The organism is Bradyrhizobium sp. UFLA05-125, assembly GCF_059803515.1.
Genome location: NZ_JBANBJ010000004.1, coordinates 115,344 through 171,616 on the forward strand (window position 1 = coordinate 115,344; position 56,273 = coordinate 171,616).

At 63.8% G+C, this 56,273-nt stretch carries 56 protein-coding genes (2 of these 56 cut by a window edge); 19 read left to right on the plus strand and 37 right to left on the minus strand.

Going from position 1 to position 56,273, the window contains the following annotated elements; translation table 11 throughout:
• A protein-coding gene (locus SO156_RS06930; protein ID WP_498534299.1) for an ABC-F family ATP-binding cassette domain-containing protein crosses the window boundary here: on the plus strand, nt 1-106 show its 3' end. 1,706 nt of this gene lie to the left of the window's left edge; the window shows 106 of its 1,812 coding nt (coding positions 1,707-1,812); the start codon falls outside the window, past its left edge; the stop codon is at nt 104-106.
• Between the two features lie 116 nt (nt 107-222).
• The gene (locus SO156_RS06935; protein ID WP_498534300.1) at nt 223-1,302 is read left to right on the plus strand and encodes a D-TA family PLP-dependent enzyme; all 1,080 of its coding nucleotides are present in this window, start codon (nt 223-225) and stop codon (nt 1,300-1,302) included.
• A 109-nt stretch (nt 1,303-1,411) separates the two neighbouring features.
• On the opposite strand, the gene SO156_RS06940 is transcribed toward SO156_RS06935, so the two are convergent.
• From SO156_RS06940 to SO156_RS06975, 8 genes are all read right to left on the minus strand, one after another.
• The gene (locus tag SO156_RS06940; protein WP_498534374.1) at nt 1,412-2,632 is read right to left on the minus strand and encodes a BaiN/RdsA family NAD(P)/FAD-dependent oxidoreductase; all 1,221 of its coding nucleotides are present in this window, start codon (nt 2,630-2,632) and stop codon (nt 1,412-1,414) included.
• On the minus strand, nt 2,629-3,546 hold the full coding sequence (locus tag SO156_RS06945; RefSeq protein WP_458143508.1) for an SDR family NAD(P)-dependent oxidoreductase: 918 nt from the start codon (nt 3,544-3,546) through the stop codon (nt 2,629-2,631). Before SO156_RS06945 ends, SO156_RS06940 begins: the two co-directional genes overlap by 4 nt.
• Before the next feature lie 230 nt (nt 3,547-3,776).
• The gene (locus SO156_RS06950; RefSeq protein WP_458143506.1) at nt 3,777-4,256 is read right to left on the minus strand and encodes a MaoC family dehydratase; all 480 of its coding nucleotides are present in this window, start codon (nt 4,254-4,256) and stop codon (nt 3,777-3,779) included.
• A complete protein-coding gene (locus tag SO156_RS06955; RefSeq protein WP_498534301.1) occupies nt 4,257-5,975 on the minus strand; it encodes an AMP-binding protein in 1,719 nt (572 codons plus the stop codon). It lies immediately after the preceding gene.
• 132 nt (nt 5,976-6,107) lie between these two features.
• Complete coding sequence (gene mmsB, locus SO156_RS06960) at nt 6,108-7,097, minus strand: 3-hydroxyisobutyrate dehydrogenase (protein ID WP_498534302.1); 990 nt, start codon at nt 7,095-7,097, stop codon at nt 6,108-6,110.
• On the minus strand, nt 7,030-8,100 hold the full coding sequence (locus SO156_RS06965) for an enoyl-CoA hydratase/isomerase family protein (RefSeq protein ID WP_498534303.1): 1,071 nt from the start codon (nt 8,098-8,100) through the stop codon (nt 7,030-7,032). The genes mmsB and SO156_RS06965 overlap by 68 nt, the downstream gene beginning before the upstream one ends.
• Entirely contained in the window at nt 8,097-9,242 is a 1,146-nt protein-coding gene (locus SO156_RS06970) for an isobutyryl-CoA dehydrogenase (protein WP_498534304.1), read from the minus strand. The genes SO156_RS06965 and SO156_RS06970 overlap by 4 nt, the downstream gene beginning before the upstream one ends.
• Nucleotides 9,243-9,264: 22 nt before the next feature.
• On the minus strand, nt 9,265-10,761 hold the full coding sequence (locus SO156_RS06975) for a CoA-acylating methylmalonate-semialdehyde dehydrogenase (protein WP_498534305.1): 1,497 nt from the start codon (nt 10,759-10,761) through the stop codon (nt 9,265-9,267).
• Between the two features lie 102 nt (nt 10,762-10,863).
• Between SO156_RS06975 and SO156_RS06980 the strand changes: the two genes are divergently transcribed.
• Complete coding sequence (locus SO156_RS06980; protein ID WP_458143496.1) at nt 10,864-11,772, plus strand: LysR family transcriptional regulator; 909 nt, start codon at nt 10,864-10,866, stop codon at nt 11,770-11,772.
• A 109-nt stretch (nt 11,773-11,881) separates the two neighbouring features.
• Here SO156_RS06980 and SO156_RS06985 read toward each other — a convergent pair whose 3' ends face one another.
• A complete protein-coding gene (locus SO156_RS06985; protein WP_458143494.1) occupies nt 11,882-12,499 on the minus strand; it encodes a TetR/AcrR family transcriptional regulator in 618 nt (205 codons plus the stop codon).
• A 59-nt stretch (nt 12,500-12,558) separates the two neighbouring features.
• Nucleotides 12,559-13,098 carry a PaaI family thioesterase gene (locus SO156_RS06990; protein WP_498534306.1) on the minus strand — a complete coding sequence of 180 codons (540 nt, stop codon included), beginning with the start codon at nt 13,096-13,098 and terminating at the stop codon, nt 12,559-12,561.
• Nucleotides 13,099-13,254: 156 nt separating this feature from the next.
• Between SO156_RS06990 and SO156_RS06995 the strand changes: the two genes are divergently transcribed.
• The 3 genes from SO156_RS06995 (at nt 13,255) to SO156_RS07005 (ending at nt 16,903) form a co-directional block, all read left to right on the plus strand.
• A complete protein-coding gene (locus tag SO156_RS06995) occupies nt 13,255-14,025 on the plus strand; it encodes an enoyl-CoA hydratase (RefSeq protein WP_498534307.1) in 771 nt (256 codons plus the stop codon).
• Between the two features lie 277 nt (nt 14,026-14,302).
• Entirely contained in the window at nt 14,303-15,493 is a 1,191-nt protein-coding gene (locus tag SO156_RS07000) for an acetyl-CoA C-acyltransferase (protein ID WP_498534308.1), read from the plus strand.
• A gap of 111 nt (nt 15,494-15,604) precedes the next feature.
• Complete coding sequence (locus SO156_RS07005) at nt 15,605-16,903, plus strand: MFS transporter (RefSeq protein WP_498534309.1); 1,299 nt, start codon at nt 15,605-15,607, stop codon at nt 16,901-16,903.
• A 13-nt stretch (nt 16,904-16,916) separates the two neighbouring features.
• On the opposite strand, the gene SO156_RS07010 is transcribed toward SO156_RS07005, so the two are convergent.
• The 3 genes from SO156_RS07010 to SO156_RS07020 form a co-directional block, all read right to left on the minus strand.
• The gene (locus SO156_RS07010) at nt 16,917-18,215 is read right to left on the minus strand and encodes a carbohydrate porin (RefSeq protein WP_498534310.1); all 1,299 of its coding nucleotides are present in this window, start codon (nt 18,213-18,215) and stop codon (nt 16,917-16,919) included.
• A gap of 130 nt (nt 18,216-18,345) precedes the next feature.
• Entirely contained in the window at nt 18,346-19,362 is a 1,017-nt protein-coding gene (locus tag SO156_RS07015; protein ID WP_458143484.1) for a transporter, read from the minus strand.
• Between the two features lie 125 nt (nt 19,363-19,487).
• Nucleotides 19,488-20,270 (minus strand): acetoacetate decarboxylase, encoded by a 783-nt coding sequence (locus tag SO156_RS07020; RefSeq protein WP_458143483.1) that lies wholly within the window; start codon nt 20,268-20,270, stop codon nt 19,488-19,490.
• 231 nt (nt 20,271-20,501) lie between these two features.
• Between SO156_RS07020 and SO156_RS07025 the strand changes: the two genes are divergently transcribed.
• The gene (locus tag SO156_RS07025) at nt 20,502-21,677 is read left to right on the plus strand and encodes a patatin-like phospholipase family protein (RefSeq protein ID WP_458143481.1); all 1,176 of its coding nucleotides are present in this window, start codon (nt 20,502-20,504) and stop codon (nt 21,675-21,677) included.
• Nucleotides 21,678-21,891: 214 nt separating this feature from the next.
• Here SO156_RS07025 and SO156_RS07030 read toward each other — a convergent pair whose 3' ends face one another.
• Both SO156_RS07030 and SO156_RS07035 read right to left on the minus strand, forming a co-directional pair.
• Nucleotides 21,892-23,841: a M48 family metalloprotease gene (locus tag SO156_RS07030; RefSeq protein ID WP_498534311.1), complete on the minus strand. Its 1,950-nt coding sequence runs from the start codon at nt 23,839-23,841 to the stop codon at nt 21,892-21,894.
• A gap of 36 nt (nt 23,842-23,877) precedes the next feature.
• Entirely contained in the window at nt 23,878-24,414 is a 537-nt protein-coding gene (locus SO156_RS07035; RefSeq protein WP_498534312.1) for a LemA family protein, read from the minus strand.
• 192 nt (nt 24,415-24,606) lie between these two features.
• On the opposite strand from SO156_RS07035, the gene SO156_RS07040 reads away from it, so the two are divergent.
• Entirely contained in the window at nt 24,607-25,278 is a 672-nt protein-coding gene (locus SO156_RS07040; RefSeq protein ID WP_449382286.1) for a PspA/IM30 family protein, read from the plus strand.
• 65 nt (nt 25,279-25,343) lie between these two features.
• Entirely contained in the window at nt 25,344-25,562 is a 219-nt protein-coding gene (locus SO156_RS07045) for a hypothetical protein (RefSeq protein ID WP_458143475.1), read from the plus strand.
• 51 nt (nt 25,563-25,613) lie between these two features.
• On the opposite strand, the gene SO156_RS07050 is transcribed toward SO156_RS07045, so the two are convergent.
• Nucleotides 25,614-27,173: an acyl-CoA carboxylase subunit beta gene (locus SO156_RS07050; RefSeq protein WP_458143474.1), complete on the minus strand. Its 1,560-nt coding sequence runs from the start codon at nt 27,171-27,173 to the stop codon at nt 25,614-25,616.
• A complete protein-coding gene (locus SO156_RS07055; RefSeq protein ID WP_498534313.1) occupies nt 27,103-28,077 on the minus strand; it encodes an IclR family transcriptional regulator in 975 nt (324 codons plus the stop codon). Before SO156_RS07055 ends, SO156_RS07050 begins: the two co-directional genes overlap by 71 nt.
• 43 nt (nt 28,078-28,120) lie before the next feature.
• Here SO156_RS07055 and SO156_RS07060 point away from each other — a divergent pair, with 43 nt between their 5' ends.
• Both SO156_RS07060 and glsA read left to right on the plus strand, forming a co-directional pair.
• Nucleotides 28,121-28,396 (plus strand): acyl-CoA carboxylase biotin carboxyl carrier protein subunit, encoded by a 276-nt coding sequence (locus SO156_RS07060; protein WP_498534314.1) that lies wholly within the window; start codon nt 28,121-28,123, stop codon nt 28,394-28,396.
• A 144-nt stretch (nt 28,397-28,540) separates the two neighbouring features.
• Nucleotides 28,541-30,388, plus strand: coding sequence for a glutaminase A (glsA, locus tag SO156_RS07065; protein WP_498534315.1), 1,848 nt, complete (start codon nt 28,541-28,543; stop codon nt 30,386-30,388).
• 5 nt (nt 30,389-30,393) lie between these two features.
• On the opposite strand, the gene SO156_RS07070 is transcribed toward glsA, so the two are convergent.
• From SO156_RS07070 to SO156_RS07135, 14 genes are all read right to left on the minus strand, one after another.
• Nucleotides 30,394-30,696, minus strand: coding sequence for a nucleoside triphosphate pyrophosphohydrolase family protein (locus SO156_RS07070; protein ID WP_458143468.1), 303 nt, complete (start codon nt 30,694-30,696; stop codon nt 30,394-30,396).
• Nucleotides 30,697-30,722: 26 nt separating this feature from the next.
• Nucleotides 30,723-31,250 carry a carboxymuconolactone decarboxylase family protein gene (locus tag SO156_RS07075; RefSeq protein ID WP_458143467.1) on the minus strand — a complete coding sequence of 176 codons (528 nt, stop codon included), beginning with the start codon at nt 31,248-31,250 and terminating at the stop codon, nt 30,723-30,725.
• A gap of 487 nt (nt 31,251-31,737) precedes the next feature.
• Nucleotides 31,738-32,094: a Zn-ribbon domain-containing OB-fold protein gene (locus SO156_RS07080; protein WP_498534316.1), complete on the minus strand. Its 357-nt coding sequence runs from the start codon at nt 32,092-32,094 to the stop codon at nt 31,738-31,740.
• On the minus strand, nt 32,091-33,227 hold the full coding sequence (locus SO156_RS07085) for a thiolase family protein (RefSeq protein WP_498534317.1): 1,137 nt from the start codon (nt 33,225-33,227) through the stop codon (nt 32,091-32,093). The genes SO156_RS07080 and SO156_RS07085 overlap by 4 nt, the downstream gene beginning before the upstream one ends.
• A gap of 11 nt (nt 33,228-33,238) precedes the next feature.
• Nucleotides 33,239-34,438 (minus strand): CaiB/BaiF CoA transferase family protein, encoded by a 1,200-nt coding sequence (locus tag SO156_RS07090; RefSeq protein WP_498534318.1) that lies wholly within the window; start codon nt 34,436-34,438, stop codon nt 33,239-33,241.
• Between the two features lie 135 nt (nt 34,439-34,573).
• Nucleotides 34,574-34,774, minus strand: a complete 201-nt coding sequence (locus tag SO156_RS07095; protein WP_458143462.1) for a hypothetical protein — start codon at nt 34,772-34,774, stop codon at nt 34,574-34,576.
• Between the two features lie 120 nt (nt 34,775-34,894).
• The gene (locus SO156_RS07100) at nt 34,895-36,064 is read right to left on the minus strand and encodes an acetyl-CoA acetyltransferase (RefSeq protein WP_498534319.1); all 1,170 of its coding nucleotides are present in this window, start codon (nt 36,062-36,064) and stop codon (nt 34,895-34,897) included.
• A gap of 65 nt (nt 36,065-36,129) precedes the next feature.
• Nucleotides 36,130-36,780, minus strand: a complete 651-nt coding sequence (eda, locus tag SO156_RS07105) for a bifunctional 4-hydroxy-2-oxoglutarate aldolase/2-dehydro-3-deoxy-phosphogluconate aldolase (RefSeq protein WP_498534320.1) — start codon at nt 36,778-36,780, stop codon at nt 36,130-36,132.
• 13 nt (nt 36,781-36,793) lie between these two features.
• Nucleotides 36,794-37,753, minus strand: coding sequence for a sugar kinase (locus SO156_RS07110; RefSeq protein ID WP_498534321.1), 960 nt, complete (start codon nt 37,751-37,753; stop codon nt 36,794-36,796).
• Between the two features lie 29 nt (nt 37,754-37,782).
• Nucleotides 37,783-38,769 carry a D-erythronate dehydrogenase gene (gene denD, locus SO156_RS07115; RefSeq protein WP_458143456.1) on the minus strand — a complete coding sequence of 329 codons (987 nt, stop codon included), beginning with the start codon at nt 38,767-38,769 and terminating at the stop codon, nt 37,783-37,785.
• Nucleotides 38,770-38,835: 66 nt separating this feature from the next.
• On the minus strand, nt 38,836-39,759 hold the full coding sequence (locus SO156_RS07120) for a carbohydrate ABC transporter permease (RefSeq protein ID WP_458143454.1): 924 nt from the start codon (nt 39,757-39,759) through the stop codon (nt 38,836-38,838).
• Nucleotides 39,752-40,708 (minus strand): carbohydrate ABC transporter permease, encoded by a 957-nt coding sequence (locus SO156_RS07125; RefSeq protein WP_498534322.1) that lies wholly within the window; start codon nt 40,706-40,708, stop codon nt 39,752-39,754. The genes SO156_RS07120 and SO156_RS07125 overlap by 8 nt, the downstream gene beginning before the upstream one ends.
• A 64-nt stretch (nt 40,709-40,772) precedes the next feature.
• Complete coding sequence (locus SO156_RS07130; RefSeq protein WP_458143451.1) at nt 40,773-42,092, minus strand: ABC transporter substrate-binding protein; 1,320 nt, start codon at nt 42,090-42,092, stop codon at nt 40,773-40,775.
• A gap of 45 nt (nt 42,093-42,137) precedes the next feature.
• Nucleotides 42,138-43,205 carry an ABC transporter ATP-binding protein gene (locus SO156_RS07135; protein WP_458143449.1) on the minus strand — a complete coding sequence of 356 codons (1,068 nt, stop codon included), beginning with the start codon at nt 43,203-43,205 and terminating at the stop codon, nt 42,138-42,140.
• Nucleotides 43,206-43,409: 204 nt separating this feature from the next.
• Between SO156_RS07135 and gntR the strand changes: the two genes are divergently transcribed.
• The 7 genes from gntR to SO156_RS07170 all read left to right on the plus strand — a co-directional run bounded on the left by gntR (nt 43,410) and on the right by SO156_RS07170 (nt 49,729).
• Nucleotides 43,410-44,486, plus strand: a complete 1,077-nt coding sequence (gene gntR, locus SO156_RS07140; protein WP_458143447.1) for an HTH-type transcriptional regulator GntR — start codon at nt 43,410-43,412, stop codon at nt 44,484-44,486.
• 150 nt (nt 44,487-44,636) lie between these two features.
• A complete protein-coding gene (locus tag SO156_RS07145) occupies nt 44,637-46,466 on the plus strand; it encodes an IlvD/Edd family dehydratase (protein WP_498534323.1) in 1,830 nt (609 codons plus the stop codon).
• 112 nt (nt 46,467-46,578) lie between these two features.
• Complete coding sequence (locus SO156_RS07150) at nt 46,579-47,310, plus strand: SDR family oxidoreductase (RefSeq protein WP_498534375.1); 732 nt, start codon at nt 46,579-46,581, stop codon at nt 47,308-47,310.
• A 33-nt stretch (nt 47,311-47,343) separates the two neighbouring features.
• Nucleotides 47,344-48,090 (plus strand): SDR family NAD(P)-dependent oxidoreductase, encoded by a 747-nt coding sequence (locus SO156_RS07155; RefSeq protein WP_458143444.1) that lies wholly within the window; start codon nt 47,344-47,346, stop codon nt 48,088-48,090.
• A gap of 7 nt (nt 48,091-48,097) precedes the next feature.
• Nucleotides 48,098-48,490 (plus strand): GFA family protein, encoded by a 393-nt coding sequence (locus SO156_RS07160; RefSeq protein ID WP_458143442.1) that lies wholly within the window; start codon nt 48,098-48,100, stop codon nt 48,488-48,490.
• Between the two features lie 81 nt (nt 48,491-48,571).
• Nucleotides 48,572-49,252, plus strand: a complete 681-nt coding sequence (locus SO156_RS07165) for a site-2 protease family protein (RefSeq protein WP_458143440.1) — start codon at nt 48,572-48,574, stop codon at nt 49,250-49,252.
• A gap of 54 nt (nt 49,253-49,306) precedes the next feature.
• Nucleotides 49,307-49,729 carry a hypothetical protein gene (locus SO156_RS07170; protein WP_498534376.1) on the plus strand — a complete coding sequence of 141 codons (423 nt, stop codon included), beginning with the start codon at nt 49,307-49,309 and terminating at the stop codon, nt 49,727-49,729.
• Here SO156_RS07170 and SO156_RS07175 read toward each other — a convergent pair.
• The 6 genes from SO156_RS07175 to SO156_RS07200 form a co-directional block, all read right to left on the minus strand.
• Nucleotides 49,717-50,535 carry a TonB family protein gene (locus SO156_RS07175; protein WP_458143438.1) on the minus strand — a complete coding sequence of 273 codons (819 nt, stop codon included), beginning with the start codon at nt 50,533-50,535 and terminating at the stop codon, nt 49,717-49,719. The two genes, SO156_RS07170 and SO156_RS07175, sit on opposite strands and share 13 nt — an antisense overlap.
• Before the next feature lie 11 nt (nt 50,536-50,546).
• Nucleotides 50,547-51,017 (minus strand): TonB system transport protein ExbD, encoded by a 471-nt coding sequence (gene exbD, locus SO156_RS07180; protein ID WP_458143437.1) that lies wholly within the window; start codon nt 51,015-51,017, stop codon nt 50,547-50,549.
• 3 nt (nt 51,018-51,020) lie between these two features.
• Entirely contained in the window at nt 51,021-52,007 is a 987-nt protein-coding gene (exbB, locus tag SO156_RS07185; protein ID WP_498534324.1) for a tonB-system energizer ExbB, read from the minus strand.
• Nucleotides 52,004-52,693, minus strand: coding sequence for a Fe2+-dependent dioxygenase (locus SO156_RS07190; protein ID WP_458143434.1), 690 nt, complete (start codon nt 52,691-52,693; stop codon nt 52,004-52,006). The genes exbB and SO156_RS07190 overlap by 4 nt, the downstream gene beginning before the upstream one ends.
• Before the next feature lie 19 nt (nt 52,694-52,712).
• A complete protein-coding gene (locus tag SO156_RS07195) occupies nt 52,713-55,268 on the minus strand; it encodes a TonB-dependent receptor (protein ID WP_498534325.1) in 2,556 nt (851 codons plus the stop codon).
• Between the two features lie 309 nt (nt 55,269-55,577).
• Entirely contained in the window at nt 55,578-55,817 is a 240-nt protein-coding gene (locus SO156_RS07200) for a hypothetical protein (protein WP_458143430.1), read from the minus strand.
• Between the two features lie 393 nt (nt 55,818-56,210).
• Here SO156_RS07200 and SO156_RS07205 point away from each other — a divergent pair, with 393 nt between their 5' ends.
• On the plus strand, nt 56,211-56,273 hold the 5' portion of the coding sequence (locus SO156_RS07205) for an efflux RND transporter periplasmic adaptor subunit (RefSeq protein ID WP_498534326.1). Its footprint extends 1,110 nt past the window's final position; only the first 63 of its 1,173 coding nucleotides appear in the window; it begins with the start codon at nt 56,211-56,213; the stop codon falls past the right edge of the window.

The following is a 56,273-nucleotide window of genomic DNA, read 5'->3' on the forward strand; positions in this document are numbered from 1 at the left end:
CGACGATACATCTGCCGCGATCGCCAAGGCGCATGAGGAACTTTCCGCTGCGGAAGAGCGCTGGCTTGAACTCGAAATGCTCCGTGAAGAAATCGAACAGGCTTAGGTCGTAAAAATCGTAGGATGGGTAGAGCGCAGCGAAACCCATCGCACAACGGGATTGGTTCTGATGGGTTTCGCTTCGCTCTACCCATCCTACGGGACCGAGAATAGAGAGATCAGATGACCACGCCCCTCGCCGTCAAGATCGCCCGTGAATATGGCACACCCTGTGCCGTCATCGACATGGACAAGGTCGAGCGCAACATCGCGCGGATCCAGAAGGCCTGCGATGATGCCAGCGTTGCCAACCGGCCGCACATCAAGACGCACAAGAACCCGACGCTGGCAAAAATGCAGGTGGCGGCGGGTGCGAAAGGCATCACCTGCCAGAAGCTAGGCGAGGCCGAGATCATGGCCAATGCCGGCATCGACAACATCCTGATCAGCTACAATCTGCTCGGCGAGGAGAAGATGGCGCGCCTGGGGGCGCTGCAAGCCAAGGCCAATATGACGGTGGCGGCCGACAACTCCACGGTTATTGCCGGATTGCCCAAGGCGGCAGCGGCCTCAGGCCGGCCGCTGTCCGTCGTCGTCGAGTGCGACACGGGACGCAAGCGCGCGGGCGTCGAGACGCCGGCTGAGGCGATTGCACTGGCGCGCGAGATCGCGGCCTCCAAGGGACTGCATTTCGCCGGCTTCATGCTCTATCCGACCGAGACAGGCTGGGTCGACGCGCAGAAATTCTACGATGAGGCGCTGGCCGGCGTGCGCGCACTTGGGCTGGACGCCACGATCGTCTCGACGGGTGGTACGCCGAACCTCGTCAATATCGGCAAGCTGAAGGGGGGCACCGAGCATCGCTTCGGCACCTATATCTACAACGACCGCATGCAGGTCGCAGCCGGCGTCGCCACCTGGGACGACTGCGCGCTGCATATCTACTCCACGGTCGTCAGCCGCGCCGCGCCCGAGCGCGGCATCCTCGATGCGGGTTCGAAGACGCTGACCACCGATACCGGCGGGCTCGACGGCCATGGTCTGATCCTGGAGCACCCCGAGGCCAAGATCGCGCGCTTCGCCGAGGAGCACGGTTTTCTCGATCTCTCCCGCAGCAACACCCGGCCGAACGTCGGCGACGTCGTGCGCATCGTGCCGAACCACGTCTGCGTCGTCGTCAACATGATGGACGAGGTCGTGATGGTGCGCGGCGATGAGATCATCGGCACGTTGCCGGTCGCTGCCCGCGGGAAGTTGCGGTAGGAGCGCACAGGGATTCTGCCGTAGTCCGTAGGGTGGGCAAAGGCGCAAAGCGCCGTGCCCACCTTTTCGGTTGCCATGAAAATGGTGGGCACGCTTCGCTTTGCCCACCCTACGATTTCGAGAGCCACTTCAACACGCCTCTGCCCGCGGCCGCTCCCGTCGCGAAGGTCGCCTGCAACAGATAGCCCCCCGTCGGTGCTTCCCAATCCAGCATCTCTCCGGCGGCGAAGACGCCGGGCAACTTGCGGATCATGAAATCGGCGTCGAGCTCGTCGAACGAAATCCCGCCGGCGCTGGAGATCGCGCGCGCGATCGGCGCGACGCCGGTCAGCTTGATCGACACTGCGTTGATCAGTTCGGCGAGGCGCGCGGGCGGCAGCGATGAGAGCGACAGCCCCTCCTTGATCGCCGCCTCCTGCAGCAGACCAGCGGCGGCTGGCGAGAGCTGACCCGCTTTGCGCAGGAAGTTCGAAAGCGACTGCTTGCCGCGCGGCGCGGAGAGCCGCGTGGTGAGCGCGCCGCGATCGAGATCAGGCCGCAGAGCGACGTGCAAAATCGCCTCGCCCCTTGCGGCAATCGCCTCGCGCAATTCGGCCGACAACGCATAGATTGCGCCGCCTTCGATGCCACTATGCGTGATGATCGCCTCGCCGCGCGCCGTGTGTCCGCCGAAGACGAAGGCAATGCCTTTCAGCGGCTGGCCTTCGAAGCGCGTCCGGAACACTTCGGACCAGGCGACCGTGAAGCCGCAATTCGCAGGCCGTAGCGGCGAGAGCGTCACGCCCTTCCCGGCCAGCACTTTGGCCCAGCCGCCATCGGAGCCCAGCCGCGGCCAGCTTGCGCCGCCGAGCGCGAGCACGGTGGCATCGGCGCCGATGGTGGAAGGGCCGTTGGGCGTCAGAAACAACAGCCGCCCCTCGTCGTCCCATCCGGTCCAGCGGTGGCGAAATGCAAACTGAACGCCGCCGGCATCAAGCCGCAGCAACCAGGCCCGCAGCAAGGGCGATGCCTTGAAAGCCTTCGGAAACACACGTCCGCTGCTGCCGACGAAGGTCGGCTCACCCAGTCCCTCGCACCACTCACGCAAGCCGTCCGGCGGAAACGCGTCGATTGCAGCTTGCAGCTTGGGTGCCGCCTCGCGGTAGCGCGCGATGAACTGCGGCAGCGGCTCGGTATGCGTGAGGTTGAGCCCACCACGGCCGGCCAACAGGAATTTACGCCCCGCAGAGGGCATGGCGTCGTAGACGGTGACGGCAGCGCCGCCCGCCGCCAACACCTCCGCCGCCATCAGCCCGGCGGGACCGGCGCCGATGACGGCGACGTTGGTCAGAGTTTTACCCCCGCACGCGCGGCCGCCTGCGCGACGTATTTCTGCGTCTGCTCGAATGCGCCCTGCAGCGCCTTGGCCTTCGACATGTCGCTGATCTCGGCGAAATGGGCGGCGATCGCGTCCGGCGTCCAGTCCGCCTGCGCCAGGTTGATTCCCTCGCTCTCGACGATCCTGATTACCGCGAACGAGCCGGCGCCAGCGCCCATGATGGTTCGGGTCGGGGCGTCCTCGCTGAGCATGTATTCGACCGCCGGCGTGATCGCCTCCGGCCTCATCAATTGCAGCGCCTGCGGCGGCAGCAGCTCCTCCGTCATGCGGGTCGCGGCCGTCGGCGAGATGATGTTGACGCGGATGTCGGTCTTGCGGCCCTCTTCCGCAAGCACGTTCATCAGGCCGACCATGCCGGACTTCGCCGCGCCGTAATTGGCCTGTCCAAAATTGCCGTAGAGGCCGGACGACGACGTCGTCAGCACGATGCGGCCGTAGTTGCGGTCACGCATGCCGGCCCACACCGCCTTGCAGCAGTAGAACGTGCCGACGAGGTGCACGTCGAGCACCTTCTGGAAATCGGCTGCTTCCATCTTGGCGAAGGACTTGTCGCGCAGGATGCCGGCATTGGCGCAGAGCAGGTCGACGCTGCCCCATTCCCTGGTGGCGCGCTCGACCATCGCGGTGACCTGCTCGAAATTGGAGACATCCGCGCCGTCAGCCATCGCGGTGCCGCCCGCCTTGCGGATCTCCTCGACGACGGCCTCCGCCGGCGACAGCGAGGCTCCGGTGCCATCGCGCGCGCCGCCGAAATCGTTGACCACGACCTTGGCGCCGCGGCTCGCGAGCCCCAAAGCATGTGCCCGCCCCAGACCGTTGCCCGCGCCAGTGACGATGGCGACGCGTCCGTCAAACCTGATTGCCATGAGTGCTGTTCCTTTCTTCCTTCTCCCCTTGCGGGAGAAGGTGGCGCGCGCAGCGCGCCGGATGAGGGGTTGTCTCCACAGATGCGCTCGCGGAGAGAGACCCCTCACCCGCCTCGCGTTCCGCGAGGCACCCTCTCCCACAAGGGGAGAGGGTGCGAGCGCGCGCCGATTTGACAGCGTTTTGATCAGTGATGAATGGCCGGGTCAAGTCCGGTAGCGACTGAAGGCGGTCAGGCGAAATAGATCAACCCGAGCCACTCGGCGACCAGCGCCGGCTTGTCTTCGCCCTCGATCTCAACCGTGACATTGGTGCGGGACTGCAATTCCGTGGGCTTGCGGAGTTTTGCTTCCGCCAGCACGAACCGGCCGCGGACGCGCTTGCCCGAGCGCACCGGCGAGATGAAGCGCAGCTTATCAAAACCGTAGTTCACGCCCATCGTGGTGCCGGCGATGACCGGCATCACCTCATAGGACATGATCGACAGCAGCGACATCGTCAGGAAGCCATGCGCGATCGTGGTGCCGAACGCGGTCTCCGCTCTGGCGCGCTCGGGATCGACGTGGATGAACTGGTGATCCTCGATCACGTCGGCATAGGTGTCGATGCGCGGCTGGTCGATCAGGTGCCACGACGACACGCCGACCTCCTTGCCGACCAGGGCCTGATAGGCCTCCAGCGTGATCGGCGGCTTCTTCCAGACTTCGTTCACTTAGGTCTCACTCCGTGTTTTCGGCAGCTCAGGAAAATCCTCCTCGCGGAATTCCCGGCCGCGCAGGGGATCGTCGCGATCATCGTCGCGCTCGAGCCTGCGTAGCTGCACGCGGCGGATTTTTCCAGAGATCGTCTTCGGCAGCTCGGTGACGATCTCGATGCGCCGAATCCGCTTGAACGGCGCAAGGCGCGTGTGCAGATGCCTGAAGATCGACAGCGCGGTCTCCGCCGAGCGCTCGGCGCCCGAGGTCAGCAGCACGAAGGCCTTGGGAATCGCGAGCCGGATCGGATCCGGGCTCGGCACCACCGCAGCTTCTGCAACCAGCTCATGCTCGAGCAGCACGCTTTCCAGCTCAAACGGACTGATGCGGTAATCCGAGGATTTGAAGACGTCGTCGGAACGGCCGACGAAGGTGAGATAGCCCTCCTCGTCTTCGAACACCACGTCGCCGCTGCGATAGAGCTCGCCTTCGGCGCCGGACAATTGACCGTCGTCGCTTTGATAGCCCTGCATCAGGCCGGCGGGACGGCTGTCGCCGAGCACGAGCGTCACCTCGCCCTCCCTCGCAGGATTGCCGTCGGCATCGCTGATCTGCACGCGAAAACCCGGCAGCGGCCGACCCATCGAGCCGATCTTGACTTTCTGACCCGGCGAATTGCCGGCAAGCGCCGTGGTCTCGGTCTGGCCGTAGCCGTCCCGGATGGTCAGCCCCCAGGCGGCACGCACCTGATCGATGATTTCCGGATTGAGCGGCTCGCCGGCGCCGCAGGCCTCGCGCAAGGACACCTTGAACGCGGCGAGGTTCTCCTGGATGAACAGCCGCCACACCGTCGGCGGCGCGCACAGCGTGGTGACGCCGCAGCGGCCGATCGTGGCGAGCAATCCCTTGGCGTCGAAGCGCGGCTGGTTGACCACGAAGATGGTTGCGCCAGCGTTCCACGGCGCGAAGAAGCAGCTCCAGGCATGCTTGGCCCAGCCGGGCGAAGAGATGTTGAGGTGGACGTCGCCTGGCTGCAAGCCCAGCCAGTACATCGTGGAGAGATGACCGACGGGATAACTGCGCTGGCTGTGCCGCACGAGCTTTGGCTTTGCCGTGGTGCCCGAGGTGAAATAGAGCAGCATCGGGTCGTCGGCGTTCGTTGGGCCATCCGGCGTAAACGTCTCGGAAGCTTTTGCGGCTTCTTCAAAGGCGATCCAGCCGTCGGAGGCCGCGCCCACCACGATGCGAACGAGACCCTCGGCACCGAGGCTAGCGAACTTGGCGACCTGGTCCTGCGTCGCCACCACCGCCCTCGCCTTGCCGCGATCGAGACGATCGCGCAGCTCATCCGCGGTGAGCAGCGTCGTGGCCGGAATCACGACGACGCCGAGCTTCATCGCTGCGAGCATGGTCTCCCAGAGCGGAACGACGTTTCCGAGCAACAGCAGGAGATGATCGCCGCGCTTCAGGCCCTGTGCGCGGAGGAAGTTGGCAACCTGGTTGGAGCGGAGCGACAGCGTTTCGAAAGAAAGCTTGGTCTCGCGCTCCTGCGCGGCATCGACGATCCAGAGCGCGGGCCGATTCTTGCTGTCAGCGTTCGCCGCCAGCTCGGCGTCGAACCAGTCGAGCGCCCAGTTGAAGGGAACCGGATCGGGCCAGCGAAATCCCTTGACCGCGGCGTCGTAGTCCGTGCGGTGCTGAAGCAGAAACGCACGCGCTTCCTGAAAGGTCGTCATGGTCCGAGTCCGTCAAATTGACCTTCGAACGTAGCCCGGATGGAGCGAAGCGCAATCCGGGACCGGCTACGCAATTGGGAGAAGCTGTCCCGGATTTCGCTTCGCTCCATTCGGGCCACGAGCAAACCCTCGCTATTCTCCAGCGAGGCTGCGAACGTGCTTGATAATTCCGGAAAAATCCACCCCGCCGTGACCGGCTGCGTCGAAAGACTGATAGATCTCCTGCGCATGCTTGCCGAGCGGGGTTGCTGCGCCTGCGGCCTTCGCGGCGTCCTGCGCCAGGGTCAGGTCCTTCACCATCAGCGCAGAGGCAAAGCCCGGCTTATAGTCGTTGTTGGCAGGTGACGTCGGCACCGGGCCCGGCACCGGGCAATAGGTCGTCAGCGACCAGCACTGGCCTGATGAGGTCGCGGCGACGTCGAACAGCGCCTGATGCGAGAGCCCGAGCTTTTCGGCGAGCGCAAAGGCCTCGCTGACCGCGATCATGGAAATGCCGAGGATCATGTTGTTGCAGATCTTTGCCGCCTGCCCCGCGCCCGCGCCGCCGCAATGGACGATCTTCTTGCCCATCTTCTCCAGCACGGTTTTTGCCGCAGCGAACGCCTTGTCGTCGCCGCCGCACATGAAGGTAAGCGTCGCACCCTTGGCGCCGCCGGTGCCGCCGGAGACCGGCGCATCCACGGAGAGCACGCCATGCTGGCTAGCCAGCGCATGCGCCTGCCGCGCGCTTTCGACGTCGATCGTCGAGCTGTCGATGATCAGCGCGCCCTTGGTCATCGCCGGAATGACGTCCTTCCAAACGGCGAGCACATGCTTGCCGGCCGGCAGCATGGTGACGACGACATCGGCGCCCTTCACGGCACCGGCCGCACTCTCGGCGATGCTGGCGCCATCGGCCTTGGCCTGGTTGCGTGAGGCTTCGACGAGGTCGAACGCGACCACCTTGTGGCCGGCCTTGACCAGGTTGGCCGCCATCGGGCCGCCCATGTTGCCGAGACCGATGAATGCTATCGTGGCCATTTTCGTTTCCTCCGCTTGAGCGCGTTTCGCAGCATTAGTTGAATTTGAGCTCGTCGGCGCCGATCTCGGCGAAGTACGGTGCGACCATATCAGGCGTGACATCCTCGATTCGCGGCGGCGACCATTTTGGATTGCGGTTCTTGTCGATCACGGCGGCCCGCACGCCCTCGCGAAAATCGTCGCTGTGGAAGACCTCGAGCGCGGCGCGATATTCGCGGACGAGGCATTCTTCCAGTGTCGACACCTTGCGCGCTCGCCGCAACAGCTCCAGCGTCACGACCATGCCGCGCGGCGATTTCTCGCCGAGTGTCTTGAGCGTAGACTGCGCGAAATCCGAGCCATCGCCCTTGAGTGCAGCAACGATCTCTTCCATGCGATCGAAGGCGAACAATGCATCGATCGTCGCCTGTTGTGCGGCCACGGGCCCCGCGGTCTGGCCGGTGGCAAATCTGCTGATGAGCTTGCTCACCTCGGCCGCGGCCACGCCCGGAGGAGCCTTCGTGAGCGCCTCGCGCAGCTCCGGCAGCTTCGCAGCGGGCACGACGGCATCGGCAAACTTCGCGTAGACCGCATCCGGGCCATTCATGGTCTGGCCGGTCAAACCAAAGAACGTGCCAATCTCGCCCGGCGCGTGCGACAACAGATACGTGCCGCCAACATCCGGGAAGAAGCCGAGGCCGACCTCGGGCATCGCCAGCTTGGTACGATCGGTAACGACGCGATGGCTCGCATGTGCGGAGAGGCCGACACCGCCGCCCATCACGATGCCATCCATGAACGCGACATAGGGCTTTGGAAACTTCTTGATCCGGGCGTTGAGGATGTACTCCTCGCGCCACAGGATCTTGCCGAGATCGCCATTGACCTTCGAGCTCTCCCAGAGCGCGCGGATGTCGCCGCCGGCGCACAGGCCACGCTCGCCGGCACCTTCCAGAAGGATCACGCCGACGGCCGGATCGGCCTCGAAGCGGTCGAGCGCTTTCTCGATGTCGCGAAACATCTCCAGCGTCACGGCGTTGATCGCCTTGGGGCGGTTGAGCCGGATCACGCCGGCCGAACCTTCGACACGCGCGATCAGGTCGCCCTCTTCCATCATAACCGTCATCGCGCGCCCTCGATCAGCTTGCGCGCCACGATCAACCGCATGATCTCGTTGGTGCCTTCGAGGATCTGGTGCACGCGCAAATCGCGCACGATCTTCTCGATACCGTATTCGCTGAGGTAGCCGTAGCCACCGTGAAGCTGGAGCGCGTGGTTGGCGACCTCGAAGCCGATGTCGGTGCCGAACCGCTTTGCCATGGCGCAGAGCATGGTCGCATCCGGGTCCTTGCGGTCGAGCGCGGCGGCTGCGCGCCAGAGGAAGGTGCGCGCAGCCTCGAGTTCGATCGCCATATCGGCGAGGCGAAATTGCAGCGCCTGGAACTGGTCGAGCTGCTTGCCGAAGGCTTTGCGTTCCTTCATGTAGGTGCGCGCCTTGTCGAGCGCGGCTTGCGCACCGCCGAGCGAGCACGCCGTGATATTGAGACGGCCGCCGTCGAGCCCTGCCATGGCGATCTTGAAGCCGATGCCCTCCTCGCTCAGGCGATTGGCCACCGGCACGCGAGCATTCTCAAACATCACAGCGCGGGTCGGCTGTGCGTTCCAGCCCATCTTGCGCTCATTGGCGCCGAAGGAGACGCCAGGCGTCTTACCGTCGACGACGATTGCGGAGATGCCGCCGGCGCCATCGCCGCCGGTGCGCACCATCGCAACCAGGATATCGGTGCCGCCAGCGCCCGAGATGAACTGCTTCTGCCCGTTCAGGACGTAATGGTCGCCGTCGCGCACCGCGCGGGTGCGCAATGCCGCCGCATCCGAGCCAGCGCCCGGCTCGGTCAGGCAATAGCTCGCAATCCACTCCATGGTGCAGAGCTTTGGCAGCCACTTCTGGCGCTGGGCGTCGCTGCCAAAGGCATCGATCATCCAGGACGCCATGTTGTGGATGGAGATGAAGGCCGAGGTGGTCGGACAGCCCGTCGCGAGCGCCTCGAAGATCAGCGCCGCATCGAACCGTGTCATGCCGGAGCCCCCGACATCATCGCGGATGTAGATTCCGCCCATGCCAAGCGTTGCAGCCTCGCGCATCACCTCGACGGGGAAATGCTTCTCCTCGTCCCAGCGCAGCGCATGCGGCGCGATCTTCTCCGCCGCAAACGCCAGCGCCATGTCGCGAACCGCGAGCTGATCCTCGTTCAGAGCGAACTGCATCGTGCCCTCGCTCCAAGAAGGATTACTTCATCAGCGGGATCGAAAACTCCGCGCCCTCCTTGACGCCGGACGGCCAGCGCGAGGTCACCGTCTTGGTCTTGGTGTAGAAGCGGATCGAGTCCGGGCCGTGCTGGTTGAGATCACCGAAGCCCGACTTCTTCCAGCCGCCGAAAGTGTAGTAAGCGATCGGCACCGGGATCGGCACGTTGATGCCGACCATGCCGACGTTCACTTTGGCGGCAAAGTCGCGCGCGGCGTCGCCGTCGCGGGTAAAGATCGCGACACCGTTGCCGTAGTCGTGGTCCGACGGCAGCGCCAGCGCTTCCTTATAGTCATGCGCGCGCACGACCGAGAGCACGGGGCCAAAGATCTCTTCCTTGTAGATCCGCATGTCCTTGGTGACGTTGTCGAACAGCGAGCCGCCGAGATAGAAGCCCTTCTCGTAGCCCTGCATCTTGAAGCCGCGGCCGTCGACCGCGAGCGTCGCGCCCTCCTTGATGCCGATGTCGATGTAGCTCTTGACCTTCTCGACCGCCTCGCGCGTCACCAGCGGACCGTAATCGGCGGAGGGATCGATCGAGGTGCCGATCTTGAGCGACTCGACGCGCGGGATCAGCTTGTCCATCAGACGGTCGGCGGTGGCCTTGCCGACGGGCACGGCGACCGATACCGCCATGCAGCGCTCACCGGCCGAGCCGTAGCCGGCGCCGATCAGCGCGTCGACCGCCTGGTCCATGTCTGCATCGGGCATGACGATGGCGTGGTTCTTGGCACCGCCGAAGCACTGGCAGCGCTTGCCGGTTTGAGCTGCGCGCTCATAGATGTACTGCGCGATCGGCGTGGAGCCGACGAAGCCAATCGCCTTGATGTCGGGATCGTCGAGGATCGCATCGACCGCTTCCTTGTCGCCGTTGACGACGTTGAGGATGCCGGCCGGCAGGCCCGCCTCGATCATCAGCTCGGCCAACTTCATCGGCACGCCCGGATCGCGCTCGGAGGGCTTCAGGATGAAGGCGTTGCCGCAGGCGATGGCGGGCGCGAACTTCCACATCGGGATCATCGCCGGGAAATTGAACGGCGTGATGCCGGCGACGACGCCGAGCGGCTGGCGCAGCGAATAGATGTCGATGCCGGGTCCGGCGCCTTCGGTGTATTCGCCCTTCATCAGGTGCGGAATGCCGCAGGCGAACTCGGCGACCTCAAGACCGCGCTGGATGTCGCCCTTGGCGTCGGGCACGGTCTTGCCGTGCTCGCGCGCGAGCAGTTCGGCGAGCTTGTCGTAATCGCGCTGCACAAGTTCGACGAATTTCGTCATCACGCGGGCACGGCGCTGCGGATTGGTCGCGGCCCATTCCGGCTGTGCAGCGCGGGCGTTCTCGACGGCTGCACGGACTTCCGCTTTCGATGCCAGGGCCACCTTGGCCTGGACGTCACCGGTCATCGGCTCGAAGACGTCGGCGGTGCGGCCCGAGGTGCCCTTGACCTCCTTGCCACCGATGAAATGTCCGATTGCGCGCATGGAATGATCTCCTTGAGGCCCAGCCTGATCGCTTTGACAAATCCTATCGACCTGCATTTTATAGGATTCAAGTCTGAGATATTGCACCATAGATGTGCGAAAATGCTGGATCAAGGCGCGATCGATTGGGACGACTTCCGCTTCGTGCTGGCCATCGTGCGGGGCGGCTCGGTGTCGGCTGCGGCGAAACAGCTCGGTGTGGACCATGCGACGGTGATCCGCCGCGTCGACCGGCTCGAGAAGCATCTCTCGGCAAAGCTGTTTGACCGGCGCAAGACCGGCTACCTGCTCACCGAGGCCGGCCAGCGCGTCGCCGACAGTGCGGAGGCGATGGAATCGACCATCGTCGCCAACCAGGAGCAGGTCGGCGGCTCGCTCGCGCGACTGACCGGCACGGTGCGGATCGGCGCGCCCGACGGGTTCGGCACCGCGTTCCTGGCGCCGCGGCTCGCACCGTTTGCGGACCGGTATCCCGATCTCGATCTGCAACTTGTGGCTACGGCACGGCTGTTCAGCCTCTCCAAGCGCGAGGCCGACATCGCCATCAGCCTGACCATGCCAAAGGAAGGCCGCATCGTCGGCCGCAAGCTGCTCGACTACCGCCTCGGGCTCTATGCTGCCCCCGCCTATCTCGACCGCTTCCCAGAGATCACCTCGCGCGAGGTGCTGCCGCAGCATCGGTTCGTCGGCTATATCGAGGAGCTGTTGTTCACGCCGGAGCTCGACTATCTGCCGCAGGTGTCACCGAAGATTTCCGCGCGTTTCCGCAGCGCCAATCTGATCGCGCAGCTCAACGCCACGCTCGCCGGCTTCGGCATCGCCGTGCTGCCGCATTTCATGGCAGCAGATTATCCGCAGCTCAAACCGGTCCTGCCTGCGGAGATCTCGATCACCCGCACCTTCTGGATGCTGATGCATGCCGACAGCAAGGATCTCGCGCGCATCCGCGCGGTCGCCGATTACATTTGTGAGATCGTTGAGCGCGAGCGGGCGTTGTTCGCGGGGCGATGAGCTCGTAGGATTCGTAGGGTGGGTTACGCTTCGCTAACCCACCTCTTTCGTTTCCGCGAAGAGATAAGTGGTGGGTTACGCTTCGCTAACCCACCCTACGGCATCCCGCCTAGTTCTGCCTTTCGCGGGCCTTCTTTGCCGCCGGTTCACGACGCGCACTTTCGAGTGCAGTATCTTTGCCCGCCTTCAGCACCTCGTCGGAGAGCTCGCTCGAGCCGGCAATCCGTGCCAGCAGCATGGTGCCCGCCATCGTCGCAAGCGTCGCGATCGCCTGCTTGCGTGCGGCTTTGCGCGGCACGCCGGTGACGTGATCGGCCAGCATCTCGATCATCTCGTCGAGCTTGCCGGCAAAGGCCTTGCGCGTCTTCGGGCTCTCGCGGGCGATCTCGGCGCCGAGCGCGGGGATCGAGCAGCCATGACCGGGATCGTCGCGGTGCAGCGCGGAGAGATAGCTCTCCGCGATCAGCGTCAGCCGCTTCTCGGGAGCGACCTCGCCCGTCATCTTGCGCCAGTGATCCATCGATCGGTCCATGGCATAGGCAAAGGCCTCGATCACCAACGCCTCGCGGGAATCGAAATGCGCATAGAACCCGCCATGGGTCAGGCCCGCCTCCTTCATGAGGTCGGCGACGCCGATGCCGTGGGCACCCTTCTCGCGCAGCCGCACGGACGCCTTCTTCACGATGCGGTCGTGGGTTTCCTGCTTGTGTTCCCTGGAATAGCGCATGCCGTTCTCATTGGATGTCGGAAATCATTTAATAACACGCCACCTGCGAAAGTGGTGCATTAATTCGCTGTCAGGTTATTGCCGATCATTGCAAAGGTCGCCGTTGCGTGCACCGCAAGGTCGCCCTTGCCGTTGCGGACGAAGCCTTCGGTGTAGCTGGTCTGGCGTCCGAGCTTGATCACCCTGCCTTCGGCCGAGATCAGTCCCGAGCGGACCGAGAGCGGACGCAGGAAGGTCAGTTTCAGATCGAGGGTGACCGAGCCCTGGCCGGCTGCCAGCCTGGTCGTGATCGCGCAGCCCATGGCGGTATCGAGCAGCGCCGCGGCGGTCGCCCCGTGCAGAAGCCCGATAGTATTTTCGAGATCCTCCCGCGGCTCCAGTTCCATGACGATCCGGCCCGGCTCGACCACCGCCATGATGAAGCCGATCAACATTGCAAGCGGCGGACCGGGCAGCCGGCCGTCGCGGATCGCCTCCATGGCATCGATGCCGGATAGTCCCATGGCAGCCTTGGCGACCGGCGCCGGCGCCTGCCAGCCCACCACCCGTTCGCGCCGGAGCGCGGGCGAAAACAGCTCGAACGTATCGGATGCAGTCATGACGGCCTCTTTTGTATTACACCCATCATACTATAGAGCGGATTTCGCTGTTGGCAAATCGATCCCTCTACCGCTTGACAAGCGCGGGTTTCGGACCGGAAGTGATGCTGACCGGTGCGCCCCGCATCCGTGTCCATCAACGTTCGAGTTCCCACGATGGAAATGCTCAATGCCCACTGCGGCGTGACGCGCGATGCGCGCGGCGTCGTCTATGTCACGATCTGTAACGCCGGCTCGCTCAACATCTTGAGCTCGCCGGTCACCGAAGCCATGCGCGACGGCCTGCAACGCCTCGCCGCTGACCGCAGCATCCGCGTCCTGGTGCTGCGCGGCCAGAGCGAGAAGAGCCTGATCGGGGGTGCCGACATCAAGGAGATGGCAAATCTCGACCAGACATCTGCCGAGGCGTTCATCTCGCGCCTGCGCGATCTCTGCGAAGCCGTACGCAATTTCCCTGCCCCGGTCGTTGCGCGAATGCCGGGCTGGTGTCTCGGCGGCGGGCTCGAGGTCGCGGCGGCCTGCGACTTCCGGATCGCTGCCCATGATGCGCATTTCGGCATGCCGGAGGTCCGCGTCGGCATTCCCTCGGTGATTCATGCGGCGCTGTTGCCACGCCTGATCGGCTGGGGCCGCGCGCGCTGGCTGGTGATGACGGCGGAAAATATCGATGCGTCGACGGCGCTCGCCTGGGGCCTCGTCGACAAGGTCGCCCCGGAGGGCGGACTCGACGAGGCGGTCGAACACACCGTGAAGGCGCTGCTCGCCTGCGGCCCCGAAGCGCTGCGGTCGCAGAAGGCGCTGCTGCGGCAATGGGAGGAATTGCCGCTGACCGAGTCGGTCAACCTCAGCGTCAAGGTGTTCGGCGAGTCGTTTCTGACGGACGAGCCGACGCGACTGATGCAGGAGTTCGTCAACCGGAAACGGTAAGACTGTCTCGGCATTAAAGGTGTCATACCCCGCGCAGGCGGGGCATCCAGTACGCCGCGGCCTCTCCGTATCCTTGCACTGCCTCTGGAACACTGGATCACCCGCCTTCGCGGGTGATGACGGCGTGGTGTGGGGCGCGAGCTCAGGTATACGGCAAACGCGGCCTCCAAAAATCTCATCCTACACACGACAATTTGTCATGACTGGCACAGTTGCATTTTTTGCAGCGCATCATATGATGATCATAATCTTACAAGATTATTCCAGGGAGCCCGCCATGGCCACCGATCCCGTCGTCATCGTTTCCGCCGCCCGCACCCCGCTCGGCCGCTTCATGGGCGAGCTGTCGCCGCTCGCTGCGCACAAGCTCGGCTCGCATGTGATCTCCGCCGCGCTGGAACGCGCAAAACTCGCGCCGGAGAAGGTCGACGAGGTCTTCATGGGTTGCGTGCTGCCCGCCGGCCAAGGCCAGGCGCCGGCCCGCCAGGCAGCGCGCGCGGCGGGCCTGCCCGATGCGACCGGCGCGACCACCGTCAACAAGGTCTGCGGATCCGGGATGAAGGCGACCATGCTGGCGCACGACATCATCCGCGCAGGTTCCGCGGAGATCGTCGTCTCAGGCGGTATGGAGAGCATGAGCAACGCGCCCTATCTCTTGGCGAAGGCGCGCGGCGGCTACCGCGCCGGCCATGAGCGCATCATCGACCACATGACGATGGACGGGCTGGAGGATGCCTACGAGACCGGCCGCTCGATGGGCGACTTTGGCGAGGCCACCGCAGAAGCCTATCAGTTCACGCGCAAGGATCAGGACGCCTTTGCGATGGAGACGCTCAGCCGCGCGCGCAAGGCGGTGGAGAGCGGCGCGTTCAAGGCCGAGATCGCACCGATCACGCTCAGCGAGAAGGCCGGTCCCCGCATCATTGCCAATGACGAGCATCCGCTGAAGGTCGATCCGGCAAAGATCCCCGGATTGAAGCCGGCGTTCCGCGCCAACGGCACCATCACGCCGGCTGCCTCATCTGCCAATGCCGACGGGGCGGCCGCCCTCGTGCTGACAAGGCGCGCGCTGGCCGATCGCAGCGGCCTGCCGCTCCTGGCCGAGATCAAGGGCCACGCCACCCATAGCCAGGAGCCGCAATGGTTCACCACCGCGCCGATCCCGGCGATCCGCAAGCTGCTGGACAAGGTCGGCTGGGGTGTCGATGACGTCGACCTGTTCGAGATCAACGAGGCCTTTGCCGTTGTCGCGATGGCCGCGCAGCGCGACCTCGGTATTCCCAGAGAGAAGCTCAACGTCAATGGCGGCGCCTGCGCCCTCGGCCATCCCATCGGCGCCACCGGCGCGCGGCTGATCGTGACGCTGTTGCATGCGCTGGAAGCGCAAAATCTGAAGCGCGGCGTTGCGGCGCTGTGCATCGGTGGCGGCGAAGCCACTGCGATCGCGGTGGAACGTTTTGCGCACTAGGCAGAATGTCCGAAATTGAGGGAAGCCTGTCATTTTAGACGCGCGCGAGTCGTGCCACAATGCCAGGCTCGAACAGGTCGCGCTAAATCCTCCAGGTAAGGTTGGGGCCCAATGATTTCGAACTGGCTCGCGGCAGCACTCGGCCGTCGCAACATCCACTACGGCTGGGTGATGGTCGGCGTGACCTTCCTCGCCGCGCTGATCAGCGCCGGCACCGTCGGCGCCCCCGGCGTGTTCATCGTGCCCCTGCAAAAGGAATTCGGCTGGAGCACCGCGGAGATTTCCTCGGCGCTCTCGATCCGCTTCATCCTGTTCGGTCTGATGGCGCCGTTCGCGGCCGCTCTCCTCAACCGCTACGGCCTGCGCAACGTGACGCTTACTGCGCAGCTCATCGTCGTCTCGGCGCTGGTGGCTTCGCTCGCGATGACGAAGGTCTGGCAGCTCATGCTGCTGTGGGGCGTCGTGATCGGCATCGGCACCGGCATGACCGCGCTGGTGTTAGGGGCCACCATCGCCACGCGCTGGTTCGCCGCGCGGCGCGGCCTCGTGGTCGGCATCATGACCGCGAGCGTCGCCACCGGGCAGCTCGTATTCTTGCCGCTGCTTGCCAGTCTCACCGAACGCTTCGGCTGGCGCCTTGCCCTCAGCTTCGTCTGCGTGATGCTCGGCGTCTCAGCAACCGCCGTGGCGCTCGCGATGCGCGACCGCCCGAGCGACGTGGGCCTGCGTCCGTTCGGCGACGAGGGCAGCGAGCCCCTGCCCGTCCCGCCGGTCAGCCACGCGCCGATCACGGCTGTTGCGCTCGGCACGCTGCGCGATGTTTCGACGTCCAGTGCGTTCTGGATCCTGTTTGCGACCTTCTTCGTCTGCGGCGCCTCGACCAACGGCCTCGTCCAGGTCCATCTGATCCCGATGTGCCTCGATTTCGGCATCCCGCAGGTGCAGGCCGCGAGCCTGCTCGCGGCGATGGGCATCTTCGACTTCTTCGGCACCATCATGTCCGGCTGGCTATCCGACCGCTACGACAATCGCTGGCTGCTGTTCTGGTATTATGGCCTGCGCGGGCTCTCGCTGCTGTTCCTGCCGTTCAGCGACTTCTCCTTCTACGGCCTGTCGCTGTTTGCAATGTTCTACGGTCTCGACTGGATCGCCACCGTGCCACCGACGGTACGCCTGACGGCGCAGAAATTCGGCCCCGAGCGCGCCAATCTGGTGTTCGGCTGGATTTTTGCCGGCCACCAGCTCGGCGCCGGCTCCGCCGCCTTTGGCGCCGGCCTGTCGCGGACGCTGCTCGCGAGTTATCTGCCCGCCTTCTTCATCGCCGGCGCGCTCTGCATCTTCGCATCACTGATCGTGCTGGCGCTCGCGCGACAGCCGAAGCCTGCGATGGCACTGGCAGCCAGCAAATGATGGTGGTGCGGATCTAGTACTTCAGCGTGGTGGTCAGACCGAACACTGCGGCGTCGCCGATGCGCGAGACGCCGGTCGAGTCATTTGGATTCGGGATGCCGCCGGACGGCCGCCACACGTATTGGAAATAAGGGGCCAGCAGCCAGCCCGGCTTGATGTGCGCCTCGTAGATCACTTCAAGCAGGGTCTCATTGCTGCGTACGGGGCTCTGGATTCCACTGAAGAACTGCGTGTCGACATCGAGGCTTCGGGCAGAGCCCGATATCCGCATATAGGCCATCCCGACCCCGAACCGGTCGAGGGGGCGGCCGGGGGTAAAGCCGACGAAGCCGACGCCGCCGTCGAGATAGAGGTCGATCAGGTTGCGGTCAGGCGGGCTGTAGGCGATCCGGCCGAACGCCGTGACGCCCGGTATCGACGCGGAGACGGTTTTCTCGGTCACCCCCGGCGGCCGCCAGAGGGTCTGCTCCACCACCGCGTAGATTCCATAGTTGCCGCGCAGCTGGGCCGGGATGCCGCTCCCGGTGGGGTCGGCGATAGAAAGGCCCTCGGCTGTAAAGCGCTGGCTGTTGAAATCGCCAAGGTGATACCAGCCACCGGGCGTAAAATTGCCGGCGAGCGAGCTCCCACCGATATCGAGATGATAGTCGAAGTGAACCTGCCCGATGAGCCACGGCGGATCATTGACGCGAAACGCCAGTCCATGATTGTCGCGCGTCTGCGGATCGCCGTCACCGGGCCGCGCCGGATTGCCGTTGAAAACGGCACCGAAGAGGGTCACGTTGTCCGAAACCGCGGCCTTGACGCGAATTCCCGGCACCGCAATCGGCGGGGCTGGCCCGCCCGCCGGCAGGTTGGTGGCCTTGATTGCCGGCCAGCCGAAGGTGCCGTTGATGAAGAGGTCATCCGTTTCGCTGTCGAAGAATTCGACGTCCGCCGCCTGCTGGCCGGCCCTGATGTTCAACCTGCCGTCGAACAGGCTTTGCTCTAAATAGGCGTTGTAGAGCCTGGTGTCGGGCAACGCCTCGATCTCGCTGATGGTGGCGAGATTGTAGATGTAGTTGCGCGTCAGCCCGCGACCGTAGATCTCGAAGGCGTTGGCGTAGAAGCGGCCACCCGTCCAGCCAACGAGCTTGTCGAGGTCGGCGTCAACGGAGAAATCGAACCGACCGAAATGGATGGCGCCCCGTGCGACGCCTCCGGATACATTGCCGATGTTGTCGCCGATATAGGTGAGGCCGAAATTCAGGCCCTTGTTGGCGAGCCCATCGTGCCAGTCGTTGAACCATTTTGGCGTCAACCAATCTGCCACGCTCTCATCCTTGGCACCGGCGAATGCGTTCGTGCTTGCCCACGCGCCTGCAAGGCACGCCGTCACGATTGCGAGCACACTTCGCAACGGAGACATTACTCTGCACACATGGTTGAAGCCGGATCGCGTGCTATTTGAGAATGCCCATGCGCCGCATGAAGTAATAGGCGAGGCCCGCAGAGGCGACCATCAGGCAGGCCGCATAGATGAAGCCCTCCTCGACGTCCGTCAGCGGCAGGCCCTTGGTGTTCATGCCGAAGATTCCGGTGATCAGTGTCGGCGGCAGCAGCAGCGTGGTCACGATCGACAGCGTATGAAGATGCCGGTTGCTCTCTTCTTCATTCTTGAAGTGCAGCTCTTCCTCAAGCAGGCGGGTCCGTTCACGGAGCTCAACAATGTCGTGGTCAAGGCCGTCCAGGCGTTGCGCGAGTTTGCCAGCCTGAATTCGCAACTCCGGGGGCAGATCGTCCCCATGCTTCTGGTCAAGTCGATGAAACAGGATTCGAAGTCCCGTCAACTGGCGATGCAGCCGGACGCAAGTGCGACGCTGCCGGCTCAGAATGCTGCGCATCTCCGGCTTGGCATCATCGGCCGCGATCTTTTCTTCGATGCCGTCGATGTCCTGACCGATCCTGTCGGCCATGCGGTCCATGGTGTCGGCGACCTCGTCGACGATCTTCTCCAAGAGAGCTGCGACATTCGCGACGCGGTAGCCGCCCTCGAGCATCCGACGTGTCGCATCGGCCGAGCACAGCGCCTGATGGCGACCGCTGATCAGAAGCTGTCCGGTCATCGCAAAGCGCAGGAACGCGGTTTCTTCGGTCGGGCTCTCGATGTCGCGCACGAGGTCGGAAAACACGCCGTAGACGCAGTCATCGATGACGTGGAGCTGCTGAAACGTGTCCTTGGACAGGAGCAGCTCGCGCGCGAGCGGCGGCAGGCCGGAGGCCGCGATCCACGGCCGCGCCCGCGCATCGGTCAGATTGAAATGCAGCCAGAGCCGGCCATCATGGCTGAACTCGATCGGCTGGTCGATCGGCAGCGCCTCAGCGCTGCCGTCACTGTGCAGGCGGAACGCCCAGACCAGGCCGGGAATAGCCAGCGCAGAATCATCCGTTACGCTGGCAAGCGTTACTTGCTCAACCATGCTCACCCCCACGTCAATGCAGCCCAGGTCCGGGGGCTGTTTGCCTCCTCCCGACCTTCGCGGGTACTTAATTGGATTACACCAGTGTTACAGTTTGATGATGCGAGCCGACGAGATCCGCCGCCCTACTCCGCGGCCAACCCCGTCGCGGCCGCCGCCTGGGCTTCCTTGATGTAGTCGTGCACGACGCGGCCGAACGGCAGGGTCAGGTCGGCGATATAGTGATGCGCGCCGACCACGCGGCGGACCGGGAAATCCGCAACCGGCGCATTGACGTGGGGCACGAGGTGCAGGCGACCGGGCCCCATCCAGGAGCCCTTCGGAACGATGTCGGTGAGGTTGATCGCGACGAGCTGGCAGACCTCGAGCTGGCCGTCGACGCCTGGGATCATCTTCAGATTGATTTGTGTCTTCGACAGCGTGGCGCGGGTGAGATCACCGTTGCCGGCCATGCTCTCGTGCTTGTAGCCCATCGTGCCCATGGCGACGAGCTGACCGGCATATTCCAGCGTGCCGGTCAGGGTATCCTTGACGATCTCGAGCTTGGGGTGAGCGTACTTCTTGGGAAAGCCCCAGATTTCGCGCCCCGCCGCGATCGGCGGATCATCGTCGAGATACATCTGTGAGACGAAGTTCACCTCTTCGCCGTGCAGGCGCGCGGGGATCACCAGACCGGACTCGGTGTAGCTGCCGAAGCCGGAGGAGTCCGGCATCCTGATCCATTCGTAATGCACGATCGCTTGGTCGATCGGCTCCAACGGCTCAGGCAGGCCGGCGCGGATCAGGTCCGGATCGGTCTCGTAGGTGATGACGAGGAATTCGCGGTTGATGAAGCGATAGGGACCGGCGGGATAACTCGGTCCGGCGGCCGGCATGGACGGGAGTCTCAGAACGTCTTCCCTGCGCATCTTTGATCTCCTGTGTGACGCTGGTGTGATGTCCGCCTGGCAGCTGCAAGCCTAACGCGAATTGCTAGCCGCCGTCATTGACTGCGATGTGATGGATTTCCGTCAGGCGCGTGACCCCTCCGTCATTCCCGGCGCGATGGGCCTGCATGTCCGCGATGCATCGGCGCCGCAATTGTCATCACGCCGTCATTGCGGGGCGCAATCGTCCGGGCGAGGCAGGGAGACAGCGCCATGGACGCCCGCACGTCGCAACCGACATATCAGACAAATCAGCCTCCCTCGCGGGGCTGGCGGCCCGAGCGCTGCGATCGCGTCGCGCTGGTGCTGCAAGGCGGCGGCGCGCTTGGCGCCTACCAGGCCGGCGTCTATCAGGCGCTGCATGAGGCCGGCATCGAGCCCGACTGGGTCTGCGGCGTCTCGATCGGTGCGATCAACTCAGCCATCATCGCGGGCAACAAGCCGGAGAAGCGGCTCGATCAGCTTCGCATTTTCTGGGAGCGCATCACCAACCGCAAGATCTGGCACTACACGCCTGATGGCGACGTCTTCCGCCAGTGGCGCAATCTCACCAGCGCGTGGATGACGTCGGCGATGGGCCAGCCGGGCTTCTTCACCCCGCACCAGGTCAATCCCTGGTTCAGCCCGGTCGGCGCCAGGACTGCAACCAGCTATTACGACACGACTCCCTTGCGCGACAGCTTGCGCGAGCTCGTCGATTTCGACCTGATCAACGAGAAGAAGATCCGCTTCGCGGTCGGTGCGGTGAACGTGCTGTCGGGCAACTTCATCTATTTCGACAATGCCCATGATGAGATCCACCCCGAGCACGTCATGGCCTCCGGCGCGCTGCCGCCGGCGCTGCCGATGGTCAGGATCGGCACAGATCATTTCTGGGATGGTGGCATCGTCTCAAACACGCCGCTCCAGCACCTGCTCGACCAGGAGGACGATCTCAATTCGCTGGTGTTCCAGGTCGACCTGTTCAGCGCGCGCGGCGTGCTGCCGCGCTCGATCCAGGACGTCATGGCCCGCCACAAGGACATCATGTATTCCTCGCGCACGCGCCACAACACCGACGTCTACCGCCGGACGCACAATCTGAAGGTCCTGCTCTACAAGGCGCTGGCGAAGCTTCCCGACGAGCAATTGTCCGAAGAGGAACGCCAGCTCAAGGCGAGCCTGCGCAACATGCCGGAGATCGCGATCCTGCATTTGATCTATCAGCAGAAGGCCTATGAGGGCGACGCCAAGGACCACGAATTCTCCGGCACCTCCATGCGCGAGCACTGGACGAGCGGCTACGAGGATACCAAGCGCACGCTGAAGCGCCGCGACTGGATCAAGATGCCCGAGGAAGGCATGGGGCTGGTCGTCCACGACGTGCACCGAGAGACGGAGAGCGCGTAAGGACTGAAACCGCCTTCGCCCGTGCAGGAGCGCGCCCCCTTTGGTGACGCTCCGACCAAAAGTGTGAAAACAACCCCATGCACAGTAGCCGACGGCCGGCGGGGACGATCTTCGCATTTTACGAAATCATGTGACACGTCGGGCAGATCGGGGGTATTATGGCATCATAGGGCGTTGTGCATGACGCTCTTGCCCTAGAGCCCCGCTCCCCACATCAAGCGTCCTTGCCTGGGCGTCCGCGACGGGCGGTGCAGGACACGAAATCCAGCGGGTCGCTGGCGAGCAGCTCGATTTCCGCCCGCTCCAAAGGCGTTAGCGCGGATCCGAAGCCGGGATCGGCCAGGCGCTGGCGCAAGACGGCGATGGCGGCCTGGTGGTCCGAGTTGGCATAGGCCGTTGTTGCAACCATCAGACCGGGCTCGCCGAAGAAGCGATGGATGACCTCGCCGAGGCTTTTGCGAGTCTTGAAATATTGCAGGAGCATGGCGTCGCGGCCGGCGGGGCCGGCTTCGCTCGCGAGCCGGGCGGCGGTGGCACTCACATCCAGATAGCGCGGCAGCGAGATCGTTTCGCCGGCCTTTGGCACCTCCGTGACGTAATGCAGGCCGCGGTCGCCAACCGCATAGCGGTCGGTCTGAAAGCAGCGTGCCCGCCGGACTTCGGCAATCTGCTCATCCGCCGTCGCGACATTGCTGAACGTTCCGTTCGGCCGTCTCTTGACCCCGCTCTCTTGGGAGCCAAAGGGGATATCCGGCCGCAATTTCTTCATCAGCGCTCCGAAGATGCCGGCCTCGTGACTGCGGGCCGCGAGCATGTCCTCGATCGCTTCCTGGTCGCATCCACTTGGCGGCGTACTCCCGAACAAGGCCCCGCCGATTCCCTGTCTCTGGCAACGCGCCCCCTCTCCTGCCGCCGCGAAAACGGTTCGCAGCGACCCGGGGTCGAGAGCCTGCACGAGCGCGGAGGGCCTGGTGAGGTCGGCGCTGTGGGCCCACAGAAACAGGCCGATCGCGATGACTGCTCCCACCGTCGTCTCGCGCGTCAGCCCGAACCGGTTGAACTCGGCATCGAACGAAGCCTCTGAGGTCTCGAGACTGGCCTCGCGCAGTGAACTGCGCAGACGTGTGACATCGAAAGCAGACGACGATCGGCGACCGAAGCTGGCCGCGGCGCCGACTGTCTGCGGCCTCGTGTCGCGCCGCGCAGGCGCGATCAGGGCCATCGAACCGGTGACGGAGACGATCGCGGCGACCCGCTCGGCGATCGTGGGATGGGTGGCGAAAGCTCCCTTGTGCGCGCCGTCGATCATCATGGCGTCCTGGCCGGCCGCGAGCCCCGGAATTGCACTGCGCCCCTCGATGCGTTGCAGCGCCGAGACGAGCGCGGCAGGATTCTGGGTCAGCCGGACGGCTTCCGCATCGGCGATGAATTCGCGTGCCGACGCGATCAGCAGCCGCACGAGGTGACTTCCGTCATGCGCCAGACGGTGCAGGAACGAGACGATGAGAAAGAGCACGACCATCATCGGAAATACCAGAGCCAAGACCGGCAGTGCCAAGGCCTGCGAGATCCGGTTGGCCTGCTTCCCATTGCTGCGAGGCTGCAGCAGGCTCAGCGTATCGAGGCAGACATTCGTGGCCGCGATCAGCCGGATGTCTCCGTTGACCACGTGCATGATTTCATGCGCAGCGACCGCCGCGAGCTCATCGTCGTCAAGTGCGTCGATCAGGCCCTTGGTGAAGACCAGCACGGCATCCTTCTGCCGGATTCCGCAGGCAAACGCGTTCAGCGCCGGACTGTCGATGACGGCGACATAGGGGGTCGGCAGGCCGGCCGCGATCGTCAGCGGTTCGACGATACGGCAGAGCCGCGGCTCGTCCTGATCGTCCACGAAGCGAAATTCCGTTTTCCGCCTGATGGTGCGGACGTGCCATGCCATCTGCACCGCAAACAGCAAGGCGCCGACGATCGTGACGACCGGCACCCAGCGGATGAAATAGCCGGTCCATCCATAGAGCGGCGCATGCTCCGGATCGTGCATGGCCAACGGCACCAGCAGCGCCAGCATGGCGAGCAGGTGAAACGCCAGCACAAAGCCCGCGAACAGCGCCAGCGAGCGCGTATCATTGCTGCGGACGTGGCCATAGAGCCCGTTAACCGCCATGGCGATATCCCATGTCTTTCAGAAATCTGTCTTCGATCAGAATTTGACCGCGAGAGGTTCGTCGATCAGAACGCGTTCGATACCGAGATCGTAGGGCGTGCGCGCGTCCATCTTGAACAGACGGCCGATATAGCTGCCGGGAAACTGGCGCAGCGTGGTGGCGTATTCTTCGACGGCGAGGTTGTAGAAGCGGCGCGAGGCGGTGATGCGGTTTTCGGCGTCGACGAGCTCGCGCCGCAGCTCGGCGAAGTGCGTGGACGCCTTGAGCTCGGGAAAATGCTCGGCCATGCCGATCAGGGCGTTGATGTTCTGCGTCAGATTGTTCTCGGCGCTGAGCCGCACGTCCGGGCCGGCTGCAGAGAGCGCCTCGGCGCGGGCCTTGGTGACGCCGATCAGAATGTCGCTTTCATGTTTGACGAAACCGCGCACCGTCTCGACCAGTGGCGGGATCAGATTGTGGCGATGCTTGAGATGAACGTCGATGTCGCCGAACGCAGTTTCGCAGCGCTGATCGAGCGCGACCAGACGATTATGCGTCGCGTAGGCGACGTAGGCCGGTATCGCAATCGTCATCAATAATGTCGCCAGGCAAATAAATATGACCGTCAATAGCATGACCCGCTCTCCCTTGGGGTGCATCCCAAGGTAGCGTCAGGCGGTTGCGGAAACGTTGCAAGAAACAGCTAAAAGTTGCTGAAAAGCATAAGGCCACCTTAAATGAATCGGGTGTCTACTCGACGCGGATTTTCACACAGGGGTTTTGTCATGGCTGAATCGATTTTCGCGCGTGTGTCCCGTCTGCTGTCGGCGACCGTCGAGGACACTGTCGACCGTATGGAGCAGGCCGGCAGCGATGCCGTGATGCGCGAGGCGATCCGCGAGGCGGATCGTGCGATCGATCAGGTGAAAGCGGAGCTCGAATCCACGATGGCGCGCCGGCTGCAGGCCGCCCGTCAGCAGAAGATGCTCGGCGAGCGTGTCGAGGAGCTCACCGCCAAGGCCCAGTTCGCCGTGAACCAGCAACGGGATGATCTCGCCGAAGCCGCGTTGTCCCGCCAGATCGATTTCGAAGCACAGGCCAAGAAGCTGGACGCCGTGCAGGAACAGGCGCGTGAGCTGGAGAAGCGTCTGGAAGACAGTCTCGCCGCGCTGCACGCCCGCAAGCGTCAGATGGAGGACACTCTGCAGGCCTTCCTGATTTCGCGGCAGCAGGCTGCGCTTGGCGGCGATGGCCCGGCTCAGCCTAACCGCTCTGCAGAGAAGAAGCTCGATGCGGCCGAACAGGCCTTTGATCGCGCCATGGTCGGGGCCGGCGGCGTAGGTTTCACTCGCACCGACGCAAGCACGATCAACCGCGTCGCCGAGATTGATGGCATGCAGAAGAGCGCGACAGTGGCCGAACGGCTGGCCGCGCTGAAAGCCGGTCAGGCCGCCTGATGATCCGCAAACCGCCAGCATCATGGGATCGGATCGACGAGGGCGCAGCCGTCAGAACGATCCGCATGACTTCAACAGTCGCGACCACGGGCGTCGGCGTCGCGCGCCGCAGCGGACAGGCCGTCATTGGCCTGTTCTGTTTCTTCTTTGCGATCATCTGGGGCTTTGCCGCGATTGCCTCCGGCATCGGGGGCAGCTTGCCAAGCCTGATCGGTATTGGCGCGATGGCCGCCTTCATGTTCTGGCGGGGCCGTCGCGCTTTCGCGAAAGCGCGGGGCGAGTAAAGTTCAATCGCCGTCAGAACGAAGTTTTCCGTGGCGCAACAGCCTTTTGCGTCACGGCCTGATCGTCATATTCGCAGGCGGGCCCGGCGTCCTGAGTGGCTCCGCCAGCCTCGCGAACTCGCACAGCAGGGACCGCGTCTTGCGAGGGTCGATGATCTCCTCGACCCAGAACTTTTCTGCCGAGCGGAACGGCGAGCGCAGCTTGTTGAGGCGCTCCTCGATCTCCTTCAACTTCGCCGTCTTATCCTCGGCCGCGTCGATATCGGCGCGATAGGCCGCCTCGATGCCGCCTTCGAGCGGCAGCGAGCCCCAATAGGCCGACGGCCAGGCGTAGCGGATCGAGAAGCGATCGGCCGGCTGATGCACGACGCCGGCTACGCCAAACGCGTTGCGCAGGATCACCGTGCACCAGGGCACCGTGGTCTGGTTGACCGCGGCCATGGCGCGCACGCCGTGGCGGATGGTGGCCGCCTTCTCGGCGTCCAGCCCGATCATGAAGCCCGGGCAATCCATGAGGTAGACGATCGGCAGATGAAAGGTCTCCGCGAAGTCGACCCAGCGCACCACCTTCTGGCAGGCATCGGCGGTCCATGAGCCGCCATAGTGAAAGGGATCGCTGGCGAGCAGCATCACCGCCCTGCCCTCGAGCCGCGCGAGGCCAACGATGACCGGCTTGCCGAAATTGCCGGCGACCTCGAAGAACGAGCCCTTGTCGACGACGGACTCGATGATGGGGCGCATCTTGTAGACCTGCCGGCGGCTCCGCGGCACGGCCTTCGTCAGGGCTTCGTCAATGCGTTCCGGATCGTCATGGCAAGGCAGCGTCGGCGGCAATTCGTAGACCGACGCTGGCAGATACGACAGGAAGCGCCGCGCGCAGGCGAACGCCTCGGCCTCGGTCTCGACGGCATGATCGACCGCGCCGGCGCGGGTCTGGATCTCGGCGCCGCCGAGATCCTGCTTGGACAGATCCTGCCCGAGGCGCTTCACCACCGGCGGTCCTGCGACGAACATCGCGGACGCCTTGGTCATGATGGAATAGTGGCTGGCGGCAAGACGCGCGGCGCCGAGGCCTGCGACCGAACCGAGCCCCAGCGCCACGACGGGCACGCGCGCGAGGTTCTCCGTCGTGAAGCGGTACCAGCGCGTGCCGCCGATGCCGCCCGGCAGGTTCGCCGCGCCCTTGGTCTCGATCGTCTTGACCGAGCCGCCGCCGCCGGAGCCTTCGATGATGCGGATGATGGGCAGACGGAAGTCGTGCGCCATCTCCTCCGCCATCAGTGGCTTGGCGGAGATCGAGGCATCCGCCGAGCCGCCGCGCACGGTGAAATCGTCGCCGACCACCACCACCGTGCGTCCGTCGACCCTGGCGCGGCCGAACACGCAGTTGGCCGGCGTCACATGCTTGAGCTCGCCATGCGCATCGTATTCACCGATGCCGGAGACGGCACCGATCTCGTGAAAACTACCTTTGTCGATCAGCCCGTCGATGCGCTCCCGAACAGTCAGCCGGCCCTGGTCATGCTGTCGCTTGACCTTGTCAACGCCGCCCATCTCCCGCGCGAAGGCTTCGCGCCGGGCGAGCTCGTCGAGTTCCGGCTTCCAGTTCATTCAGTCCCTCCGGCGCGATCGGCTTGTTGTTGTTTCGCACGGCCATCGCGATGGGCTTGCGCTCGAGACGGTTGTTGAGGAAGTCGCCTTCGGCGCCTTCGAGCAGGTCGCCAACCGCCTTGCCGAGCTTGACCATCAGCGGCGCGACCTCGCTGTGCAGCCGCTCCTCGTCATACATCGCTGCCAACAAACCGATCGTGACCACCACGACGGTCTGATATTGCGGCGACCACATCGGCACCGCGACGCCGTTGATGTGCGGGCTCCACAGGCCGCAGGCCACGACATAGCCATGCTCGCGCAGGAACTGCCGATTGGCCTCGATGCGCGGCTTCAGCAGCCGGGCCGCCTCCGGCGCCTCGCGCTCCATCTCCGCAACCAGGGAATCGCCGATCTCCGGCTGCAGCGCCGCCGTATAAGCGGCCCCCGCAGCGGTCGAGGCCATCGCGATCCGGCTGCCGGTTCCTTCGTGCAGGCCGAGCGCGCTCGCCGAGCGGGCGAACTCGAGATAGACGAGATGGAACCGATCGGGGATGACGAAGCCCACCGTCCCCGGCAATTGCTCGGCGACATCCTCGAGCCGCAGGCGGATGAGGTTGCGCAGCTGCGCGCCCTTCATCATCGAGGCGCCCATTGCGACCGCGCTCGGCCCGATCCGGTATTTCTGATCGCGCGGCAGATAAACCAGCTGCCCCATGCGCGTCAGCGTATGCGTGAGCCGCGACACCGTCGAGCGCGGCAGGCCGCAGCGGTTTGAGATTTCGAGATTTCCGAGCCGCGCCTCGTGGCCCTCGAAGCATCGCAACACATCGAATGCGCGCGACACCACCTGGATGACGTCACTTTCGCCGGCCTCGCCCGCGAGCACGCCTTGCCTACTCAATCGCTCCGATCGTCGTCCCATGTTCCCTACCAGTTGTGTTTCGCTCTGCGGAATTAAATTCCGCTTGAAGGGCACGCTACCTCAGGCATCTTGCGACGACAACAAAAAGGCGATTGGCATGCCAGAAATTAAGATCGTCACGGAAGTCGCAGGGCGCATCTGCGCGATTCCCGTTGAAGTTGGGAAAAGTATTACGGATGGCGACGACGTTGCATTCGTCGAAGCCATGAAGATGGAGATCCCGGTGCCCTCACCTTCGGCAGGCACGATCACATCGCTCCTCGTCAAGCTGGACGACGTCGTCGCCGAAGGCCAGGCGATCGCGATCATCGCGAGCTGAGGCCGTAATCAGCATCGCAATCGTGGCAATCTGCTCGAACTGATGGATGAAATCTTTCGTCGAGTCGCTAGTGACCGAATTTTCGGCGGCTCGCGCTCTTCCAGACCGGTTGCGTGTGCCCTGATGGCGTTGCACAAGGAGGGCATGACACCGCTATCATCACCTGCCAGCTCCTGGACACAATCGAAGCCGCCTTTGCTGCGGTTCCTCGACACTTGCTACGCCGAATTCGCCACTGAGGCCTCCGGCGCGGTCGCCGACTACATCCCCGAGCTCAGCAAGGCCGATCCTGCCCATTTCGGCATCAGTCTTGCGACGCTGGATGGCCATGTCTACGAAGCGGGCGACAGCCGGGTGCCCTTCACGATCCAGTCTCTGTCGAAGCCATTCGTGTTCGCGCTGGCGCTCGATATGCTGGGCGCGGTGCGGGTCGAGAGCGCGATTGGCGTCGAGCCCTCCGGCGATCCCTTCAACTCGATCCGGCTCAATGCTGAGAACCACCCGTTCAACCCGATGGTCAATGCCGGCGCGATCGCCTGCACGGGACTGATCCATGAGGGCAAGGGCGAGGCGGCGTTCGAGGAGATTCGCAAGGCACTCGGTCGCTTCGCCGGGCGCGAGCTGGACGTGGACGAGGCCGTCTACAGGTCCGAAAGCCAGACCGGCGACCGTAACCGCGCCATCGCCTATCTCTTGAAAACCAATGCGGTGATCGCGAACAATGTCGCTGAAGTGCTCGACGTCTATTTCCGTCAATGCGCGGTGCTCGTGACCGCGCGCGACATCGCGGTGATGGCGGCAACGCTTGCCAACCGCGGCGTCAATCCGGTCACCGGCGAGCAGGTGGTGACTCCTTACGCGATCTCGCGGACGCTGTCGGTGATGACGTCGTCGGGCATGTACGATTATGCCGGCGAATGGATTTACCGTATCGGCATCCCCGCCAAGAGCGGTGTCGGCGGCGGCATCCTCGCCGCGCTCCCCGCCAGACTCGGCCTCGGCAGCTATTCGCCAAAGCTCGACAAGCACGGCAACAGCGTACGCGGCATCAAGGTCTGCGAGACACTGTCGTCTCACTATGACCTGCACATGCTCAACCGCAGCGACGACGCGCGCAACGCGGTCATCGCCGACTATCACATCGGCCAGATCCCGTCGCGCCGCGTCCGCCGCCTCGGAGAACGCGAGATCCTCGCTGCCCATGAGGAGGAGGTACGGGTCATCGAGCTCGTCGGCACACTGTCGCTCTCCGCCGTCGATTACGTCTCGCGGCGGCTCGCTGCGCGGCCGCGGCCACAGCTCGTGATCTTCGACCTGCATCGCGTTACCTCGACCACACGCGCTGGCGCGCGGCTCGTGGCGGAGGCCTTCGAAGATCTCGCCGCGCTGAATGTCACTGTGGTCCTGTCCGGCGTCCAGCGCACCTCGCGGGAATGGACCACGCTTCGCGAATGGACGGCAACGCTGAAAAACGTTCGCGACTTCTACCTGCTCGACACCGCGATCGAATGGGCCGAAGACCAGATCGTCTATCGCTATGGCGGCGCGATCGATTTTCACGAGACCACGGAGCTCGTCGAGCAGCCGCTGCTTGCGGGCCTGAGCGAGGAAGAGCTGACCGACCTCGGCTCGCTCTGCACGATCCGCACCTATCAGACCGGCGCAAGGATCGTCGCGGCCGGCGATCCCGCCGATTCCCTGTTCTTCCTGCGCAGCGGCGCCGTGCACGTCACGCTGCCCGACGGCGTCCGCCTGGCAACGCTGACGGCCGGCATGGCTTTCGGCGAAATGGCGTTGCTGGAATCGACCCGCTCCGCGGACGTCTTGGCCGATATGGCGGCGACCGCCTTCGAGGTGCCGCTGAAGGATTTCGAGCGTTTTCGTCAGCAGCATCCGCATGCCAGCGAACGCATCATGCGCAACCTCGCGCAACTCCTCGCCGATCGGCTGATCGTCGCTAACGCCAAGGTGGACATCCTGACGTCGACGTAGCGCCGTCAGCGGCTCGCCGCCTCACGCAGGCGCCTGTTGATCTTGGCTGCGCTTGCCTTGAGCAATTCGGATGGCTTCTGGCCGGTCGCCGCACACAAGCAGGCCCAGTAATAGATGACATCGCCGAGTTCATCGACGAGTCCCGCCTCGTCGAGCCAGCTATCGCGCAACAGCTTCTTGATATGCTCGGCGACCTCTCCGGCTTCGCCGGCGAGGCCAAGCCCGAGATAGGATAAACGTTCATTAGTCGGGTGCTCATCGACTTTCGCAATCGTCGCGGCCCAGGCTGCATATTCATCGATCGTCATCGGCATTCCTCGCCGTTTTTTTTGGATCAGCCCACGACCTCCGTCACCGGCTGGAGATCGATCTCGAACGTCTCAAGAAACTTCGATGTCATGATGTAGAAGCCGACCGAAAGCTGCAATTCGACCAGCGCACCCGGCGTGAGCTTTGCGGCGATCGCCTTGAACGTCGCATTCGTCGGCTTGTTGAGCTTGACGATTTCATCCGTGAACGCGAGCGCCGCGCGCTGCGTCTCGGTAAAACACGTCGCCGCCTGCCAGTCGGACAGCGCCTCGTTCTGCTCGTCAGTGACGCCGACATTCTTGCCGATGCGCTTGTGCGCGATGACTTCATAAGGCGCCTCGCAGAGAATCCCGGTCCGCGTGATCGCAAGTTCCCGCACGATCGGGTCAAGCTCGCCCCGGCTCCGGATCGCGCCGCCCAACCGGCAATACTGCACGAAATAATCGGGCGAATGCGACATCATGCGGAAGATATTGGCGTTGCGATTCTTGGCGAGGATATCGCGGGTACGCTCGGACGCCTTGGAAGGATCGGCGTAGTCGATACGGGCCATCAGTCACCTTGGGTATTGCTCTTGTTGCGGCTCTTACGGGCAGTTTCTCAAGACTATTCTTGCGCCGACGCAAGAGCAACATTATCGAGTCAAATTGCCGCCTTATTGCTGAACGACCTTTGCAACCGTCGATATTCGCCGCGTGGGGACAAATCGCAGCGAATACTCGAAGTGGGGTGTTCCGAGTAAAAAAACATGACCGTCGTTTGCGCAGCGCGCGCAACGATGAGTCACGCCCAAGTCTAGGGAGTAAACGGCATGAAGGAAGCCACCAGGAGGGCGGCCTCGGAAGCGTTCGCGCATATGCTGGCGGTGACGGCGATGCTCGTCATCGCCAGCATATTGTTCTACGGGCGCTGAAAAGAGATTTCGTCATTCCGGGGTGGTGCGTACGGGACCGCGCAAAGCGCGCGGCCCGGTAACCAGACCCAGAATTCCGTTCCAGGTTCGGTCCGTTCGACCGCCCCCGAATGACGAAAACCAGTACTTAAACCTTGGTGAAAAACGGAACGAATCTTCCGGCAAACGAGGTGAACTGCGCGGCGACCTCGTCGCCGATTGCGAGGCCCTTCTCACCGTGCGCCATCATGCGAAAGCCCTCGGCGCAGTCGACGAGCAGGATGTTGTAGGGCACATGCGCACGCATCTCGGGCGTTGCGACGCGGCAGACGAGTGTCGTTGCATAGACCGTGCCCTTGCCGCTCGCGCGACGTTCCCGCAGATCTGGCGCACCACAGGCCGCGCAGAAGGTGCGATGGAAGTACTGCACGCCGCCGCATGCCTCGCAGCATTGAAAGACGATCGCCGCATCCCCTTTGGTCCAGTCCGCGATTCGCGCGCTCATCGCACCTGCTCCAGGAACATGCTGACATGGGAGGACAACACGCCACCATCGCCATGCAGCAGCGCGATCGAGGCGTCGCGGACCTGACGATTGCCTGCGCGCCCGGTCATCTGGAGATGCGCCTCCACCAGATGCGCCATCGCGCCGCCAACGCCGCAATGGCCATAGCTGAGGAGGCCGCCATGAGTGTTGAGCGGCATGCGGCCGTCACGGCCAAAATATCCAGCCCGCACGCGCGCGGCGGCCTCGCCACGTCCGGCAAGGCCGAGGTCTTCGAGCAGCATCGCAAGCGTGATGGTGAAGCTGTCATAGACTGCGGCATAGCGCACATCTGATATCGCAAGGCCCGAAGCGTGTTTCGCGCGCGCGATCGAAATCTCGGCGCCAAGCTCGCTGAGCGCCGGCGCTGCGGTCACATGCTGATGGGTGTGCGCCTGCGCGCAGCCGCGGATCCGCACGCCCGTCTTGCTAGTCCGCTCGCAGCTGATCACGAAGGCGGCACCGCCGTCGGAGACCGGGCAGCAGTCGAGCAGCTTTAGCGGCAATGCCACCGGCTTGGACGCCATCACGTCCGTGACCGTGATCGGCTCGTGGAATTGCGCACCGGGATGGGCGCAGGCGTGCGCGCGCATCAGCACGGCGAACTCCGCGAGATCCTCCTCCGTCACGCCGTACTCGTGCATGTAACGGGACGCGACGAGGCCGTAATAAGCGGGGATGGTCGGGCCGAGCGGCACCTCGTAATCGGGATGTCCGACCTGTGCCAAGGCCTGGATCGAGGCATCGCGGCTTTGCCCGGTGAGGCGATTCTCGCCGGCCACAACGAGCACATGCCGTACCGCCCCGGCCTCGATCAGATGATGCGCAAGCATGGTCATCGCGAGGCCCGTCGCGCCGCCGACCTGCACGGCGTGGGCGTAACTCGGGCGTATGCCGAAATGCTCGGCGAAGACGGTCGCCAGCATGATGTGCGGCGACACCGTCGAATAGCCGCAGAGGACGCCGTCAATCTCCGCGCGCGTCAGCCCGGCATCGTCGAGCGCAAGCTGCGCCGCCCGGCTCATCAGGTCGAGCGAAGATGAGCCTTCATGCTTGCCGAAAGGCGTGAGCCCGACGCCGGTGACGAAGCTCATGGTGCTCTCCCCTACTCCGGCGGCGAGCGGGTCACGCCGTCGCGTATCAGAGCCGCAATCTCATCCGCGGAATAGCCGATCTCCTTCAGGATCTCCGCACCGTGCTCGTTGAGGCGCGGTGCGAGCCGCGCCGGTTCGGCGTCGGTGTCCGACCAGGTCGCGGTGACCTTCATGCTGCGGATTGGACCTTCGGTCGGATGGTTGACCACCGGGAAGAAGCCCGTCGCCTCCAGATGCGGATCATGCAGGATCGTTTTCAGATCGTGCATCGGCATGACAGGCACGTCGGCCTTGGTCAAAATCTCGATCCATTCGGCGGTCGTGCGCGTCTCGAAGATGCGCGCGAGCTCGGCATAGACGAAATCGATATTCGCGGCGCGGCCCGCAAAGGTCGCGAACCTCTTGTCGGCGCGCAGATCGTCGCGGCCGGTCGCCTCGAAAAAGTTCTGCCACTGCTTGTCGTTGTAGACGATCACGCTGAGGTAACCGTCCGCGGTTTTGTAAGGCCTGCGGTCGCGCGACAGGTGACGCGCATAGCCGCCCTTGTCGAGCGGCGGCTCGAAGGTCAGCCCGCCCATGTGATCGCCCATGACGAAGCCGGCCATGGTCTCGAACATCGGGATGTCGACGCGCTGGCCGCGCCCGGTGCGGTCGCGATGCACGAGGCTGGCGCAGATCGCGCCGACGGCGGTGAGGCCGACGATGCGATCGACCAGCGCGTTCGGCACGTAGCGCGGCACGCCGTCGCCGGTCTGCGCCATCAGTGCGGGCAGCGCGGTTGCGCCCTGGATCAAATCGTCATAGGCGGGCTTAGCGGCATAGGGCCCGTCCTGACCGAAGCCGAACACGCCGGCATAGACGAGACGCGGGTTGATCGCGGAGACCACGTCGTAGCCGAGTTGAAGGCGCGTCATGGCCTGCGGTCGGACGTTGTAGACGAGGACGTCGGCGTCCCTGATGAGCCGCAGCACGGCGTCGCGGCCGGCCGGCTTCTTCAGGTCGAGGCAGATCGAGCGCTTGCTGCGATTGGTGTTGAGGAATACCGGGCCCATGCCGGCATGACGCATCGGGCCGATCAGCCGGGTGACGTCGCCCTCGAGCGACTCCACCTTGATGATGTCGGCACCATAGTCACCGAGCATCTGGGTCGCATACGGCCCCATCAGCACGGTCGTCATGTCGATGACCTTGATGCCCTTCAACGGCCCCATCGTTCACTCCCGATTGCGCGGGGCTGACTGCCGCCCGCGATTTCGGTCCAGCTAACGGCAGCGGCGGGACCCGAGCAAGGGCGGCGGGCGTATGGCCGCATGCGCCGCCTGCGAGCGCGGCGCGGCCAACTCCGGTTATTTCTTCAGGCGGGCTTCGCGGATCTTGAGCAGCCGCTCAAGCTCATCGTTCTGCTGGTTGATGCGATCGGCGATACGCGCCTCGCTCTGCTCGCCGGACGCGGCGGCGGCCTGCTCGATGAGCTGCCTGATATTGCCCTCGAGGATCGCGATGCGATCGTTGAGTTCGTCGAGTGATAGCGAGCTATCATTGCTCATGATGCATTCCCCGGAAATCAATCAAGAGCAGGAGGGTGAGCGAAGCGAAATGGGGCCACCTTGACATAGCGCAAGGAAGGGTGGGCCCGGCGCATTCGCGCCTTTGCCCACCCTTACGGGTTACTTCAGCGGCTCCAGGACGGAAACGTAGTTGGCGACGGCAGCGCCGCCCATGTTGAAGATGCCGCCGAGCCTGGCGTTCTTGATCTGCATGCCCTCGGGCGCCTGCCCTGCAAGCTGCATCGCGGTCATCACATGCATGGAGACGCCGGTGGCGCCGATCGGATGGCCCTTCGACTTCAGCCCGCCGGACGGATTGACCGGCAGCTTGCCATCCTTCAGCGTCCAGCCTTCCTTGATGGCGCGGGCGCCCTGCCCCCTTGGCGTCAGGCCCATCGCTTCATATTCGATCAGCTCGGCGACCGTGAAGCAGTCGTGGGTCTCGACGAAGGAGAGGTCGGCGAGCGACACGCCCGCCTTCTCCAGCGCGCGCTGCCAGGCAACCGTGCAGCCCTCGAACTGGAGGATGTCGCGCTTGCTCATCGGCAAAAAGTCCTGGGCGTGCGCAGTGGCGCGGAAGCCGATCGACTTGCCCATGCCCTTGGCTGTCTCGGCATCGGCCAGCACCAGTGCCGCGGCGCCGTCGGAGACCAGCGAGCAGTCGGTGCGCTTCAGGGGGCCGGCGACGTAAGGGTTCTTCTCGCTCTCGGAGCGGCAAAACTCGAAGCCAAAATCCTTGCGCATCTGCGCAAACGGGTTGGCAACGCCGTTCTTGTGGTTCTTGGCCGCGATCAGCGCCAGCGCATCGGACTGGTCGCCGTATTTCTGGAAATAGGCGCTGGCGATCTTGCCGAACACGCCGGCGAAGCCGCCGACGGTGTCGCCATCTTCCGGCAAGTACGAGGCCTTGAGCAGGTTCTTGCCGATCTCCGGACCCGGCGTGCGGGTCATCTGCTCGACGCCGACGACCAGCACGATCCTGGCAGCACCGGCAGCGATCGCGCGCAGGCCCTGGTGCACGGCGGCCGAGCCGGTGGCGCAGGCGTTCTCGACACGGGTTGCCGGCTTGAAGCGCAGATGCGGATCGGCCTGGAGCACCAGCGAGGCGGTAAAATCCTGCGGCGAGAAGCCGGCGTTGAAATGACCGAGCACGATCTCATCGACATCGCTGGCCGAGATGCCCGCATCCGCAAGCGCCTCATTGGCGACGCGCGTAACGAGGCTCTCGACGGTCTCGGTGTCGAGCTTGCCGAAAGGCGTATGTGCCCATCCGACGATGCTGGCGGTCATGGTCACTCTCCTCAGGTCTTTCTTTGTCTCCCCTTGCCGATTCTTAGCCCATCGGGCCCAAGACTTCACGCGGCTTTGAGGCCTTTCAGGGTGCGCTGGCAGATGGCAGTTATGCCGGCCCAGTTCCCCGCTTTGATCTCCGCCGCCGGGCATAGCCAGGAACCGCCGACCGCCAGCACGTTGGGCTCGGCAAGCCAGGTCGCCGCATTGGCCTCGCCGACGCCGCCGGTGGGGCAAAAGCGCACATTGGGGAACGGACCACCGAGGGCACGCAGGCCCTTGATGCCGCCGGCCTGCTCGGCGGGAAAGAACTTCGCCAGATCGAAGCCGAACGTCAGCGCCTGCATCAGCTCGGATGCGGTCGCAATGCCAGGGGCGAAGGGCAAGGCGCTGTCGGCGGCGGCCTTCAACAGATCGGGCGTGCCGCCCGGGCTGATCCCGAATTTGACCCCGAGCTTCTCGGCGCGCGCGAGGTCGGCCGGGTTGAGGATGGTGCCGATGCCGACGATCGCCTCCGGCACCTCTGATACCATCGCTTTCGCCGCCTCGATCGCCACGGAGGTGCGCAGCGTCACCTCCAGCGTCTTGACGCCACCGGCAACGAGCGCGCGCGCCAGGGGCACGGCATCCTCGATACGCTCGATGGTGAGGACGGGGATGACGGTCGCGCCCTTGAACAACGCGGCGAGCTTTTCCTGTTTGGCAGTCGTGGTCATTGCGTTTCGATTTTCACTTTGTGGCTTGGCGTGAGGTTGCCGGCCGGGGCCGCTTCTTCGGCGGCATGGCATAGACCGGAATGATGGCACCGGGATAGCAGATCACGAGGCTCGCAAGGCGATGGCCGGCCTGTGCGGCCTCGACCGGATCGGAACCGGCAAGCCGGGCTGCAATATAGGCCGCGGCAAAGCTGTCGCCGGCCGCGGTGGTGTCGACCACCGGCTTGGTCAGCGGCTCGGCACGCACCTCGCTGGTGCCGCCCTGCAAGCGCAACAGGCTGACAGGCTCGGCGAGACGGAACACCAGCTCGGGAGTGGGAATGCGCGCCATCAGCTCGGCATGGCTCTCGCCGGGGTACAGCGCGAGCAGATCCTCCGTCGAGGTTAGCACGATGTCGGCGGCCTCGAATGCCGCGGCAAACACCGCGCGGGCGATGTCGCGATCGGGCCAGGCGCGGGCGCGAAAATTGGTGTCGAACACGAAGCGGGTGCCAAGCAGACGCGCGCGCTTGATCGCCGCAAAAAGGCGCTCGCGCCCGGCCTGATCGTAGATCGAGAGCGTGATCGCGGAGAGATATACGATGTCGTAGCTCATCAGCGAGTTGAGGATCTCGTCCGTCTCCGGCAGATCCATCAGCCGGCGCGCGGCCGCGCTGTCGCGCCAGTGAAAGAACTGCCGCTCGCCGTTGGCATCAAGCTGGATCATGTAGAGGCCGGGCAGCTTGCCGGGCAGACGCAAGACACGCCTGGTGCCGACGCCCTCCGCCGTCCAGGCCGTCACCATCTCATCGCTCAATGAGTCATCGCCGAGCGCAGTGAGATAGTCGACCTTGACCTCGAGCCGCGCGAGATAGACGGCCGTGTTGAGAGTGTCGCCACCGAAGCCGCGCGAGTAGAGCCCGCCGCCCTGCCCACCTCCCTGGGCCTGCCGGAGTTCGACCATGCATTCACCGATGCAAGCAACGCTCGCCATGACTCGACCCACACTGTTCACCGGTTACGTCAGGCGACGAAATTGCCGCCGAGCTCGTCTTCGATGTGAATGCGGATGATATCATCGAAGCTGTTCTCGGCGGTGGTGAAGCCGAGCTCGCGCGAGCGTCGCGCATCGAAATTGCGCGGCCAGCCGCTGACGATGCCGACGATGAAGGGATCCGGCTCCCGCTTGATGCGGGCGGCGACCTTCTCGCCTGCGACCCGCTTCAAGGCCGCGACCTGCTCGCCGACGGTCGCCGAGAGGCCGGGCATGGTGAGATTGCGGCGCGGGCCGACCGCGGCGAGATCCATCGTGCCGGCATGGAGCAGGAAGCCGACAGCGGAGCGCGGCGTGGCGTGCCAGTGGCGGACGTCCTCGGAGACCGGCAGGATCGCTTCCTTGCCGGCCAGCGGCTCGCGCAAAATGTTGGAGAAGAAGCCGGATGCCGCTTTGTTGGGCAGGCCGGGCCGGATGCAGATGGTCGGCAGGCGGATGCCAATGCCATCGAGGAAACCGCGGCGGGAATAGTCGGCAAGCAGCAGCTCGCCGATCGCCTTCTGGGTGCCGTAGCTGAGCAGCGGCGTGTGGAAGAACTCGTCGCCGATCGCATCCGGGAACGGCGCGCCGAACACCGCGATCGACGAGGTGAAGACCACGCGCGGCTTGTAGCCGCCGCCGGTGAGGCGGATGGCGTCGAGCAGCATCCGCGTGCCGTCGAGATTGATGCGATAGCCCTTGTCGAAATCGAGCTCGGCCTCGCCGGAGACGATGGCGGCCAGATGGAAGATCACGTCGGGCCGGCCCGCGATCAGCTTCTCGGCGGCTCCGGGAACGGCAAAATCGCCGGACACAGTCTCGACGGCAAAGCCGGCCTTCTCGGGCTTCTTCGGCTCGACGACGTCATGCATGGTCAGCTTGGTGATGTCGCTCTTGCCGAGCCGGCCGTCGCGCAGCAGCCGTTCGCACAACTTGCGGCCGACCATGCCGGCAGCGCCGAGAACCAGAATGTGCAAGAGCCTACTCCTTCTTGTTGGTCTTGAACGCGCCCGTTCGGACGCGTTCTTACGGCGGGCCCGCAATCATTCCTTCACGGCGCCGGTCATCGCCGACACATAATGCTCCACGAAGAACGCGTAAAGGATAACCAGCGGCAGCGACCCCGCGAGCGCCCCCGCCATCAACGAGCCCCAGCGGTAGATGTCGCCGTCCACGAATTCGTTGACGATCGCGACCGGCACAGTCTTGTTGCTGGTCGATTGCAGGAAGGTCAGCGCGTAGATGAACTCGTTCCAGCATAGCGTGAAGCAGAAGATGAAGGCCGAGATCAGGCCGGGGATTGCCAGCGGCAGCACGATCTTGATTAGGATCTGCCAGCGACTCGCCCCATCGATCAGCGCGCATTCCTCGAGCTCGAAGGGGATGGTCTTGAAATAGCCCATCAACAGCCAGGTCGAGAACGGGATCAGGATGGTCGGATAGGTCAGGATCAGCGCCATCGGCGAGTCGAACAGGCCGTACTGGAACACGACGGTGGCGAGCGGGATGAACAGGATCGACGGCGGCACCAGGTAGGCGAGGAAAATCAGCCCGCCGACGAGATTGGCCCCCTTGTAGCGCAAGCGCACGATGGCATAGGCCGCCAGCACCGATGCAATGATCGAGAGCACCGTGGCGCACACCGCCACGTACATCGTGTTCCAGAGCCAGTGCGGATAGTAGCTCTCGAACAGAAGCTTGTGAAAATGCTTGAAGGTCGGATTCCAGGTCCAGAACGGATTGTACTTGTCGAGATCGAGCAGCTGGTCGTCTGGTTTCACCGAGGTCAGCGCCATCCAGTAAAACGGAAACAAGAGGATCACGACGATGATCGTGAGCGGCAAGTACAGCGTCACGATCCGGCGCGGCACCGACTGCAAATAGCTCATGCCCTCGCTGTTATCGACCCGCGCGGGCGTCGACAGGATGGACTTGAGGCTGACCTTGGAGGCAGGAAGATCAGTCATTGTTCTCTCCCTGTTGCCACTTTCTACGCTGCAGGCCGAACCAGGAGATCATGATTGCGGCAAGCAAGAATGGAATCATAGCACTGGAGATCGCCGCCCCCTCACCAAGCTGCCCCGCGATGATCGCGCGCTGATACGACAGCGTCGCCATCAGATGGGTGGCATTGACCGGGCCGCCACGGGTCATCGCCCAGATCAGCTGGAAGTCGGTGAAGGTGAACAGCACCGAGAAGGTCATCACGACTGCGATGATCGGCGTCAGCAGCGGATAGGTGATGTACCGGAAATTCTGCCAGCGCGTGGCGCCATCCAGCGTTGCGGCTTCATAGAGCGACGGCGACACCGTCTGAAGGCCGGCGAGCAGCGTGATCGCCACGAAGGGCACCCCGCGCCAGATGTTGGCGAAGATCACGCAAATGCGTGCCCAGGTCGTGTCGCCGAGGAAATTGATGTTCTGGCTGATCAGGCCGAGATTCTTCAGCGACCACGAGATGATGGAGAATTGCGCGTCGAAGATCCACCAGAACGCCAGCGCCGAGAGGACGGTAGGCACGATGAACGGGATCAGAACCATTGCCCGCAGCATCGCCTTGAACGGCATGTTCTCATTCAAGAGGAGCGCGAGATAGAGACCGATCGCGAATTTGAAGGCGCTGGCCACGAACGTGTACAGCAGCGTGTTGGTCACCGACAGCCAGAAAATCGAGTCGTCCCACAGCCACTCGTAATTCTCGGTGCCTATGAATTGCCCGACCCTGCCGATGCGCGTGTCGGTGAAGGATAGCCAGACGCCCAGCCCCAGCGGATAGGCGAGGAAGAAAATCAGGAAGGCCATGGCCGGCAGCATGAACCAGAAACCGAGCCAGTTGCGATTGTGCTTGAGCTGGTCCCAGGCGTTGGCCTCGCGAAACCGAGGCTTGGCTTGGGAAGCAACTACGACATCAGCCATGCCCGATACCCCTGATCAGAGTGCGAACGAGCGGGCGGCCAGACAGCCGCCCGCGTCGAGATCATCAGCGATAGATGCGCTTCAATTGCCGTTCTGCCTCCGCAACTGCACCCTTTGCGTCCTTGGTGCCGGTGCAGTAGTTGGCAAACATGTCAACGACGATGAAGTCGGCGATCGCCGTTGCAGCCTTCTCACCCACCGTACCGATGCCGGACGCCGGCAGGGTGCGCTTGGACGCCTGCGCGAAGACGGCGTTCTTTGGATCGGCCGTCCAGACCGGCGCAGTTTCATACGCATTCAAAGTCTGTGTCAGGTAACCCTGTGCCCCGTCCAGCCACTTCTCGTAGTTCTCCTTCTCCAGCATGAAGGCGATAAAGGCCTTCGACGCGTTCGGGTACTTGGTGAAGTTGAAGGCGAGGATCGGCAGGGCAAGCTGCAATTCAGTCGGCTTGCCGATGGGCCCGACGGGGTGCAGCGCATGATAGGTATCTTCGGCAAGTTCCTTCTTGGTCGGGTCGGTCTTGGCCGCGACGTAGATCGAAATACCGTTGAGGGTGCAATAAAGCTCACCGGCCAGGAACGCCTTGTTGTTGGAGGAGTCGTTCCAGGATGGGGTCCCGGGGATGAAGGTTTCGTAGAGCGCCTTGCAGTACTCCAGCGCCTTCATGGTCTCGGGCGAATTGATGATGATCTTGTCGTTCTGGTCTACGGTGTAGGCGCCGTGTCCCCACAATATCCAGTGCAACCAGCCATTGGCGTCGCCGCTGGCATGCCCGAGCGCGTAGCCCGCAGGCGTGTTGTTCGCTTTCAGCGCCTTGCACATCTCGAGGAAGCCGGGGAAGTCCTTCGGAAACTCCTTGAAGCCCGCCTTGTCGGTCGCTGATTTGCGGTAGGTCATGTAGCCGCCGTTGGTGGCTACGGGAATACCGAGCCAGTCGTCGCCAAGCTTGCAGGTCTTGGCTGCGGCATCCGTCCAGCCACCATACTTCTTGCCGAGGTAATCGGCGACGTCGTTCATCTTCAGCACTTTGGTCGGGAACAGTTGAGGCAGGGTGTGGAGGCCCCACGCGAGATCCAGACCCGAGCCGGTGTTCGCAGCGACCGACGCCTTCGGCTGCACGTCCTCGAAGGACTCGCTGAAGACGTTCATCTCCGTGCCAGTTGCGGCCTTGAACGCCGCGACCATCGCGTTGAACGCATCGTCTTCCGCCGGCACGAAGCGCTTCCAGCGCATCACCGTCAGCTTGGCACCCGACTCGGCCTTCCACGGCGAGTCCGCCGCCCAAGCCTTCGCGAACTCGAACAGTGCAGGCCCAGTCAGTGCGCCGGTTGCAGCCAGCGCCGTTCCGCCTTGGAGCAATGCCCGGCGGGTAAAGTCTTGCATGTCGTTTCTCCCAATGGTGATTTTTTTGATTTGTTTAAGTCTGTCTTATGCGTTCAGCCGTTTTCCCGTCCCGTCGTCGAACAAGTGGACCAGCGACGGATCCGGCTTCAGCCGGACCTTGTCGCCAGGATTGAACATGTGCCGCTCGCGAAACACCGCGACGACCTGCTCGCCGCCGAGCTTTGCGAACACCTGCGTCTCGGAGCCCGTCGGCTCGACCACGACGATCTCGGCTTCCGCCCCGTCGTCAGCGATCGTGAAATGCTCCGGCCGTACGCCATAGACCGCGGGCCGTCCGTCGGACGCGGTCGGCGCGCTCTTGAGCGGCAGCTTGACGCCGTTCGGCCCCTCGAAGGTCGCCGCCCCGTTCGAGCGCACATGGCCCTTGAGGAAGTTCATCGCCGGCGAACCGATGAAGCCCGCGACGAATTGATTTTCGGGCTTGTCGTAGAGTTCGAGCGGCGTGCCCATCTGCTCGACGATGCCGTCATGCATGACCACGATCTTGTCGGCCATGGTCATGGCCTCAATCTGGTCGTGGGTGACATAGACGGTCGTGGTCTTGAGCCGCTGGTGCAGCTCCTTGATCTCGGTACGCATGGCGACGCGCAGCTTGGCATCGAGGTTCGACAAGGGCTCGTCGAACAGGAACACCTGCGGATCGCGCACGATGGCGCGGCCCATGGCGACGCGCTGGCGCTGGCCACCGGAGAGCTGGCGCGGATAGCGATCGAGCAGCGGCGTCAGCGCGAGGATCTCGGCGGCGCGCTTGACGCGCTTGTTGATCTCGTCAGAGCCCGCGCTGCGCAGCTTGAGCGAGAAGCCCATGTTGTCGGCGACCGTCATGTGCGGATAGAGCGCGTAGTTCTGGAAAACCATCGCGATGTCCCGCTCCTTGGGCTGGACATTGTTCACGACACGCTCGCCGATCGAGATCGTGCCTGAGGTGATGTTCTCAAGCCCTGCGAGCATGCGCAGCAGCGTCGACTTGCCGCAGCCGGAGGGACCAACGAGAACGACGAATTGCCCGTCCTCGATCGGAATCGTCACGCCGTGCAGGACTTCAAAATTGCCGAACGATTTCCGCACGTCGCGGATGTGCACAGACGACATCTAGCTCCCTCCTCACTGGTCCGCAGCGCCTAATCGAGCACCGCTACCGCCTTTTCTTCCGAGGCTCCACCCAACGAGGCCCCATCTGACAGGCGGCATTGTCTGCAGTTTGCGCGGTTTTGGCAATTTGTCTTTGGTTAGTCGGAGCTGGTAGCGCTGTCAACGTTCCTTTGTTTGCAGGATGGGCTGTGCTATGAGCAACAAATGGGACGAAAACGCACCAAATCGGGCAAGATCCGACTGGCTGAGGTCGCCGAGCTCGCCGGCGTGAGCCCTATCACCGCGTCCCGCTTTTTCAGGAATCCCGAGGCGCTGTCGGACGCCAAGCGGGCGCGCGTCGAGAGCGCCGCACGCGAGCTCGGCTATGTGCCGAATCTCGCGGCACGTGCATTGGCCTCGCAGCGCACGGAAGTGATCGGCGTCCTGATCCCCTCCCTCACCAACAACGTGTTCTCCGACGTGCTTCGCGGTATCTATGATGCGTCCGAAGGCAGCCGCTACTCGATTCAGCTCTCCAACACCCGCTACAGCATCCTCCAGGAGGAAAAGCTTCTCCGCCTGTTCCTGGCGCAGAAGCCGGCCGGGCTGATCGTCACCGGCATCGACCAGACGACCGAATCGCGCGTGATGCTGGAGGCGGCCGATTGCCCGATCGTGCAAATCATGGAGCTTGGGCCCGCCCCCGTCGATATGATGATCGGCTTTTCGCACTATGAGGCGGCGCGCGCGGCGATTGCGCACCTGTTCGCGCAGGGCTGCGGCCGGATCGGTTTCGTGGGTGCGCGGATGGATCCGCGGGTGCAGCGGCGGCTCGATGGCTATGTCACGGCGATGAAGGACGCCGGCCTGTTCGACCAGCGGCTCGTCGTGACAACGGCGACACCGACCTCGGTGACGCTGGGGGGAACGCTGTTTGCCGACCTGCTCGCGCGGGAGCCGAACATCGATGCGGTGTTTTGCGCCAATGACGATCTCGCCCTTGGCGTGCTCTTCGAATGCCGGCGCCGAGAGATCACCGTTCCGGATCAGATCGCCATCATCGGCTTCAACGACCTCGAATTCATGGCGAGCGCGGTCCCAACGCTCACCAGCGTGCGCACCAACCGCTACGAGATGGGTCGGGCCGCCGCCACGATGCTGATCGAGGCCATCGAAGGCCGCCGCCCGGAACAGCCGGTGCTCGATCTCGGCTTCAAGGTGATCGAGCGGCAAAGCACGCTGGCGCAGCGCGCCGACAGCCAAACGACGCTTTCCGGAATGGTGGCCGGCCGAACAAAATGATAGCGTTACCAAGGACCCATGACTAGTATCGCACTTGTGAGGAAACGACCGCGATCAGGCGAGTTGCGGAATGCAGCCTTGCGCTGTCGGGCATCGCACAAGCCGATACGACTGACCGACGCCTGTGCGTTCGCATTCTAGGAGACATCAATGACAAAAAAGCCAACCAACGGGCATGCGCCCTCAACCAATGGCAGCCGCCGGCGCCTTCGCTCCCAGGAATGGTTCGACAACCCGCATAACCCCGGCATGACCGCGCTCTATATGGAGCGCTATCTGAATTTCGGTCTCACCCGCGAGGAACTCCAGTCCGGCAAGCCGATCATTGGCATTGCCCAGACCGGCAACGACCTCTCCCCCTGCAACCGTCACCACATCGAGCTCGCGCACCGCGTCCGCGAGGGCATCCGCATGGCTGGTGGCATCGCGCTGGAGTTTCCGACCCATCCGATCCAGGAGACCGGCAAGCGGCCGACCGCGGCGCTCGACCGCAACCTCGCCTATCTCGGCCTCGTCGAGGTGCTGTTCGGCTATCCCCTCGACGGCGTGGTCCTGACCACCGGCTGCGACAAGACGACACCTGCCTGCATGATGGCGGCGGCGACCGTCAACCTGCCGGCGATCGTGCTGTCGGGCGGCCCGATGCTGAACGGCTGGCATGACGGCGAGCGCACCGGCTCCGGCACCATCGTCTGGAAGTCGCGCGAACGCCTCGCCGCCGGTGAGATCGACTACGAAGAGTTCATGGAGATCGTGGCCTCGTCCGCGCCCTCGGTCGGCCATTGCAACACCATGGGCACGGCCTCGACCATGAATTCGCTCGCCGAGGCGCTCGGCTTCTCGCTGCCGGGCTGCGCTGCGATTCCCGCGCCCTATCGCGAGCGGGGCCAGATCGCCTACGAGACGGGCAAGCGCATCGTCGAGATGGTCTGGGAGGATCTGAAACCCTCCGACTTCCTGACCCGCAAGGCGTTCGAGAACTGCATCGTGGTGAATTCGGCGATCGGTGGCTCGACCAATGCGCCGATCCACATCAACGCGCTCGCCCGCCACATCGGCGTCGAGCTTTCGATCGACGACTGGCAGAAATACGGCCACGACGTGCCGTTGCTGGTGAACCTCCAGCCGGCCGGCTTCTATCTCGGCGAGGAATTCCATCGCTCCGGCGGCGTGCCCGCCGTGGTGCGCGAGCTGATGAAGCACAAACGCATCCACGACGATGCGCTCACCGTCAACGGCCGCGGCATCGGCGAGAACTGCGCCAATGCGCCCAAGCCCGACCAGGACGTGATCTGGGCCTACGACAAGCCGATGGTGAAGGATGCCGGCTTCCTGGTGCTGCGCGGCAATCTCTTCGATTCCGCGATCATGAAGACCTCCGTGATCTCCAAGGAGTTCCGTGATCGCTACCTCAGCAACCCGAAAGACCTGAACGCGTTCGAAGGACGCGCGATCGTGTTCGAGGGGCCGGAGGACTATCACGAGCGGATCGACGATCCCTCGCTCGACATCGACGAGCATTGCGTGCTGTTCATCCGCGGCGCCGGCCCGATCGGTTATCCCGGCGGCGCCGAGGTCGTGAACATGCAGCCGCCGGCGGCGCTGATCAAACGCGGCATCCTGGCCCTGCCCTGCATCGGCGACGGCCGGCAGTCCGGCACCTCGGGCTCGCCCTCGATCCTCAACGCTTCGCCGGAAGCCGCCGCCGACGGGGGCCTCGCGATCCTGAGGACCGGCGACAAGGTGCGCATCGACCTCAACAAGGGCAGCGCCAACATCCTGATCTCGGACGAGGAAGTGAAGAAGCGCCACGCCGAGCTGAAGGCCAATGGCGGCTTCAAGCATCCGCCGAACCAGACGCCCTGGCAGGAGATCTATCGCAACACCGTCGGCCAGCAGTCGACCGGCGCCTGCATGGAGCTCGCCACGCGCTACCAGAACGTGGCCAACACGTTTGGCGTGGCGCGGGATAACCACTGAGTTAGCGACACGTAGCCCGGGTGAGCGAAGCGACACCCGGGACATTTCCCGGATATCGCGCTCACGCGCTCATCCGGGCTACGGCACTGAGGAAATCAAGGAGAAAAACAAAATGGCAGACCGCCTCAAGGGAAAGCGCGCTGTTGTCACCGCCGCGGCAGCGGGGATCGGGCGCGCATGCGCCATCGCATTCGCGCGTGAAGGCGCAACCGTCATCGCCACCGATATCAATGAAGGCGGCATCGCCACCTTAAGCAAGGACGGCATCGCCGAGACGGCAAAGCTCGACGTTCGCAACACTGCGGACGTCAACGCCTTCGCCAAGCGCATCGGCAAGATCGACATCCTGCTCAATGCCGCGGGCTTCGTTCATAACGGGACCATCTTGGACTGTTCGGAAGAAGACTGGGACTTCTCGTTCGATCTCAACGTCAAATCCATGCACCGGACGATCAAGGCATTTCTGCCGGCGATGATTTCGGGCGGTGGCGGCAGCATCGTCAACATCTCGTCTTGCGCCGCGCTGCGGCCGCCGGCCAACCGTTATGTCTACAGTGCTTCCAAGGCCGCGGTGTCACTGCTCACGCGCGCGGTTGCGCTCGACTTCATCACGCAGGGAATCCGCTGCAACAGCATCTGCCCCGGCACCGTCGAGACACCCTCGATGCTCGATCGCGCCGCCGCCGTCGGCCCGCAGGGCAAAGAGATGTTCATCGCCCGCCAGAAGATGGGCCGGCTCGGCACTGCAGAGGAAATCGCGGCCATGGCGGTCTATCTGGGCAGTGACGAAAGCGCGTTCACCACCGGCGTCGACCTCGTCGTCGACGGCGGCTTCATGCTCTGATTGATCCTCATCCCACGCGGAAGGAATTCTTGCATGAACAAGATCGACCTCAACGGCCGCTGCGCGATCGTCACGGGCGGTGCGCAAGGCTTTGGCCGCGCCATTGCCGAACGCTTCGTCGCCTCTGGAGCCAAGGTCGCGATCTGGGATTTCGACGCGGCGCTCGCCGAGAAGACGGCCAAGGAAATCGGCGGCGAGGTTCGAGTCTTCAAGGTCGACGTCGCCGACACGGCCGCAGTGGAGCAAGTCCGCGACGCGACCCTCGCCGCCTTCGGCAGGATCGACATCCTCGTCAACAATGCCGGCATCGCCGGTATCAACAAGACGGTCTGGGAGACCGATCTCGAGGAATGGCGCAAGGTGCTGCGCATCAACCTCGACGGCCCCTTCATCTGCTGCAAGGCGATCGTGCCCACGATGCTCAAGCAGAAATATGGGCGGATCGTGAACATCGCCTCGATCGCCGGCAAGGAAGGCAATCCGAACGCGGCGCATTACTCGGCCTCCAAGGCCGGCCTGATCGCGCTGACGAAGTCGCTCGGCAAGGAGCTTGCCGCGCACGACATCCTGGTGAACGCCGTGACGCCGGCAGCCGCGAAGACCGCGATCTTCGAACAGCTGACGCAGCAGCACATCGATTTCATGCTGTCGAAGATCCCGAAGGGCCGCTTCGTGCTGGTCGAGGAACTCGCCGCGATGGTGGCCTGGCTTGCATCGGAAGACTGCGGGTTCTCGACCGGCGCCGTCTTCGATATCTCCGGCGGCCGTGCCACCTATTGAGGGCGTCATGACCAGGGAAGGCGGATGCCTGTGTGGCGCGGTGCGGTTCAAGGCCGAAGGCGAGCCGCTCAACGTCCGCGCCTGCCATTGCCGTATCTGCCAGAAGGCCATGGGCTCGCCCTTCTTCGCTCGCGCGCAGTTTCTCCCCGCAGCGCTGACCGTCGAAGGCGAGACCGGTCGTTACCCATCGTCGGAAAACATCGACCGCGTCTTCTGCAAGCAGTGCGGTACACGCCTTTTCGCATGGCGGCGCAACGGCACGGCAGTGGGCGTGGCGCTCGCGACTTTCGATGACCGCAACGCCTTCGCGCCCACCGAGCACATCTGGGTACAGGAAAAGCTCAACTGGCTGACGCTCGACGACGGCCTGCCGCAATATCCGACCACCATCCCGTCCTGATGGCTCCACGTCGCCTCCGCCTTCGCCACGGCGCTGAATCGTGATAGTTCGGCCCTATCGGGCACGAACCGGGGCAACCGCTTGAACGTCTCCCTCTACGACCTCTCCGTCTGGGTGCTGCCGCTGGTGATCGCCATCACCTTCCACGAGGCGGCGCACGGCTTTGTCGCCTACCGGCTCGGCGACAACACCGCCTGGCAGCTCGGCCGCGTCAGCTTCAATCCGCTCCGGCATATCGACCCGTTCGGCACCCTGATCCTGCCGGCTATGCTGCTGTTTGCGCATTCGCCGTTCCTGTTCGGCTACGCCAAGCCGGTGCCGGTGAACTTTCGCAATCTCAACAACCCGAAACTCGACATGGTCTGGGTGGCGCTGGCCGGCCCCGCGACCAACATCCTGCTGGCGCTGCTGGCGGCCCTCGCACTCCACGCTCTGCCTTTCGCACCGGCAAGTTCGGCGCAATGGATCTTCGATAACCTGAAGAATTCGCTCCTGATCAATGCGGTGCTGGCCGTCTTCAACATGATGCCGATACCGCCGCTCGACGGCGGGCGGGTCGCGGTCGGCCTGTTGCCGCGGCCGCTCGCCCTGCCGCTGGCGCGGCTCGAGCCGTTCGGTATGCTGATCCTGATCGCCATCCTGATCCTGCTCCCCCTTGCAGGTTCGCAGTTCGGTCTAAATCTTGATGTTATCTCGGCAATACTGCGAACGTTGACCGGATATGTGATTAAGGCCGTTCTCTTCCTGACCGGCAACGCGTAGTTGAACCAGGACAAACCCGAAGGGCCCGAGGCCAACTTGGTCAAAGCTGCCGACATGCTGATCGCGCGACGAGCCGACACCCGCGCCCGCGCCGATTTCGCCACCTGGAAGATGATGGCCAAGCTCAACGGGTTATCCGCGCTGCCTCCCGAGGCCCAGGAGTTCCTCGCGAGCTACAAGACGCTGTTGGAGCGGACGAGCGAGGACGAGGCCACCGAGGCCACCATCGCCTCGGTCTACAAGGCTTATTATGCCGAAATGGGCGGCGCCGGCACCGCGCCCGACGTTCGCCCCCGGGCCAGCGAGCCCGTGAAGGACAATGTTACCGCCTTCCGCCGCCCCCCACCCAAGCCGAAGAAGGCCAGCACGTTCGGGGTAACGTTCGGTGGTGGAACCGAGAAGCGGCCGCTTCCGGTGGCGCTGATCTTCGCCTGCCTGGTCGTGGTCTACGTCGCGATCCGCTACTACTGGCGCTGAGCCGACCTCTTCTTCGTCTCTCGCGGCGGGAAGGTCACGTCGAGCGTGCGCTCGAATTTTTCATCCGTCAGTCCGGCCGGAGGTTGCGGCACGGGATCCGAGCGACGGATCATCGAGACCGCGGCCGCATCGAAGGCTGCGTCTCCCGAAGACTCCACCACGTCGACCGAAAGCACGTTGCCTTTGCGGTTGAGGACGAGGGTGACCTTGACCTTCTGGGACTTGGGTTCCCTTCCCTCCGGGTAGACCTGGTGCAGCTTGAAATGCGCACTGATCTTGCGGTTCCAGTCGGCAGTCAGCTTCAGGATGTCCTTGCCGATCCCGAGCACCGGCGCCATGGCCTTCTCGGCCTCCCGCGCAGCCTCGTCGAGCTTCTGCCGCGCCGTGGCAACCGACTGCGGCGATGCCTCGGTAGCCGGGGTCTCGATGGCTGCCACCTTCTGGCTCTCGTCGTCCGGCTTTTTCGCGTTGTTGTCGGTGACGACCCGGTCGGCATCGTCGACGTCCTGGTGCTGATCCTTGGGAAGCTCCGTTTCCTTCACCTCCGCCTTTTGTTCGGGCATTGCCCGCTGTTCCTGGGAGGCATCGGTGTCAGGTCCGGGCGGAAGTTCGGACTCCGGCGCATCGGGCGAAGCCATCTCGACGGCGAAGTCCGCACCTGCCGCCCCCAGACCATCGTCGCCACCATCCGTCCGCAAATGCGCCAGCGCCAACGCCGCGCCTCCGAGGTGGAGCGCAAGCGCCGCCACTGCGGCGAGAACCCACAGCCGCCGGGATGGTCTCGGTTCGATATCGAGATCGGGCATAGCAGCAGCCTCTAGGGCTTCGCAGGTTCTGCCGCGGGTGCCGCCGGAGAGGCCGGGACACCTTCCAGCGTCACCAGCTTCACCTTGGAGTAGCCACCCGAGCGCAACAACTCCATCACGCCCATCAGCTCGCCATAAGGCACCGTGCGATCGGCGCGCAGGAAGACGTACTTGTCCTTGCTCATGTCCGAGAGGCCGTCGAGCGAGGCGGCCAGATTGGCGCGCGTGACCGGATTCTCCCCGATCGCAAGCGTCAAATCGGATTTGATGCTGACATAGGTCGGCTTGTCCGGCTTCTTCTGCGGTGTGGCGGTGGAGGTCGGCAGATCGACAGGCAGGTCCACCGTCGACAGGGGCGCGGCGACCATGAAGATGATCAGCAGCACCAGCATGACGTCGATGAATGGCGTGACGTTGATCTCATGCGTCTCGGAGAAGTCCGCATCGTCGTCGAGATCGTTGTCTGCGAGCGAAACGCCCATCGCCTACTCCGCCGCTGCGCGCGAATGAACGCTGCCATGGCTGCGGTCGAGGTCGCGCGAGAGCAGCCGCGCCGCCGCACCCGAGGCGCGACTGACGAGCTCGAGATAGCCCTTCGTCATGCGCGCGAAATGATTGTAGATGATGACGGCCGGGATCGCCGCGACGAGACCGATCGCGGTCGCGAGCAGTGCTTCGGCGATGCCGGGCGCGACGACCGCAAGGTTCGTCGTCTGCGACTTCGAGATGCCGATGAAGCTGTTCATGATGCCCCAGACGGTACCGAACAAGCCGACGAAGGGCGACGTGGCGCCGATGGTCGCGAGCACGCCCATGCCGATCCGGATCCGCCGCGCCTCCGCGCGGGCGATCTCGGCAAAGCTCGAGGCGGCGCGTTCCTTGATGCCGGCGTCGCTGGAGATTCCTGCGGACGCCCGCGCCTCGCGCAGCGCGGCCGCAAGGAACGACGGCAAGATCCCTTCCTTGGCACCGAGCGCGAACTGGGCCTCTGCAAGCGAGCGAGCGTCGGCGATCTTCTTCAGGGCCGAACGCAGCCTGCCCTGCGCCAGCGTCAGCTCGATCGATTTCGCGATGAAGACCGTCCAGGTGACGAGGGACGCGAAGGCAAGCCCGATCATCACCGCCTTCACGATGATGTCCGCCGACATGAACATCACCCAGGGCGACAGTTCCTTCATCACGGGCCCGGTCGATTTCGGCGCGCGGCCGGCATCCGTCGATGCCGCATCCGGCGCAGCCGCCGTGGGTGAAGCTGTCGCAGGGGCTGGCGCTGCCGGGGCGGCAGCCACAGGAGCCGGAGCAGCACTTGCGGGCGCAGCAGTCACGGGCACTGCTGCCGGCGCCGGATTGCTCGGCTGAGATGCCACCGGCGGCGTTGCCGGCTGCTGCTGTGCCGAAACGGGGATCGCGAGCCCGACGGCCGCGATCATCACGGATACGGCAAGGCTTGTCCGGAAAAATGTGGTCTTCATACTTCGGCCCAGTAGCGAATGAGGTTGTGATAGATACCCGTCAATTTGACCGTTTCGGGGTCGTCGCGTCCAAGCCGCTGCGCCAGCGCCTGAATGGCGGTATCGAGGTCAAAGATCAGGCTGCGGGCCTGGTCATCCCGTATCATGCTCTGCAGCCAGAAAAAAGACGCCACCCGCGCCCCCCGCGTCACCGGCGTGACGAGGTGCAAGCTGGTCGAGGGATACAGCACGCAGTCGCCGGCCGGCAACTTAACTTCGTGCGAACCGTAGGTGTCCTCGATCACGAGTTCGCCACCGTCGTATTCCTCAGGCTCGGCGAGGAACAGCGTGACCGACAGGTCGGTGCGCATGCGAAGGCCGGTCAGGCGATCGCCGCGGATCGCATTGTCGACGTGCAGGCCGAAATGGTGCCCGCCGCTTGCCACATAGCGGTTGAACAGCGGCGGGAAGATCTGGAGCGGGATCGCCGCCGCCAGGAAACGCGGGTTCGACGTCAGCGCCGAGATGATGCGGTTGCCGAGCTTGCGCGCGACCTCGCCGTCCGGCGGCAGTTGCTCGTTGCGCTTGACCATCGCCGACTGCGCACCCGCGGTGGAACGCCCGTCTTCCCAATCGCTGGCGTCCATGATGCGGCGGAAATCCGCCACATCATCCTTGCTCAGGACGCCCTCTATGCATGTCAGCATGGCACCTCGCGTCGTCTCCTCAGTAACGGGCCGATAGCACCAGATAGGCGGCGCGTCCCGGTGCTTCCAGCACGAATGGCGCAGCGCTCTGGTACAACGCGTCGTAGTAGCGCTTGTCGAAGATGTTGTTGACGAACAGCTTGACCTGCCAGTTCTTGTTGATCTTGGCTTCCGCGAACGCGTCAAAACGCCAGTAGCTTGGGATCGACGTGCCCTGGTTGGCTGCGAGGAACGTGCCACCATAGATCTTTGAGCGATAGACGGCCTGACCGCCCAGCTCCCAAACATCAGTGAGCTGGTACTTGGTTAGCAAACTGAAGGACTGGTGAGCGACGTTGGAGAGCGGCAAACCGACGTTCGTCGTATACAGTGTCGTGTTGGCCGGCGGGATCAGCGACTTGGTTACCTCCGACTGCATCAATACAAGGCCGCCGAAAACGCTCCACTTGTCCGTGATCTTGCCACCCACGCCAAGGTCGATGCCGCGGATGCGATAGGCTGCTCCGGCGGTGATGCAGGAGACGGTCCCTGTCGTACCGGCAGGATAAGGACAGGTTGCGGTCGCAGTCGCGGCGGTGATGTTCCGGGACTCGCGCGCATTCTCCTTCTCGGTCTGGAAAAGTGCAGCCGTCAACAACAGATGTCTGTCGAACAGCTCCCACTTGGTACCGACTTCTATGGCCTTGTTCTTTTCCGGACCGAAGATCTGAGGAACGTTTCCGTTCAGCACCGGCGCGAGGCCGCCGTACTGGACGCTTGTCCCGTCGAATTCCGCGCCTACCGGATTAGATGAAGTCGCGTAGGCGGCATAGACGCTTCCATTCGGCAACGGCTTCAGGGTAAGGCCGAGGTTGAAATTCGGCATCCCGTAGTCCTGCTGCTGCTGACCGAAGACATTGGCGACGCCGTTGACCGTGCCGTAACCGTTCACCTTGATGTTGTAGTCGTCATAACGGACGCCACCGTTGAGGATCAGCAAATCATTGTAGTTCGCCGAATCCAGCACGTAGACCGACTTAGTGTCGATCTTGATGTTCGTTGGCAATCCAGAAAGACCACCAGGAATCCCAAAGGGGATGTTCGTGAACTGCGGATTGAAGACGCTCACGCCGGTCAAGGACCCCGCCCCGGTGAATCCCCCAGGAAGGACTTCCGAGCTCAAGCCAACATATTTATCGATCGACGACGTCTCGTGATCATATTCGAAGCCGGCAAGCGCAGTGTGCCTAAAGCCGGCTCCGTCGTTGAACTTGTAGGTCGCCTCAGTCTGGTTGGCGATGACGTCGGTCGCCTGGTAGCGGCTCTGCGGATTGGCGGTGAGCGTCGAGGCCGATAGCGGGGTCGTGAGGACCGGCGATTCAGGCAGCGTTCCGATGTAGTTCTGGGTGGAGTGTGAATCCCGGAACTTGTTTGTGATCAGCAGGTCTGGCGTGACCTGCACTTCGGCATTGAGCGAACCGATGTCCTGGCCGGTCCGATAGAAGTCGCGGTTGACGAAGCCATACCAATTGTTGCGGTTCGAGCCGAAATCCGGGAAAGGTCCACCGGCGGTGCTGGCTGTGCTCGGCCGGTAGTAAGGCACGCCGAAATCCGGGAGGCCTGTCAACTCAGTGTGGATATAGCCCGCAGTGATTTTGACTGCATCCACCGGCTTCCAGGTCGTGGCAACAAACCCGCCGTCGCGATTGTCCTTCACGTAGTCGCGGCCGGCGACGCCCGCGTCCTGAAACAGGCCGCCTGCGCGAACGGCGAGCGTCGGGCTGATCACCTGATTGACATCGAGTACCACGCGCTTGGTCTTGTCAGTGCCAAACGTGGTGTCCATGTTGTAGAAGCTGTTCTCCGTCGTCGCCTGCTTGGTCACGATGTTGATCGCGCCGCCGGTGGTGCCGCGGCCCGCGAAGGACGAGCCGGGGCCGCGCAGGATTTCGACCTGCTCGGTGAAGAAGTTTTCGCGCACGCTGACGCCGGAATCTCGCACGCCATCGATGAAGACGTCGTTGCGGGCGTCGAAGCCGCGGATGAAGAAGCGATCGCCGAAGGCGTTGCCGCCCTCGCCCGTCCCGAGCGTCACCCCCGCCGTGCTCAAAATTGCCTGCTTCAGCGTGGTCGCGTTCTTGTCCTCCAGGACATCCTTCGTGAGCACGGTGATCGATTTTGGCGTGTTGAGGATCGGCTCGGGAAATTTACTTGATGCCTGCACCCGGGTGGCCATGTATGGCGCAGCCGGATTCGCGTAAGGATCGCGATCCGCGGCCAAGCCGCCTGCGCTGGGAAGGGGCACCGGCCCCTGCTGCGCCTGCTGGCGCTGCGCCGCGCGTCGCAACGCGGTGCGCGCGCGGACCTGTTCGGGCGAGGGCTTTGACGCCGCCGGACGCGGTCGCTCGACGGGCGCCTCGACTGACACGGGAGGCAGGTTCGACTGCTGCGCCTGCGCGCCGCTCGAAACCGACGCGACCGCGATCAGGCTCGCCACCGCCGAGACGGTCTTGCCGGTTGCGCTTTCGAGGTTCCCTTCGGATGAAGTTCGTGCCGCAGTCGATCGCAACGACCGCGGAGCCTTTGCCGTGCCCATTCCACGCCCCACTTTGTTTCTGCAATTTGTCGCATTGCGACAACGCGACGCAATGTTGGTATCGAGCGGGGATGAGAGGGTCAACGCGATCACGGCGGAGAGCTCTTTGAATCCATCCAGATCAAAACGATTCTAAACTTCAGTTTGAAACGCTTCTAAACTGGAGTTTGTAAGCGTTCTAAACCGGCTGATGAAATGTCTGCCGAATTCTCCTTCACATCGTCCGATCGTTGATGGCGGTGCGCGCGACAAAGTGATGCAGCAGGCCGATGCGCATCTTGCGTTTGCACACTCACATGTAGCAGCCGATCAGTCGCTGCTCGGCGGCTTCATCAGCGAGAACAACTCGTCGACTGTCGCTTGCGCGACCGAACGGACGCGATCGGTGTTGTCCATGCCGGCGATGTTGACGCCCTTTACGACGGCTTTGATCTCGTCGCGAAAGTCGGTGAGGAAGCGCAAGGGATCGCCCTGCTCGTTGGCGACGCGCGCGATCAGGCCCGTGATCAGAATCTGACACGCGATCAGCTTGCCGTTCAACTCGTCCATCATGCGCTCCCGTTGTGCGGCGGTGATATGGACGACGTCGGATGTGCTGACAACGGAAACACGGCGCGATCAACTTAGAACCGTTCTTGCGAGCACGGTGCGGGGCCTCCCCTTTCTGCGCGAGCGTAGCGGATCGCGCACGCGGTACGCGACTCGCGAAACCTTTGCACGTTGATCGATGCTCCTGCCCGACAGGCTCTCCAAGAGAACGGCTGTTCAAGACGTGCGCACGCCGCCCGGATCGGATGCAAAGCTTTCCGATTGTTTAGGATTCTCAAGCGACAGTGTTGTTTACACTGGAACTTGGCGTGTATTATACAGGCTCCGCGCCGGAACCCTTTCAAAGACCCATAATTCAACCTTTTGGGCAAACGAGCCGATAACGAAGCCAATATGAAAAAGTCGCGGCCGATTATGTGGTTTTCCCTCATCGCAGCCGTGGCCGTGGCAGGCTAC

Bases quoted from the DNA above. Each gene is read 5' to 3' on its own strand.
- SO156_RS06935 (WP_498534300.1), top strand. From the start codon at position 223: ATGACCACGCCCCTCGCCGTCAAGATCGCCCGTGAATATGGCACACCC.
- SO156_RS06945 (WP_458143508.1), bottom strand. From the start codon at position 3,546: ATGGCAATCAGGTTTGACGGACGCGTCGCCATCGTCACTGGCGCGGGC.
- SO156_RS06955 (WP_498534301.1), bottom strand. From the start codon at position 5,975: ATGACGACCTTTCAGGAAGCGCGTGCGTTTCTGCTTCAGCACCGCACG.
- mmsB (WP_498534302.1), bottom strand. From the start codon at position 7,097: ATGTCACGCCTGATATGGTCGCACCGTACTTCGCCGAGATCGGCGCCG.
- SO156_RS06965 (WP_498534303.1), bottom strand. From the start codon at position 8,100: ATGACGGTTATGATGGAAGAGGGCGACCTGATCGCGCGTGTCGAAGGT.
- SO156_RS06970 (WP_498534304.1), bottom strand. From the start codon at position 9,242: ATGCAGTTCGCTCTGAACGAGGATCAGCTCGCGGTTCGCGACATGGCG.
- SO156_RS06975 (WP_498534305.1), bottom strand. From the start codon at position 10,761: ATGCGCGCAATCGGACATTTCATCGGTGGCAAGGAGGTCAAGGGCACC.
- SO156_RS06980 (WP_458143496.1), top strand. From the start codon at position 10,864: ATGCTGGATCAAGGCGCGATCGATTGGGACGACTTCCGCTTCGTGCTG.
- SO156_RS06985 (WP_458143494.1), bottom strand. From the start codon at position 12,499: ATGCGCTATTCCAGGGAACACAAGCAGGAAACCCACGACCGCATCGTG.
- SO156_RS06990 (WP_498534306.1), bottom strand. From the start codon at position 13,098: ATGACTGCATCCGATACGTTCGAGCTGTTTTCGCCCGCGCTCCGGCGC.
- SO156_RS06995 (WP_498534307.1), top strand. From the start codon at position 13,255: ATGGAAATGCTCAATGCCCACTGCGGCGTGACGCGCGATGCGCGCGGC.
- SO156_RS07000 (WP_498534308.1), top strand. From the start codon at position 14,303: ATGGCCACCGATCCCGTCGTCATCGTTTCCGCCGCCCGCACCCCGCTC.
- SO156_RS07005 (WP_498534309.1), top strand. From the start codon at position 15,605: ATGATTTCGAACTGGCTCGCGGCAGCACTCGGCCGTCGCAACATCCAC.
- SO156_RS07015 (WP_458143484.1), bottom strand. From the start codon at position 19,362: ATGGTTGAGCAAGTAACGCTTGCCAGCGTAACGGATGATTCTGCGCTG.
- SO156_RS07020 (WP_458143483.1), bottom strand. From the start codon at position 20,270: ATGCGCAGGGAAGACGTTCTGAGACTCCCGTCCATGCCGGCCGCCGGA.
- SO156_RS07025 (WP_458143481.1), top strand. From the start codon at position 20,502: ATGGACGCCCGCACGTCGCAACCGACATATCAGACAAATCAGCCTCCC.
- SO156_RS07030 (WP_498534311.1), bottom strand. From the start codon at position 23,841: ATGGCGGTTAACGGGCTCTATGGCCACGTCCGCAGCAATGATACGCGC.
- SO156_RS07035 (WP_498534312.1), bottom strand. From the start codon at position 24,414: ATGACGATTGCGATACCGGCCTACGTCGCCTACGCGACGCATAATCGT.
- SO156_RS07040 (WP_449382286.1), top strand. From the start codon at position 24,607: ATGGCTGAATCGATTTTCGCGCGTGTGTCCCGTCTGCTGTCGGCGACC.
- SO156_RS07045 (WP_458143475.1), top strand. From the start codon at position 25,344: ATGACTTCAACAGTCGCGACCACGGGCGTCGGCGTCGCGCGCCGCAGC.
- SO156_RS07050 (WP_458143474.1), bottom strand. From the start codon at position 27,173: ATGAACTGGAAGCCGGAACTCGACGAGCTCGCCCGGCGCGAAGCCTTC.
- SO156_RS07055 (WP_498534313.1), bottom strand. From the start codon at position 28,077: ATGGGACGACGATCGGAGCGATTGAGTAGGCAAGGCGTGCTCGCGGGC.
- glsA (WP_498534315.1), top strand. From the start codon at position 28,541: ATGACACCGCTATCATCACCTGCCAGCTCCTGGACACAATCGAAGCCG.
- SO156_RS07070 (WP_458143468.1), bottom strand. From the start codon at position 30,696: ATGACGATCGATGAATATGCAGCCTGGGCCGCGACGATTGCGAAAGTC.
- SO156_RS07075 (WP_458143467.1), bottom strand. From the start codon at position 31,250: ATGGCCCGTATCGACTACGCCGATCCTTCCAAGGCGTCCGAGCGTACC.
- SO156_RS07080 (WP_498534316.1), bottom strand. From the start codon at position 32,094: ATGAGCGCGCGAATCGCGGACTGGACCAAAGGGGATGCGGCGATCGTC.
- SO156_RS07085 (WP_498534317.1), bottom strand. From the start codon at position 33,227: ATGAGCTTCGTCACCGGCGTCGGGCTCACGCCTTTCGGCAAGCATGAA.
- SO156_RS07090 (WP_498534318.1), bottom strand. From the start codon at position 34,438: ATGGGGCCGTTGAAGGGCATCAAGGTCATCGACATGACGACCGTGCTG.
- SO156_RS07095 (WP_458143462.1), bottom strand. From the start codon at position 34,774: ATGAGCAATGATAGCTCGCTATCACTCGACGAACTCAACGATCGCATC.
- SO156_RS07100 (WP_498534319.1), bottom strand. From the start codon at position 36,064: ATGACCGCCAGCATCGTCGGATGGGCACATACGCCTTTCGGCAAGCTC.
- eda (WP_498534320.1), bottom strand. From the start codon at position 36,780: ATGACCACGACTGCCAAACAGGAAAAGCTCGCCGCGTTGTTCAAGGGC.
- SO156_RS07110 (WP_498534321.1), bottom strand. From the start codon at position 37,753: ATGGCGAGCGTTGCTTGCATCGGTGAATGCATGGTCGAACTCCGGCAG.
- SO156_RS07120 (WP_458143454.1), bottom strand. From the start codon at position 39,759: ATGACTGATCTTCCTGCCTCCAAGGTCAGCCTCAAGTCCATCCTGTCG.
- SO156_RS07125 (WP_498534322.1), bottom strand. From the start codon at position 40,708: ATGGCTGATGTCGTAGTTGCTTCCCAAGCCAAGCCTCGGTTTCGCGAG.
- SO156_RS07130 (WP_458143451.1), bottom strand. From the start codon at position 42,092: ATGCAAGACTTTACCCGCCGGGCATTGCTCCAAGGCGGAACGGCGCTG.
- SO156_RS07135 (WP_458143449.1), bottom strand. From the start codon at position 43,205: ATGTCGTCTGTGCACATCCGCGACGTGCGGAAATCGTTCGGCAATTTT.
- gntR (WP_458143447.1), top strand. From the start codon at position 43,410: ATGGGACGAAAACGCACCAAATCGGGCAAGATCCGACTGGCTGAGGTC.
- SO156_RS07145 (WP_498534323.1), top strand. From the start codon at position 44,637: ATGACAAAAAAGCCAACCAACGGGCATGCGCCCTCAACCAATGGCAGC.
- SO156_RS07150 (WP_498534375.1), top strand. From the start codon at position 46,579: ATGGCAGACCGCCTCAAGGGAAAGCGCGCTGTTGTCACCGCCGCGGCA.
- SO156_RS07155 (WP_458143444.1), top strand. From the start codon at position 47,344: ATGAACAAGATCGACCTCAACGGCCGCTGCGCGATCGTCACGGGCGGT.
- SO156_RS07160 (WP_458143442.1), top strand. From the start codon at position 48,098: ATGACCAGGGAAGGCGGATGCCTGTGTGGCGCGGTGCGGTTCAAGGCC.
- SO156_RS07170 (WP_498534376.1), top strand. From the start codon at position 49,307: ATGCTGATCGCGCGACGAGCCGACACCCGCGCCCGCGCCGATTTCGCC.
- SO156_RS07175 (WP_458143438.1), bottom strand. From the start codon at position 50,535: ATGCCCGATCTCGATATCGAACCGAGACCATCCCGGCGGCTGTGGGTT.
- exbD (WP_458143437.1), bottom strand. From the start codon at position 51,017: ATGGGCGTTTCGCTCGCAGACAACGATCTCGACGACGATGCGGACTTC.
- exbB (WP_498534324.1), bottom strand. From the start codon at position 52,007: ATGAAGACCACATTTTTCCGGACAAGCCTTGCCGTATCCGTGATGATC.
- SO156_RS07190 (WP_458143434.1), bottom strand. From the start codon at position 52,693: ATGCTGACATGCATAGAGGGCGTCCTGAGCAAGGATGATGTGGCGGAT.
- SO156_RS07195 (WP_498534325.1), bottom strand. From the start codon at position 55,268: ATGGGCACGGCAAAGGCTCCGCGGTCGTTGCGATCGACTGCGGCACGA.
- SO156_RS07200 (WP_458143430.1), bottom strand. From the start codon at position 55,817: ATGGACGAGTTGAACGGCAAGCTGATCGCGTGTCAGATTCTGATCACG.